Raw genomic sequence first — 49,505 nt, 5'->3', positions numbered from 1 at the left:
TCGCCCCCCCCCCCCCCTTTTTTTTTCGCATGCTTTGGACGACCTGCGGGCTGCGGAAAAGGGAAGGTGCTCGTCTCTTCCGTATCGCCCGTCATCGGGGCGAAGGTGCATACCTTGATCGAGCGGGCGTGGACGTCGAGTCCGACGAAAGTGATAGGATTGGCCATAAGGAAGCCCCTTCCATGAATGCGGCGTGGCCGCTGGCGGTTTGGACATCCTCCATTGTCGGCCTAATCCGCGGATATGCATGCAGGAAGGGCTTCCAACTTTTTATGTCCTGCTCATATCGTCTTGGGGGGGGGTAGATTGGGGCATGGTGAGAGTTTTAAGCGGTTCGAATACACGTGCCTTCTGCGCGATGCCGACCGGTTTTGCCTTTCTGCTGGTTCTTGCTGGATGTTGCGAGGGAGCTGCAAAGGTGGATTTTAACGATAGGCATTTAGAGACGAATGAGCAAGGGGGCCCTCTTTTCATATGACGGTTTTGGGGAGGAGGATCTGGTACGGCGATCATTCATGCTACTGGGAGAATCCTTTCTATCGATTGCGATAAAGGGTTCGTTGAAGTTGCCGGATTCGAGCCTCCTGTCGTTAAGAAGATTGGCCCTCCGACGCTCGTTTTTGATTAAGGCAAGCCTCGATCAATCAACGATGGCATGCTATCGACCGATTTGCTTAACGTGGGCCCATGCATTGCCGTTGACTTTGGCTGGGCTCAAAATGAATCGATTCTTGTCGCGAGCATATATACAAAATGGCAATAAGCGGCAGAGGCAGAGGCGTGGAGCTCTGTAGCCGCTTTCGTTGCTGGAAAGCCTCACGTTGAGGGTCATTCGAGACAATGCTTTGCCCTCCTCTAGACTCTTGAGCTAAATGATTGAAATTACTATCATCTTGACGGGTAATCGCAATCGTCGAAAGAAGGGCGCCCCATGATCGACAAAACCGCGTTTCGCAGCTTGAGCTACGGCCTCTACCTCGTTTCCGCTTCGGATGGCGAGCGTCGAGCCGCCTGCGTCGCCAATACATTTCAGCAGGTCACGTCTTCGCCATTGCAGGTGAGCGTGGCGCTAAACAAGGAGAACGCCACCACCGGTGTCATTGCCGACTCGGGCCGGTTCGCCGTGTCGTGCTTGGCGCAGGACGCCGCTATGGGGCTTATCGGCATGTTCGGCTTTAGGTGCAGCCTCGATGTCGACAAGCTGGCTGCATGCGAGACGGGCGTCGATGGGGCAGGCGTCCCCTACGTCTCCGAGCAGTGCGTCGCACGGTTCTCCGTGCGCGTCGTGCAGACGGCGGACCTCGGCACGCACGTCCTCTACGTCGGTGAAGTGGAGGAGGCGGAGGCGCTGTGCGACGGCGAGCCGATGACCTACGCGCACTACCACCTGGTCAAGGGCGGCAAGACCCCGCCGAAGGCGTCGAGTTTCCTGCCCGAGGAGCCCTCCGAGGACGCGGGCGGCGTTGCGGGCGCGGATGCGTCGAAGCCGAGGTTCGGTTGGCGTTGCACGGTGTGCGGCCATATCGAGTACGCCGACGAGCTGCCCGACGACTTCGTCTGCCCTGTCTGCGGGGTGGGCAAGGACATGTTCGAGCGCATCGAGCTGTAGGGGCGCTTTGCTTCGCGCGTGCGGGAGCGGGGTCGGGCGTTGGGCTCGGCCTTGCTCCCGCGTTATTTCTCCCAAGCGAGGAAGGCCCAGGTGACGATGCGCGGCTCGCGCAGACGCAGGGCCTTTTCGGGGATGCCTTTCTTGTCGGGCCGTCCCGCGCGCTCGTTGGGAACGAGGTTGTCGGCGAGCCATGCGCGCAGGCGGACGAGCGCCGCGGCGCGCTCCCTTTCGCCGACGAGCGCTGCGGTGGCGTCGTTCGCCATGCGGGCGAGCGCGTCGTAGGCCTCGTCGGAGGAGTCGAACGTGTCGGTGCGCGCGCTGTCGATGTAGGCCACCTCGGGGCGCAGCCCTTCGTTCGCCAGGATATTGAAGGCGTAAAGATAGTCGCGGCCGAGCACGCTTTTGAGGCCGATGGCGTTGAGGATGCGCTCGTCGGTGCGCGGGGAGGTGCCTGTGGCGAGCGTGACGCACACGCGGCGGCGCGCCACGTCGGTGAGGCGCAGAAGCGAGTCTTTGAGGTCGGCGGTCGCCACGGAGCGCGAGGCTATGGCGACATCCGCCGAGCCGGGATGCACGCCGAAGCTGGGCCAATCGTCCTCCCAGCTCATTTGCTTGAGGGTTACGGTGCGGACGTCCTCTCGGTCAAGCGCCGCCCGCAGCTGGTCGAGCATGCCGCGCGAGAAGTCGGCCGCCACCACCTCATGGCCTTGCTTTCCGAGCGGCACCGACAGCGCGCCCGTGCCGCAGCCCATGTCGAACACCGTCTCGCCCGGCTCGATCCCGGCCAGTTCGAGGAACCGTTCGACGTAGGGGTTCGGCGCGTCTTTCGTGGAGAACGTGGCGGCGCGCTTGTCCCAGTAGCCGGCGTCGTCGAATCGGCGTCGCTTCTGCTGGAGCCGCTTCCACTCGTCGTTCCAATCGCGGGCGGTCAGCTGGAACTCGGCGGGTTCGGACGTGTTGTTTTCGGGCATGGGAGGGCCTCTCGCTTCGCTGGTTGCCGGCATCGGCTACTATGGTAGCGAAAGGCGGCGCCCTTGTGCGCGCGAACCATCGAATTTATTCCGAAACGAGGAGCATCCATCCCATGCACGTCGAACTGCTGTACCACACGCCCGACCCCGAGCGCGCGATCGCCACGGCGGCGCGCCTGTGCTACGCGCCCGTCGGCGCGGCCGAGCTCATGGAGACGATGCCCGAGGAACGCGTGAGAAGCGTGCTGTCCACCATCATGGGCAGCGGCCATTTCTCCACGCTCGAGCACGCGAGCTACACCTTTGCGGTGGACGGGGTGTCGCGCGCGCTCACGCACCAGCTGGTGCGCCACCGCATCGCCAGCTTCAACCAGCAGAGCCAGCGCTACGTGAGGTTCACGGACGGCCTGGCCACGGTGAAGCCCGAGAGCGTTGCAGCGAGCGAAGAGGCGAGCGCGGTGTTCGACGAGGCCATCGAGGCCGCCATCTCCGCGTACGAGAAGCTGCTGGACATGGGCGTGCCCGCAGAGGACGCGCGCTACCTTCTGCCTAACGCGGCCGAGACGAAGATCGTCATCACCATGAATGTGCGCGAGCTGCTGCACTTCTTCTCCTTGCGCTGCTGCAACCGTGCGCAATGGGAGATCCGCGCTATGGCGCACCGCATGCTGGAGTTGGCGCGGCCCACGGCGCCGTTCATCTTCATGGACGCCGGCGCGCCGTGCGTCCGCGGCACTTGCCCTGAGGGGAAGATGACGTGTGGAAACCCGTATCCGCGCGTGAAGAGGAGCTGACGTGGCCGGGCGGAAGAGCGACCTTTCGCGCGCGTTCTCTGAGGACGGCGCGCTCAAGACGCACGTCGGCGGCCAGGCGCTCATCGAAGGCGTCATGATGCGCGGCAAGCGCAACTGGTCGGTGGCCGTGCGCGAGCCGAACGGCGGCATCTACGTGGAGGAACATGACCTTCCCGGCCCGAAGGGCGGCGCGGGCTGGCTGCGCTGGCCGCTTGTGCGCGGGTGCCGCGCCATGGTCGAGTCTTTGGTGCTGGGGTACAAGGCGCTCGAGATCGCGGCGCTGCATGCGTTCGGAGAAGAGGAGTCCGACGAGCCCGCAGGTCATGTCCTTGCGGATGGCGAACCTGCGTCCCATCCCATTGCGCCCGCCGATGGGCTTGCTGGTTATGGGGATCCCTCCGCGGGCGCGAAGAGCGAGGCCGCTGGCGACGGGGGTTCCTCCGCAGACGCAAGGATTGAGGCCGCTGGTGACGAGCGCTCCCCTGCGGGCGCGAAGAGCGGGAGCGTCGGCGACGGGAACGAGAGCGCGGCCCCTTCGCAGCCCCTTTCGACGTCCCCGTCCTTCTCCTGGAAAGACGACTTCGGGCGTCCTGACACGATGATCGACGCGCTCGGCGCCCAGCGCGCGCTCGAAGTGGTCGAGGAGCCCGAGCCTCGGCCCGAGAAGGGGTCCGACGCATCTGGGGAGGCGGAGTTCGGCAAGAGGGAGATGGCGGTTTCCATGGCGCTCGGCCTCGTGCTGGGCGTGGTGCTGTTCATCGCGGCACCGGCTTTTCTCACGAATCTCATCGTGGGTGAGTACGACTCGAACACGCTTCTGTGGAACGTTGTGGACGGTCTTCTGCGCGTGGGGGTGTTCGTGCTCTACCTCTGGCTCATCGGGCGCATGTCCGACATCAAGCGCATGTTCGGCTACCATGGCGCCGAGCACAAGGCTATCCACTGCTACGAGCACGGGCTTCCCCTCACGCCCGAGAACGCGCGCAGCTTCCCGCGGCTGCACGTGCGCTGCGGCACGGCGTTCCTCATCATGGTGATGATCATCGCCATCTTCGTGTACACGGTCACGCCCATCAACGGTCTCATCGAGCTGTGGGGCGTGCCGGACGGGGCGCCGAAGCTTCTGCTCGTCATCCTCGCGCGCATCCTGCTCATGCCCGTCATCGCCGGTGTCTCCTACGAGATCACCGTGAAGTGGGCGGGAACCCGTCCCGAGAACCCGCTTGTGAAGGTGGTGCTGTGGCCCGGTATGCAGATGCAGTACCTGACCACGAACGAGCCTGACGACGGGCAGATCGAGTGCGCCATCGCCGCTATGGAGCGCGTGCTCGAGCGCGAGCGCGCCGAAGAGGGGAGCGTCGTCGGGCGCGCTTCGACGGACGGATCAGAGAGGGCCCCTGCTGTCGCGTAGGGCCATTGGCTCAACGGGTCGGGCGCGGTCTTCGTCGCCGCCGGGCTCTCGATTCGAGGCTTCGTGCTCTCAACGATCCCGTCAGACACTCGTGAACTGCTTGCCACCTGGGAAGACGATGCGGATGCTAAGCTTGCGTCGATGCGAGGCCGGACTCGGCCGAGCGCTCTGTCGATGCTGGCCGACCACGACGCCCTCCGGCGATCACGGCCTCGAAACCCAGGGAGGCGCACGTCGTGGATCAGGCGATCTCGGTGAAGGATATTCGGAAGAGCTTCGGTGCGGTCGAGGCGCTCAAGGGTGTGTCGCTTGAGGTGGCCGAAGGAGAGAAGGTCGTCGTGATCGGCCCGTCCGGCTCGGGCAAAAGCGTGCTCATCCGCTGCGTCAACGGGTTGGAGACGCCGGATTCAGGCTCCATCACGGTGGAGGGCATGGACCTCGCCGACCGGCACGTGAACGCACGCGCCCTCGCCCGCGACGTGGCCATGGTGTTCCAAAGCTACAACCTCTACCCGCACAAGACCGTTCTGGAGAACGTGACGCTCGCGCCCGTCAAGGTGCTCAAGGTGCCGCGCGAGCGGGCCGAGCGCGACGGACGCGCCTACCTCGAGCGCGTGGGCCTCTCCGACAAGGTGGACAAGTACCCCGACCAGCTCTCCGGCGGCCAGCAGCAGCGCGTGGCCATCGCCCGCGCCCTCAACATGCATCCCAAGATCATGCTGCTCGACGAGCCCACGAGCGCGCTCGATCCCGAGATGGTGCAGGAGGTGCTCGACGTCATCAAATCGCTCGCCGAGACGAACATGACCATCGTCATGGTCACCCACGAGATGGGCCTGGCGCGCGAGGCGGCCGACAAGGTCGTGTTCATGGAGAACGGCCTGGTGGTGGACCAGGGCACGCCGCACTACCTGTTCGACGAAACCGACAACGCTCGCGTCAAGAGCTTCCTGTCGAAGATCCTGTGAGGCTGTGGGGATGAACGGAGCGAATAAGGCGATGGAGCCCAGGGTGCACGGCGTTCGCGAGCCGGCGCATCCGTTTAGCGGCATCGAATCCAGCATGCATGGGTTGACGGTCCCTTCTGCGAAAATGTGCGGGGAGGACGGGCTTGCCGCCTCCTCGTTCTCCCGTCGTTCGTTCGTGCGTCTCGCGGGTCTTGCGGGTGCCTCGTTCGCGTTCTTCGGGCCGCTCGCCCTCTCGGGCTGCGCCGCAGACCCGAACGTGCTGCGCGTGGGCACGAAGATCGACGTGCCGGGCTTCGGCTTCCAGAACCCCGAGACGGGCAACATCGATGGGCTCGAGGTGGACATCGCGCGCGAGCTGGCCCGCCGCATCAAGGGAGACCCGAACGCGCTTAAGGTGACCGGCGTGAACGTCACCACACGCGGGGCGATGCTCGATAACGGCACGCTCGACGCGACGCTGGCCACGTTCACCATCACCGAGGCGCGCAAGAAGAGCTACAACTTCTCGCGCCCGTACTACACCGACCACATCGGCGTGCTGGTGAAGAGGTCCTCCGGCATCACCGACCTGGCGGGCCTCGACGGCAAGACCGTGGGCGTGGCGCTGTCGGCCACGACCCGCGACAAGCTCACCGCCGCGGGCGACGAGATCGGCATCCATATGAAGTTCGCCGAGTACTCGACGTATCCCGAGATCAAGATCGCGCTCGTCACCGGGCGCGTTGATGCGTTCTCGGTGGACCGCTCCATCTTGAACGGCTACGTGGACGACTCCACCATGCTCTTGGACGCGCAGTTCGCGCCGCAGGAGTACGGCGTGGCCACGAAGAAGTCGAACACCCAGCTGGCCGACCAGATCGACGCGGCCATCGCCGCGATGCAGGATGACGGCACGCTGACCGCGTTGCAGGAGCGGTGGGGCCTGTCCACCGAGGCGCCCGGCGCGGACGGAAGCGAAGGAGGCGCGTCCCATGCTTGATATCTTCGCGCCCTACAAATGGGAGGCGCTGTTCGAGCGCTGGCCCGACATCCTGGCCGCGTTCGGCACCACGGTGGGCATCTCCGCGCTCGCGCTCGTCATCGCGCTGGCGCTCGGCATCGTGTTCGGCGTGCTGTCCGTGTCGCGCATCGCGCCGCTGCGCTGGGTGACCCGCGTGTACGTGGAAGTGGTGCAGAACGTGCCGCTCCTTCTTCAGGTGTTCGTGTTCTACGCCATCTTCCCGCTGCTGGGGTTCTCGCTTGCCGCGTTCTGGATCGGCGTCCTGGCCATCGGCATCTACCACGGCGGCTACATATCCGAGGTGGTGCGCAGCGGCATAGGGTCCATCCACCGCGGGCAGTTCGAGGCGGCGAAGAGCCAGGGCTTCTCGTACTGGCAGTCCATGTTCGTGATCATACTGCCCCAGGCCATCCGCATCATCATGCCGCCCTTGGCCGTGCAGGCGGCGAACCTCGTGAAGAACACCTCGGTGCTGGCGCTCATCGCGGGCGGCGAGCTCATGTACTTCTCGAACTCGTTCGCCGGCGCCACGAGCTACTACGGCCCCGTGTACGTGGTGGCGGCGCTGCTGTACTTCGTCATCTGCTTCCCGCTGTCGCGTCTGGCGCTGTACCTCGAGCGCCGCACGCGCTCGCATAGGCATCTGGCCACGGGCGATGCCACCGAGGCGCTGGCCGAGGACGCGCTCGAGGTCACGCCGGGCACGCACGACATCACCGGGCGCGCGGCGGCCGACGCGCTAGCCGGCGGCGTGGGCACCATGTTCGAGACGGTGGACATCGCCCCGGCGCGCCAGGCCCCCTCGCCGCGCCACCCGCTGCACGTGCTGGGGGACGAGGCGGACGGCCCGGCCGAGCGCGGGCCGATGGAGCAGGCGTTCACCGGCCGTGTGGCCGCCGAGATCGCCGACGAGATAGGCCGCGAGATAGCGCAGGAGATAGCCGAGGAATGCGGCGACGACGAGGCCTGCGCGGCGCGCGTGATGCGCACGAAGGCCGGGCGCGTGAAGGCGCACCGCCGCCTGGAGCGGCGCGCGGTCGCGCGCCGCGGGGTGGAAAGCACGGTCGCCGGCAAGGCCGAGGCCGGCGCCGCAGCGCCCGCGTCGCCGGATGCCGTGGCCGAGGGCGTGCGCGACCTGGGAGCGAGGCGCTCGCCGGAGGCCGACGAGGCCTTGGCCTCGCGGGCCGAGACGGCCACGAGCGACCGCATCACCCGCGACGTGCGCAAGCGCGTCGACGGCGCAGCCGGCGCGCTCGAGGCCGATGCGCAGCGCGCGCCGGCCGAGGCTGCCGGCGCAGAGGACATGCCCGCAGCGAGCCGCCGGCGCTCCGACGAGCACGACGAGGCCGAGCTGGGGGCGGAGGCCTTCCTCGACAACGACTACGTGTCCGGCGAGCTGGACGCGCCCGCGGAGCGCGCCGCGCATGTGCGCGCGCCGCACGACGAGGCCGACTTCGATGCCGAGAGCGAGGATGCGGCCGCGCGCCACGATCGCCGCGAGCGTCGCAGCGGCGACGAGGAGGCGAGGGAATCCAGCGGGCCGGAAACGGTCGTGCCCGAAGACGTGGACATGGAGGCGTTGGCCGGCATGGCCGCCCGCGCGGCCGACGATGCCGCCGCGCGCATGGAGCGCCTGCGGCGCGAGGGCCTCGAGGGCCTTGGCAAAGACAAGCGAGGGGAGGGCAAATGAGCGACATAGCCGCCCTATTCACCTGGGTGAACATACGCTTCCTGCTGCAGGGCCTGGGCATGACGCTGCTGATATCCGCGTTGGCTATCCTGTGCTCGGTGGTGCTCGGCACCGTCATCTCGGTCATGCGCACGTCGAACAGCCGCGTGCTGCGCGGCGTGGCCACGGTCTACGTCGAGATGTTCAAGAACACCCCGCTGCTTTTGTGGATCATGTTCACGTTCTTCGTGGCGCAGCTGCCGCCCATCGGCGCCGCGGTGCTCGCGTTCACGCTGTTCACCAGCGCGAGCGTGGCCGAGATCGTGCGCGGCGGCCTGGCGAGCGTGCCGTTCGGCCAGTACGAGGCCGCGAAGTCGCAGGGCTTCTCCACCATGCAGACGTACCTGCTGATCATCCTGCCCCAGGCGCTGCGCAACATGGTGCCCGCACTGCTGTCGCAGTTCGTCACCACCATCAAGGACACGAGTTACCTCTGGGGCGCCATGGCGCTGCAGGAGCTCATGGGCCGCGGCATGATACTCATGAACAGCTACAACTCCACGGTGCAGATCTTCGCCATCTTCGGCATCATGGCGCTCATCTACTTCGTCGTGTGCTTCACGCTCTCGCAGATCGTGCGCGCCTACCAGCGCCGCCTGAAGGAGGCGCGCACGGCCTAGAGGCGTGACAAAGGGACGGATGTGACGGTGGGGCGGCACGGAGATGGGGATGATGCCTCGTTTTCGGAGGTTTCGCAGGGTCGCGCCTCATCGAGAAAGGGGATATGCTCCTTTTTGCCATGCGGGCGCTTCGAAGCCCCTACTGTGCGAGCGCCAGGTACGGCAGGTACGCCTGCGCGCTCTCGGGGACGGCGAAGGTGACGTTCTGCCCGTAGGCCGAGACGGTGATGTAGCCTGGGTCGTCGTACGTGGTGATGGAGCCCTCAATGCCGGCGTAGACGCCGTCGAGGGTGGAGACGGGCTGTGCGTCGCCGGGCAGAGGCGCGGCCTTCCAGCTATCGATGGCGAGGTCGTCGATAGCCGCGTCGAGCTCGTCGCCGTACAGCCCGGTGGCCGCGGCGATGCCGTCTCGATTCGCCTGGATCACGTCTTTCACCCGGTCTTTCAGCCCGCTGGCGTCGATGGCGGCGTTCGTTGCCGTCGCCTTTGCGCCTTCGACGGCATTCGAGAGCGGGCCAGGAAGCGCGCCCGATCCCGACAGGGCGAGCACGCCCGTTGCTCCGACGACGATCACCGCGAGCGCGAGGAGCGCTCCGAGCACCTTCTTCATGGCGGCATCTCCTTTCCGTCCCGGGCATTTGCGCAGGGAAGCCGTTGAGCTTCGGCGACATCGCGCGTCCGCTGCGAAGAAATGCATGTTTGGACTGCGTTTCCTCCCTTCCAGCCTACTTGATGCTGCGCTGCCGCGCAAAAACCCCTCGGCATCTTCAGCGGACGGTTACGAAATCACCATCCGATCTTCGGAATCCGCGCCAGCGCACCGCGTTTTTCCGGCTTGAGCCAATTTCCGCCGTTTCCGGGCAAAATCGTGTATGCTTACGTCTGCCGCGCGCAAACGGCGCGGCGCGCGCTTATGCGCGCCATCCCCGCACACGTTAATAAACTATCGGGGCAGCCGTGTGAACGATAGGGCCGTGGGAGTCGGCCGCAAGGACAGGAGGGAACGGCGTGAAGCTGGTGGTAACCGAGAAGAACGACGCGGCGCAGAAGATCGCCGATCTTTTGGGCGCGAAAAGGCCGAAGGCGGACAAGGTGTACTCCACGCCCGTATACCGCTTCGAGGTGGACGGAGAGGAATGGGTGACCATCGGCTTGCGCGGCCACATCCTGGAGCCCGACTTCACCCCGACCATGGTGTACAAGAAGCGCGGTGGCTGGCAGGGCGTCACCGAGGAGGGCGAGACGTATCCCGCTGAGTTGCCCGACACGCTGCCGAAGCCCCCGTTCAAAAAGAAGAAGCCTTTCACCGAGGACGGCGTTGAGCTCAAGTCGTGGAAGATGGACGCGCTGCCCTATCTTGTATACGCTCCCATCAAGAAGCTGCCGAAGGAAAAGGAGATCATCCGCTCCCTCAAGAACCTTGCGAAGAAGGCCGACTCCGTGGTCATCGCCACCGACTTCGACCGGGAAGGCGAGCTCATCGGCTCGGACGCGCTCTCCTGCATCCGGGAGGTGAACCCGAAGGCGCCGGTGTCCCGCGCGCGGTACTCCGCGTTCACGAAGGAGGAGATAACGCACGCGTTCGGCAACCTCGTGGACGTGGACGACAACCTGGCAAGCGCCGGCGCATCCCGTCAGGACATCGATCTGATCTGGGGCGCGGTGCTCACGCGCTATCTCACGCTCGTGAAGTTCGCGGGCTACGGCAACGTGCGCTCGTCCGGTCGCGTGCAGACGCCCACGCTCGCCCTCATCGTGGCGCGCGAGCGCGAGCGGCTGGCGTTCAAGCCGGAGGACTACTGGGTGATCAAGGGCGCATTCGACGCCGACGCGCAGACGGGCCCCACATCCGGCGAGGGCCCCGGCGCGTTCGAGGCGCCGCATGCCACGGCGCGCTTCAAGGCCGAGGTCGAGGCAAGCGCGGTCATGGCGCGCGTGGAGGGAGCCACCACCGCCCGCGTGTCGGGCGTCGAGAAGAAGAAGCGCACGGTGGCTCCGCCAGCACCCTTCAACACCACCTCGCTCATGGCGGCCGCATCCGCAGAGGGCCTCTCGCCGGCGCGCACCATGCGCATCGCCGAGAGCCTCTACATGGACGGCTACATCTCCTATCCTCGCGTGGACAACACCGTGTACCCCTCGTCGCTCGACCTCGCCGAGACGGTGCGCACAATCGCCGGCAACCCCGCTTACGCGCCGTACTGCAAGGAGCTGCTGGCCAAAGGCAAACTCAAGGCAACGCGCGGCAAGAAGGAGACGACCGACCATCCGCCCATCTACCCCACGGCCAAGGCCACGCCCGACGACCTCGCCCCTGCCGACTACAAGCTGTACAACCTCATCGCGCGGCGCTTTCTGGCGACGCTTTCGGAGGCGGCCGTCGTCGAGGGCACGAAGGTGTCGCTCGACGTGAACGGCGAGCCATTTCAGGCCAAAGGCGACGTGTTGGTGCACCCGGGCTTCCGCGCCATCTACCCCTACGGTCTGAAGAAGGACGAGCAGCTGCCCGCGCTCGCGGAAGGCGAGACGATCACGTTCAACGGCGCCACCTGCACGAAGAAGCAGACCGAGCCGCCTGCGCGCTACAGCCAGGGCAAGCTCATCCAGGAGATGGAGAAGCTGGGCCTGGGCACGAAGTCCACGCGCCACGCCATCATCGAGCGCCTCTACACGGTGAAGTACATCCAGAACGACCCTATCGAGCCAAGCCAGCTGGGCATGGCCGTGTGCGACGCTCTCGATAAGTTCGCGCCGCACATCACGCATCCCGAGATGACGGCCGAGCTCGAGGAGGAGATGGACAACATCGCCGAGGGCCGCACGACCAAAGACGAGGTGGTGTCCACGTCGCGCAGCCTCCTCGCAGAACAGCTGGCGAGCTTGCTTCCGCACTCCGAGGAGGTGAAGGACGCGCTCGCCGACGCCGTGGCGGCCGACGCCTACGTGGGGCCGTGCCCCAAGTGCGGCAAGGACTTGCAGCTGCGCGCGAGCCAGAAGACGCGCGGCATGTTCATCGGCTGCGCCGGCTGGCCCGATTGCGACGTCACCTATCCGCTGCCCAAAGGCAAGGTTGAGGCTGTGGAGGAGAAGTGCCCTGCCTGCGGCATGCCGCAGGTGAAGGTGACGGCCTTCAGGAGCAAGCCGCGCACCGTCTGCATCGATCCGAACTGCGCGACGAACAAGGAGCCCGACGTGGTGGTTGGCGAATGCCCCGCATGCAAGGCTGCCGGCAAGAAGGCGAACCTCGTGGCGCAGAAAAACCCGCGCACTCTGAAGCGCTTCATTCGTTGTGAGAACTACGAGGAGTGCGGCACGGGCTATCCGCTGCCCCAGTATGGAAAACTCGAGGCCGCAGGGGAGATGTGCGAGCATTGCGGCGCACCCATGGTGATCGTGACCACCGCGCGTGGGCCTTGGAAGCTCTGCCCCAACTTCGACTGTCCCGGCAAGGCTCAGGACGAGAACGAGAAGGCGGGCGGGAAGACGGCGCCTGCGCGCGCCGGCTCGCGCAAGGCTCCGGCCGGGAAAGCGTCCTCGAAAGGGGGCCGAGGGGCGGCCAAATCATCTCCTCGGAAATCCTAACCCCCCTCCTCCCTCTCTGACCTTCCTGTACGCCTTCGGCCCGGTCGCGGCTCTTCGCCGCGCCGGGCCGTTTGCATGATCGAGCCCTTCGCCCCTGCGCTCTTCGTCGCGAACCTCCGCTGCGCCCGCGAGAGTCGCTTGCCGTCCCGTTGGTTTAGCGGGAGCGCGCCGATCGTTCTTTTGCGCTTCCTCCTCCGCCCCTTTCCGCAGCGGCGTCGGCGCAACCCGGCATGCCGCCTGCCCCCCCCCCTCCTTTTTTTGATCGCGTTCGTCGCGCCTTGCATCATGGGTCTTTCGCAAAATCGCCCCTTCTTTTCCCGGCTTCCGCTCCTGTGCGGATAACACCCTATTTCATCAGGTAAAACACACAAAACGCCACTCGGGGGTGTAGACGCTCCGCGCTCTCGAAACGCATGATGAGAAACGCTGCGTACCCGAGGAGAGAGGAGAGGGCCCATGGCAGAAACGAAGTCGTTTGGCCAAAAGACCGCCGCAGCGAGGGCCAAGCAGAAGAAGGGGGATCCGAAGAAGGAGGTGAGCTGGCCCAAGCTGATCGTGGCCGCGCTCGTCGGCATCGCCATCTGGTTCATCCCCGTGCCTGCGGGTCTCGAGGTGCAGGCGTGGCATCTGTTCGCCATCTTCGTGGCGACCATCGTGGCGCTCATCATAAAGCCGATGCCCATGGGGGCTATCGCCATCGTGGCCATCGCCCTGTGCGTGCTCACCGGGGTGACATCCCTGGCCGACGGGCTGTCCGGGTTTTCGAACTCCACGATCTGGCTCATCGTCATCGCGTTCTTCATCTCGCGCGGCTTCATCAAGACGGGGCTGGGATCGCGCATCGCCTACTTGTTCGTGAACAAGTTCGGAAAGAAGACGCTCGGGCTTTCCTACGCCCTGACGGCCACCGACCTCGTGCTGGCTCCGGCCATGCCCTCGAACACCGCCCGCGCCGGCGGCATCGTGTTCCCGCTCGTCCAATCGCTGTCTCACACGTTCAAGTCGCGTCCCGACGACGGGACCGCCAACCGCATCGGCGCGTTTCTGCATCTGACGGCGTATCAGGTGGACATGGTCACGTCGGCCATGTTCATGACGTCGATGGCCGCAAACCCGCTGGTCGTGCAACTGGCGGCCGAGGCAGCGGGGATCGAGATCACCTGGGTCGGCTGGATTGTGGCGTCCATCGTGCCCGGCGTCATCTCGCTTATCGTGGTCCCGGCGGTCATCTACCGCCTTAGCTCTCCCGAGGTCAAGGAGACGCCCGACGCGTCCGAGATGGCCAGGGGCAAGTTGGCCGAGATGGGCCCCATGACCTTGCCCGAGAAGAAGATGATCGTCGTGTTCGTCCTCGTGCTCGTGCTGTGGATCGCAGGTTCGAGCATCGACCTCGATGCCACGACCACCGGTTTCGTCGGTTTGGGCGTGCTGTTGCTTTCGGGCGTGCTCACCTGGGACGACGTTAAAAGCGAGAAAGGCGCGTGGGATACGCTCGTATGGTTCTCCGCGCTGGTGATGATGGCCGGGCAGCTCAACACCCTCGGCATGATCCCGTGGTTCGGCGACCTCATGGGCGGCATGGTGGGCGGCATGAACTGGATCGTCGCACTGCTCGTCCTAGGGCTTGTGTACTACTTCTCGCATTACCTGTTCGCCAGCCAGACGGCGCACGTCACCGCCATGTACGCGGCTTTCCTGACCGTGGCGGTGGCGGCGGGCGCACCCCCTATGCTTGCGGCGCTCATCTTGGGCTTCTTCAGCAACCTGAACGGCGCGCTCACGCACTACGCGTGCGGCCCCGCCCCCATCTTCTTCGGCCCGGGCTACGTTTCCCAGGGCAAGTGGTGGTCGACCGGGTTCGTCGTCTCGGTGGTCAACATCGTCATTTGGATGCTTGTCGGCGGCATCTGGTGGAAGGTGCTCGGCCTGTGGTAGCGACCTTGCGGGGCGCAGTGCCGGACGGGGCTTTGGGAAGGGGGCTTCGTCCGGTTCGACCGCAGGCCATCGGATGAATCTTCGGAGAGAAAAGGAGAGAGGCATGAAGGAAATCGGTGTCGAGCAGATCACCTCGGAAGTGAAGCGCCTCTGCATCAAGGCAGCGTGCGATCTGCCGGTGGACGTGGAGAAACTCATCGTGCACGCCGCGCAGACCGAGGAGTCGGACTTCGGCAGGTACGCCATGGAGAAGGTGTGCCGCAACGTGAAGATCGCCCGCGAGAACGAGGCGCCCATGTGTCAGGACACCGGCATGGTCATCGCGTTCGTGGAGATCGGCCAGGACGTGCACATCGTAGGAGGCCTTTTGGAAGACGCCATCAACAAAGGCGTGTCCGAAGGCTACGTCGACGGCTACCTGCGCAAGTCAACCGTGATCGACCCTGTGCTCAACCGCAAGAACGCAGGCGACAACACGCCGGCCATCGTGTACACGACGCTCGTCGCGGGAGACGAGCTGCGCATCACCGTCATGCCGAAGGGCGCCGGCAGCGAGAACATGAGCAAGCTCAAGATGCTCAAGCCGGCCGAGGGCCTCGAGGGCGTGAAGCGCTTCATCGTCGACGCGGTGGTGGGCGCCGGCGGCAATCCCTGCCCGCCGACCATCGTGGGCGTGGGCATCGGCGGCAACGCCGACAAGGCCATGCTTTTGTCGAAGGTGGCGCTGCGCCGCGAGGCCGGCGCCCCGAACCCCGATCCAGCCTACGCCGAGCTCGAGCGCGAGCTTCTGAGGGAGATCAACAGGTCGGGCGTGGGGCCGCAGGGCTTCGGTGGGCGCAACACGGCGCTCGCAGTGCAGATCGAGACGTATCCCACCCACATCGCCACGATGCCCGTGGCCGTCACGCTCAACTGCCATGCTGCGCGCCATAAGGAGGTCGTGCTGTAGGCGCGGCGCGCGACGAGGTTTCCGAACAGGCTCGAACAAGAGGAGAGAAATCATGGCTGAAGCAAAGCAGGTCGTCACTCCGCTCACCGACGACGTGGTGAGGTCGCTCAAGTGCGGCGACATGGTCAACGTCACGGGCGTCATCTACACCGGGCGGGACGCGGCCCACAAGATCATGGTCGAGATGCTCGAGAAGGGCGAGCGGCTGCCCGTGGACTTCCAGGGCCAGGTCATCTACTACGCAGGCCCCACGCCGGCCAAGCCCGGCCGCGTCATCGGATCGTGCGGCCCCACGACCTCCGGGCGCATGGACGCGTACTCGCCCGCGATGATGGAGCAGGGGCTCAAGGGCATGATCGGCAAGGGCCCGCGCTCCAAGGAGGTGGTCGACGCCATGGTGAAGAACAACGTGGTGTACTTCGCGGCCATCGGCGGCGCGGCGGCGCTCATCGCCGACAGCGTCAAGGAATGCGAGGTCGTGGCGTTCGACGACTTGGGCCCCGAGGCCATCCGCTGCCTGCGCGTGGAGAACTACCCCTGCATCGTGGCCATCGACTCCGAGGGCAACAACCTCTACGAGCAGGGCGTCGAGCAGTACAAGATCGCCGAATAGGGGACGGGGATGCAAACGTACGACATCGTCATCGTGGGGGCGGGAGGCGCCGGCATGGCGGCCGCCCTCAACGCCAGCAAGGACCCTTCGCTGAGCGTGGCCGTCCTGTCCAAGGTGTTCCCCACCCGCTCCCACACCGGCGCCGCCCAGGGCGGCATGAACGCGGCGCTCGCGTACCGCGACCCGGGCGACACCGTGGAAAGCCACTTCTTCGACACGGTCAAGGGCAGCGATTACCTGGCCGACCAGGACGCCGTGGAGTTCTTCGTATCCGGCATGCCGGAGCTTGTGCTGGAGCTCGAGTCGATGGGCGTGCCCTACTCGCGCGACGAGAAGGGCCGCATCGCCCAGCGCCCGTTCGGCGGCGCGTCGAGCCCTCGGTGCTGCTACTCGGCCGACAAGACGGGGCACGTGGTGCTGCACGCCCTGTACGAGAACTGCGTGAAGAACGGCGTGCATTTCCTCGAGGAGTTCAACCTGCTCGACATCGCGGCCGCAGACGGCCAGCTGCAGGGGATCGTGGCCATCGACCTGCGAAACGGCGAGATCGTGTCGTTTCGCGCCCGCGCGGTGGTCATCGCCTCGGGCGGGTTCGGCCGCGTCTACTGGACGCGCACCACGAACGCCACGAACATGACCGGCGACGGCGTGGCAGCGTGCCTGCGCGCGGGCATTCCCGTGAAGGATCCCGAGTTCGTGCAGTTCCATCCCACCGGGCTGGCCTCCACGGGCGTGCTGCTTTCCGAGGCGGCGCGCGGCGAGGGCGGCATCCTCGTCAACAACAAAGGCGAGCGTTTCATGGAGCGCTACGCGCCCGACAAGATGGAGCTCGGTCCGCGCGACCTCGTGTCGCGCTCCATCGAGACGGAGATCAAGGAGGGGCGCGGGTTCGGCGAGGGCATGAAGAGCTACGTGCTCATCGACCTGCGCCACCTCGGAGCCGAGAAGATCCTCGAGCGCCTTCCTCAGGTGCGCGAACTGGCCATGAACTTCGAGGGCGTCGACATGATCGAAGAGCCTGTGCCCATCCGCCCGTCGAACCACTACATGATGGGCGGCATCGACGTGATCGATTACAAGACGTGCGGCACGGCCATCGACGGGCTGCACGCTGCCGGCGAATGCAGCTGCATCTCGGTGCACGGCGCGAACCGCCTTGGCGGCAACTCGGTGTCCGAGGTCGTGTTCTTCGGCACCCAAGCCGGCAAGGCGGCGGCGCAGACGGCCCATCGGCGGCAGCTGGGCGCCACCGACCGCCTGGAGGAGCTCGAGGCCCGCTGGAGCGAACGCTTCGATGCCCTGCGCTCGAAGAGCGAAGGGGCGAGCCTGTACGGCATCCGCGACCGCATGGCCAAGGCCATGTGGGACGGCGTGGGCATCTTCCGCGACGGCTCCTCCATGGAGGAGGCCGAGCAGGTGGTGGACGAGTGCCTGGAGGCCTACCGCGACGTGGTCATCGGCGACGGGTCGCGGCGCTACAACACCGCCTTCATGAACTACGTCGAGGTGGGCAACGTGCTGCAACTGGCCAAGACCGTGGTCATGGGCGCCCGTGCGCGCACCGAGACGCGCGGCGCGCACTCGCGACAGGACTGCCCGTCCCGCGACGATGCGAACTTCCTCAAACACACGCTCGTGGGCCTCGGCGGCGGCGCCTTCGCGGTCGACTACCGCCCCGTGGCCGTCACGAAGTTCCAGCCGCAGGAGAGGAAGTACTGATGGAGACGATCACCTTCAACATCAAGCGTTTCGACGGGGAGCGGACCTGGAACCAGGAGTACCGCCTCCCCCGCGAGACGAGCACGCTTCTGGGGTGTCTCACGAAGATACGCGAGGAGCAGGACCCCACCTTGAACTTCACGAGCAACTGCCGCGCCGCCATCTGCGGCAGCTGCGCCGTCCAGGTGAACGGCAGCGCGTTTCTCGCCTGCGAGACGCAGCTCGACGCGCTTCTGGACACCTACCAGACCACGACGCTGTACCTGGAGCCGCTCAACCACTTCCCGGTCGTCCGCGACCTCGTGGTTGACTTCGGCCCGGTGGAGAAGGGCATGCGCAAGGTGGACGCCTGGCTGTGCCCGTCGAAGGAGCGGCGCGACCATCTGCAGTCCGAGGCCGACTTCCGCAAGATAGCCAAGCCCGCCGACTGCATCCTGTGCGGCGTGTGCGTGTCGGAGTGCCGCGAGCTCGCCTACGACGACGGCACGTACCTGCCGCCGGCCATGATGAACAAGGCCTACCGCTTCGAGCGCGACTCGCGCGACGGCGAGCGCGGCAAGCGCGTCTTGGCCGCGTTGAAGAACAACCTGTGGAAGTGCATCCACTGCGAGCAGTGCTCCTCGAAGTGCCCGAAGAAGATACCCGTGGCCGACGAGGTGTCGTACTTGCGCCGCCGCGCCGTCGCCCTCGGCGAGACGAAGAGCGAGGGCGCGCGCCACGCGTTCTCGTTCTACGACGACGTGCGCGCAACCGGCCTTCTGAACGAGACGATGCTCGCCTTGCGCACCGAGGGACCGGCCAAGACCGTCGCCAACCGCACGCCCTTCGCGATCCGCATGGTGGCGGCTGGCAAGATGAACCCGCTGCACGCCCCCAAGCCGGTGCCGGGGATCGAGAGCGTGCGCAGGCTCTACGAGTTCTCGCAGAAGATGGAAAAGGAGGCCTAGCATGGCGAAGCTTCGCTACGCGTTCTTCCCGGGGTGCACGCTTGAGTCTGCGGCCGGCGAGCTGAAGGTGTCCACGGAGAAAACTTGCAAGGCCCTCGGCATCGAGCTTGCGGAGGTGCCCGGCTGGACGTGCTGCGGCGCCGCCCAGATCCAGGACATCGACGATTTCCTGGGCGTCGCCATCAACGCGCGCAACATCGCGCTCGCCGAGAAGGCGGGCTTCGACAAGATGCTCACCGTGTGCAACACCTGCACGCTCATGCTGCGCACGGCCAAGAAACGCCTCGACGAAGACGAGGAGCTGCGCGCCAAGGTGAACGAGGCGCTCGCCCCCATGGGGCTGAGGTACGAGGGCGCTTGCGAGATCACCCACTACCTGTGGGCGCTCGTGCAGGACTACGGGCTCGACAACCTCAGAAAGCGCGTGAAGCGGCCCCTCTCGAGCCTGAGCGTGGCCAACTTCTACGGGTGCCACATTCTCATGCCGCCCGACATCATGGGCTTCGAGAACCCGCGCAATCCCCGTTCCATGGAGATGCTCGCCGAGGCGCTCGGCGCGCGCAACGTGGACTTCGAGCAGCGCCTGGCGTGCTGCGGGTTCCACGCCATCTACCCTGCGGAGCGCGAGGCGCTCGCCTCGAATGGCGTGAGCTGCCTCACTGCGCGCTCGGCGGGAGCCGATTGCCTGGTCACGCCCTGTCCCTTGTGCCATATGGCCATCGACATGTGGCAGGTCGACTCCCAGAAGCGCTTCGACGCGGACATCACCATGCCCGTCTTGCACCTGCCGCAGCTCGTGGGGCTGGCGCTCGGCTTCACGCCGAAGGAGATGGCCATCGACCGCCATGTGGTGAAGGCCGCGTCCATGCTGGAGAGGAAGCTGGCATGAGCGACGTTGCGGCCGATGCGCTTGCGCGCATCGAGGAGCTGCGCCGCCGCATGGAGGAGGAGGGGGAGCCGGTCGCGGACGCCGCAGCGGCCGGCTCCCTCGCCGGCGAGCTCGTGCTCGAGCAGAGGATGAGGCTCGTGGGGCGTTCCGGATCGGCCCTGTACGCCGTGCCCGTCGACGAGGACTGGATGCACGACGCGCTCTCCGACGAAGAGTCCGTGACCGGCACCCTGTACGCCTCCGACGAGCCGTTTCCGGTCGGGGCGGCCGCCGTGACGGGCTATTTCCAGGCCGATGGGGACGGTCTTTGGGCACGGGTGGCGGCCGGGCGGGCCGAAGAGGGCGCAGACGGTGTGGAATGGAAGGAGGGCTTGGAGGAGTTTCCCGAGGTCGTTTCTCAGTTCATGGAGTGTATGGCGGTTCCCGAGTACCGCCATGCGGCCGAGCGGGCCGCGTTGCAACGCTTGGCGAGCGACGGCTGGTTTTCGCGCGCGAGACGCGCATGACGAAAGGAGTGAAGGATGATCGTCGAAGTCGGTTTCGGCGCGGGCACGCAGTCTGTCGAGGTGCCCGACGGCAACCTTATGGGGGTGCTCGCGCCCAACCGCGTCGAGTTTGGCCTGATTGGGGCCGATGAGGTGGTTCGGGCGCTCGAGAATCCTATCGGCACGCCCCGGTTGCGCGACATCGTGGGGCCGGGAGAGCGCATCGCCGTCATCGCGAGCGACATCACGCGCCCGCTGCCCACGTACGCCATCATGCCCGTGCTTCTGGATGAGCTCTACGGCGCCGGCGTCGATCCCGCCGACGTCACGCTCGTGTTCGCCCTGGGCAGCCATCGCTTCCACACCGAGGAGGAGCGTCGCCATCTGGCGGGCGAGCGCGCGTGGCGCGAGATCCGCTGCATCGACGGCGACCCGTCGTCGTGCGTGCACGTGGGTCGGACGAAGGCCGGCACGCCCGTGGATATCGTGGACGTCGTGGCCAATGCCGACCGCCGCATCTGCCTGGGCAACATCGAGTACCACTACTTCGCCGGATACTCGGGAGGGGCGAAGGCCCTCATGCCGGGCGTGTCCACGCGCGAGGCCATACAGGCCAACCATACGAAGATGGTCGATCCCCGCTCCTGCGCCGGCAACCTGGACGACAATCCGGTGCGCCAGGACATCGAGGAGGCCGCGGCAATGGTGGGCTGCGATTTTTTGCTGAACGTCGTGCTCGACGAGCGCAAGCGAATCGTCAAGGCGGTGGCCGGCGACCTCGTGCGGGCGCATCGCGAGGGATGCCGCTTCCTCGATTCGCTTTATCGCGTGGAGGTGCCGCGCCGTGCCGACGTCGTCATCGTGTCCCAAGGCGGAGCGCCGAAGGATCTCAACCTCTACCAGACCCAGAAGGCCCTCGACAACGCCAAGCATGTCGTTGCCGAGGGCGGCGTGGTCATACTCGTGGGGTCGTGCGCTGAGGGTCTGGGCAACAAGACTTTCGAGGATTGGATGATGCGCGCGAAACGTCCCCGCGACCTCATCGATTGGGTGCAGGCGGATTTCAAGCTGGGAGGCCACAAGGCGGCAGCCATCGCCATGGTCATGGAGCACGCCGATGTCTATCTCGTGTCGGACCTCGATCCGAAGTTGGTGAGCAGCCTGTTCTTCACCCCGTTCTCCACGCTGTCCGACGCCTACGCCGCCGCCATGGAGAAGATGGGGCCGGACGCCAGCGTGCTCGCCATGCCCTACGGCGGCTCCACGCTGCCGAAGTTGGCCGGGTAGCGCTGGATCGGCGAACGGACCCTCCTGCGGCTTCGGGAGGGTCCGGATGCGGGCCTGGCCGCACTGGTGCGGGCGCGGTCAGGCCCGCATCCGCTCACGAAAGGGGAGAGGATGCTGTACTGTGATCGGTGCGCGCGCCGGACGTGCGCATCAGCCTCGGTCGAAGGGTTGCCCGAGGTCTGCCCGACGCGCGATGCCGACGCGCGCAGGCGCGCCGCGCGGGCTTACGAAGGAGACGACCTGCTCGTTTCGGCGGCGTCCCACGTGGCGACGCGCGATGGCTACGGGTGGGCGACGCGCGTGGAGGAGGTTATGCTCTACGCCGCCCGCGCAGGCGCGCGGCGCATCGGCGTGGCGTTCTGCATCACCTTGGCGAGGGAGGCGCGGGCGTTCTGCGACATCCTGCGCGACAACGGGTTCGCGGTGTCGTCGGTCATGTGCAAGGCGGGCGCGCTGCCCCGCGAGGCGTTGGGCGTTCCGGAGGCGTGCGACGTCCTTCCGGGCATGGCGAGCGCGCTATGCGACCCCGTGGGACAGGCGCAGCTGCTCAACGCCGAGGGAACCGATCTCAATGTGGTCGTGGGCCTGTGCGTAGGGCACGACTCGCTGTTCTTCCGGCACTCCGACGCTCCGGCGACGTGCTTGGTCGTGAAGGACCGCATGACGGGGCACAACCCTCTGGCCCCCGTGTACCAGCACGAGGGGGCGTTTCACCGGGTGCATAGGATGGATCTTCCGGAGGCTCTCGATCCGTCCTTCTCGTCCGATGCGGGGCTCCGCAGGGGCGGGAGAGCACGTTGAAGGCCTCCGGGGCGGCCCGCCGAGGCCGGAGGGTGGCGTTCTCGTGCTCCGCGGTCGGGCTATCGTGCATGTTCGGGGGAATCTGGCTCGGCGACAGGGAGGTGCTCGAGGCGAGCGGGCTTGAGAACCCGGTTCTGTGCATGCGCGTCTGCTCGCTGCTCATGTATGTCGCGCTGTTCATCGTCGCGTGCCGGATCGCGCGCTGCCGCAGGATCGATGTGCGCCTGTTTCTCGGTGCGTGCTCGGTGCTCGGCTTGGCGATGTTCGCGGCGGGCGCGCTCGTGGTTCTGGCCGTCCTTCCGCAGCTTCCGGCCGACTGTGCCGATCGGCGGCTGATCGGTCTGGCGGGGCTTTCGCTCACCAAGTTCGTTGGAGCCCCGGTGAGCGTCTGGCTGGCGTGCGCCTTCGCGCTGCTCGACCGAACAGCCGTGATGCGCGCGTGCGCTCTGGGCATGCTCGGCGCTTTCGCGCTGTACTCGACGTTGTCGCAGGCGGGCGTGGCGTGTCTTCTGGGAACCATCGGAGCCGTTGGCGCGGCGGGGCTTCTGCTCGTGTGTTCGATCGCCCTTTGCATGGCGGGGACGGAGCTTTCGCTCCGAGCGGTCTTTCGCCGTGCGTCCCCCCGGGCGCACGGAACCGCCTTCGCCGCGCCCGGCGTGGTGAAGCGCCCGCTGTCGAAGGTGCTCACGCCGGGTTACGCGGTCGCCATCGTGCTGTCGGCCGTGATGCTGGGCTTTTTGCGCAACGGGCTTGCGACAGGCTCGGCCGCGGGTGTCGACCCCCATGCCGATCCTGCTTCGCTTGTCGCCCTCGTCGCGCTTCTGGCCGCGGCGCTTCTCTGGAAGGACCTGCGTACCGAGCACGTCTTCTACGGAGCGCTCCTGTTCGCCACGGCGGGCATACTGCTGCAGCCGGTGCTGTCCGTGGCCGCGCCGGGCGCCTCCGAGGTTCTGTGCGGCCTGGGGACCGCGCTGTTCGAGGTGGTCATGTGGTCCCTCGTGGTCTGGGTCGCCCGCAACAGCACCGACGCGTTCGTCGCCGCCTCGGCGGCGCGCCTGGTGGCGGTGGTCGGGCATCTTGCGGGCACGGCGGTCGTGGTGGGCGTCGGCATGATCCTGGGGCCGTCGCTCCAGGACACGCTGCATGCGAGCGGCCTTGTGGTGGTGCTCGCGTACGTGCTGCTGCTCGTTGCTCAACTGGGCTCGTCTCCCCAGCTGCAGGTTCCGTTCCTCTCGCCTTCCGTCGTCGTCTCCGACGCGCGTGGTGCGAGCTGCCCCGCCCCGAAGGACGCCGACTGCGGGGAGGGGCGCCCTGCGGACGTTTCGCGCTCGGAGAACGAGGCCGACATCGACCGGCGCTACTGGGTCGAACCGTGCGACGCCGTCGCCGACATGTACCGCCTGACCGCGCGCGAGCGAGAGGTGCTCGAATTGATGGCGCGGGGCCGCGACATGCCCTACATGGGCGAGACGCTGTGCATATCGCGCAACACGCTCAAGATGCACATACGCCACATGTACACCAAGCTCGATGCCCATAGTCGCCAAGACGTCATCAGCATCGTCGAGGAGGCCCGCCAGCTGTCCTAGGCCCGTCCGTTCCGGCGGGCCCCTTCGACGATCAGGACGCTGCACGGGGCGGCGCGAAGGAGGGCGGCCCCCACGCCCGTGGCGATGCGGCAGTGCAGGCGCGCCTCCCTGCAGCGCCCGCACACGACCAGGTCGGGTTCGAACGGAAGCATGAGCGACCTCACGACCGTCTGCGCGGCTGGTCCCGCTTCCACGATCAACTCAAACGATGCGAGCCTCCGGCTGCCTCTGGCGGCCTTCAGCACGTCTGCCAGATGGTGCTCGAGGCGCTCCTCCGCCGAACGTCGAAGCGCTTCGAGGTCGGTCATCGCCGCCTCGCGGGAAAGGGCGTCTGCAATGTGGCCGAACAGCAGGTGTCCGCCGCTATCCTCGGCCAGTTCCAACGCGGCTCGTGCTACAGCTTCGCGCGCCGGCGTCTCGTCGAGTGCCGCGAAGACGCGGCGGCCTCCGATGCCCATGGTTCGCTCCTCTCCTTGATTCTCGCATCACGGTTTACCATGCGCGTCGTCCCGGCGATACGCCCCCGAGGGGTGTAATCGCGACGGCAGGTATATAATTGCGTGGAATGACCGAACCGAGTGCGAGGAACGATGATGGAGAACAAGGAAGAGGCGCTGCGCCTGCATCGCCAATGGCGCGGCAAGCTGGAGACCGTCCCCAAGATGAGGATCGCCACCCGCGAGGACTTGGCGCTCGCCTACACCCCCGGCGTGGCCGAACCCTGCCGGGCTATCGCGGCCGATCCAAAAGCGGCCTACGACTACACGATGAAGGCGAACACGGTGGCCGTGGTCAGCGATGGCAGTGCCGTTTTGGGGCTTGGCGACATCGGGCCGCTCGCCGCCCTGCCCGTCATGGAGGGCAAGTGCGCGCTGTTCAAGGCGTTCGGAGGGGTGAATGCCGTTCCCGTCTGCCTGGACACGAAGGATGTGGACGAGATCGTCGAGACGGTGATCCGCATCGCGCCTGCGTTCGGGGGCATCAACCTGGAGGACATCTCCGCACCGCGCTGCTTCGAGGTGGAGCGGCGCCTTGTCGAGGCGCTTGACATCCCCGTGTTTCACGACGACCAGCACGGCACCGCCATAGTCGTGCTCTCGGGCGTCATCAACGCGTTGCGCCTGACGGGCAAGCGCAAGGAGGAGTGCCGTGTGGTGGTCAACGGCGCGGGGTCTGCCGGCATCGCCATCGCGAAGCTGCTTTCGAGCTACGGATTCGGCCACCTGGTGCTCGTTGATCGCTGCGGCATCATCAACTCGCGTTCCGAGGGCATCAACGAAGCCCAGCGCGCTATGCTCGCGGTGACGAACCCCGATGACGCCGAGGGAGGGCTGGCCGACGCGCTCGCGGGCGCCGACGTGTTCGTCGGCGTGTCCGCGCCCGGGATCGTGGACGCGAGCATGGTGCGCTCCATGAACGACGATGCCGTCGTTTTCGCGATGGCCAATCCCGAACCGGAGATATATCCGGATGCGGCCAAGGCCGCTGGCGCGCGCGTGGTGGGCACAGGTCGTTCGGATTTCCCGAACCAGATCAACAACGTGGTGGCGTTCCCCGGCATCTTCAAGGGCGCGCTCGAGGGCCGTGCCCGCCGCATCACGGAGGAGATGAAGCTCGCAGCCGCCCAGGCGCTGGCCGACCTCGTCTCCGACGAGGAGCTGAGCGAGGACTTCATCATGCCCGAGCCGTTCGACCCGCGCGCCGTGGAGCGCGTGGCGAAGGCCGTGAGGGACTGCGCCGCCCGCGAGCGCGGGGAGGAGCTATGCTGATCGAGGTGGACGAGGGCCGCTGCGTCGGCTGCGGCAGGTGCGCGGCGGACTGCGTGGGCTCGAACCTGCGGGTGGAGGCGGGCGTCGCGCGCGTGCGGGGGCGCTGCATCCTGTGCGGGCACTGCGTGGCCGTCTGCCCGGAGGAGGCGGTGTCCATCCCCTGCCTCGACATGGCCGACGTGGAGCCCGCCGCGCCAGCGGCCGAGACGATCGACGCGGCCGCGCTTTTGCGCGCCGTCAAGTCGCGGCGCAGCGTTCGCGACTACCTTCCGCGGCGGGTGGGCGACGAGGCGCTCTCGCTCGTGCTCGAGGCGGGTCGCTACACGGCCACGGCGAAGAACGCGCAGGGGTGCCGCTTCGTCGTCGTGCAGGACGGGCTGGGGGAGCTGAAGCGCATCGTGTGGGACGGCATCGACGGTTTGCTCGCCCTGCCGGAGGGCGAGCAGCCGCGCTGGACAGGGCCCTACCGGGCGTTCGCGCGCGACGTGCGGCGCGACCCTGGGCGCGACTTTTTGTTCCGCAACGCCCCTGCGGCGCTGTTCGTGGCCGCTGAGCGCGCCGACGACGCGGGCCTCGCGGCCCAGAACATGGAGCTGGTGGCCGCGGCTGCGGGGCTGGGGGCGCTCTACAACGGCTATCTCTGCCGCGCGGTCGAGGGCATCGCGCAGGCGCGGGAGTTCATCGGTGCAGACGAGAGGCCGCTGCAGGTGTGCATGCTGCTCGGGCATCCAGCCGTCTCCTATGCGCGCACGGCCCCGCGCAAACCCGGCGATTTCGTGGTGAGGTGAGGACGCGGGACCAGGCTGGGCGGTCGCAAGGAGGGACGCGCCAGCCCGGCTCTGGCCCATAGGGGAAGGGCCGACTTGCGACACAGCTGCGGCCTCGCACAGGATGCGCGCGCGTTCTGGGGAGGCGTTTGCGGTATAATCGTGCGTATGGATGCCATTGTCACGAAAACACAGGTCGCAGAGGCGGTTCGCGCGGCTATCCCGCGGCTCGCGTGCGCGCTTCCCTTGGATGTCGAGGCGGCGCTCGTTGCCGCCCGAGAGGCGGAGAACCATCTCCGCGGGCGCGCCGTTCTCGATCAGCTGGTCGAGAACGCCCGCATCGCCGCGTGCGAGCGCGTGCCGGTCTGCCAGGACACCGGCACCGTGTGGGCGTGCCTTGAGGCGGGGCCGGACGTGCTCGTACCCGGCGACGTGTTCTCCGAGGTGGACGAGGCCGTGGCGAGCGCCTATGCCGAGGCGCGTTTGCGCGCTTCGGTCGTGCGCGATGCCGCGCTCGACCGCGCCAACACGACCGACAACACTCCGGCGTTCTGCGAGGTTCGATTTGTGGACGAGCCGGGCGCGGCGCGGCTGCACGTCATGCTCAAGGGGGGCGGGTCGGACAACGCGAGCCGCGTGGCCATGCTCGCGCCGGGAACGGGCGTGCGGGGCGTCGTCGACGAGGTCGTGCGCTGTGTGCGCGAGAAGGGTCCGAACGCGTGCCCGCCGCTTGTGGTCGGGGTCGGCATAGGAGGCACGTTCGACAAGGTGGCCGGCCTCGCGAAGCGGGCGCTCATGCGCCCCGTGGGCGAGCCGTCGGCCGACCCGCGCGCCGCGGCGCTCGAGGAGGAGCTGCTTGCGGCGGTGAACGCCACGGGCGTGGGCCCCGGGGGCTTGGGCGGTCGCACGACCGCGCTTTCCGTGCACGTGGTCACGGCGCCGTGCCACATCGCAGCGTTGCCGCTGGCAGTCAACATGGGGTGCAGCGCGACGCGGAGGGCGACCATCGATTTGAGGGCGGCGATCGCCGAGGCGGCTTGCGCGCCCCCTTCGGCGCGGAGCGAGATGCGCGGGTGGCCCGCCGCTCCTGTGGGCGAAGGGAAGGAGCCGACGCGCCTTTCCCTGCCGCTTGATCGCGAACGGATTGCCGAACTCAAGGCGGGTGAGGCGTGCCTGCTCAACGGTACGCTGTACACGCTTCGCGATGCGGGCCACGTGCGCCTCCTTGAAGAGCTTGCCCGCGACGGTCGGTTGCCCTACGGTCTCGAAGGCCAGGCGATCTTCTATGCGGGTCCGACGCCTGCGGCGGCCGGGCGGCCCTTCGGGGCGATCGGCCCCACGACGGCGAGCCGCATGGATTTCGCCGCACCGGCGCTCTACCGGGCGGGCGTTGCGGCTACGGTGGGCAAGGGGCGTCGAGGGGGCGAGGTGCGCGAGGCGTGCCGAGAGTCAGGTTCCGTTTATTTCGTGGCAAGCGGCGGCGCTGCGGCGCTTCTGGCCCGGTGCGTGGCATCATCGGAGACGGTGGCGTACGGCGACCTGGGGACGGAGGCGCTGCGGCGTATCGAGGTCGTGGACTTTCCGGTGTTCGTGGGCATCGACGCGCACGGCGTCGACGTGCACGACCTCGTGTGAGCCCGTCCGTTTCAAGCGAGAAGGATCGAAGAGGCATCTGTGACACAGGACCAGCAGCAACCCGATGCCCCCTGCGGCATCTTCATCACGTTCGAAGGCGGCGAGGGCGCCGGCAAGACGACGCACATCCGCTTCTTGTCCGAGGCTCTCGAACGGCACGGCCGCGAGGTGGTGCGCCTTCGCGAGCCAGGTGGGACCGTGATCGGCGAGCAGCTGCGCGGCGTTCTGCTCGACCCGCGCAACACGGCCCTGTCCGACGAGGCCGAGCTTCTGCTCTACGAGGCAGCGCGGGCTCAGATCGTCTCCGAAGTGGTCAGGCCCGCGCTCGAGCGCGGCGCGGTGGTGCTCTGCGACCGCTTCACCGATTCCACCGTGGCCTACCAAGGCTACGGACGCGGCTTGTCGCGCGAATTCGTCGACGAGGCGAACGCGTTCGCCTGCCAGGGCATCGTGCCCGACCGCACCATCCTGCTCGTCGCCGGCTCCGATGCACGCACGGGCCTCGCGCGCGCGACGCATCGCGGAGCCGATCGCCTCGAGCGCGCTGGCGAGGGATTCCATGCTCGGGTGAACGACGCGTTTCTCGAGATCGCCCGTGACGATCCCGAGCGCGTCCGCGTCGTTGCGTCGGACAGGCGCAAATCGCGCACGGCGGCTGCGGTGTTCGCCGAGCTTTCCGACCTGTTCCCGTGGATGGAGGGTCTCGACGAGTCCGACCCCGCCTTCTTCGGGCGGCTCGATGCGAAGCGCTCGAGGGTGAGGGCGTGATGTCCGTGTCCGACGCGTTCGAGAACATCCTTGGGCAGCCGAAGGTGCGCGAGTTCCTCCGTGCCACCGTGGCGCAAGACAGGGTGAGCCACGCCTACCTGTTCACGGGTCCCGCCGGTTCGAACAAGACGCTCGCAGCCTACGCCTTCGCGCAGGCCGTCCTCTGCCCGAAGGGTCCCGGCGGACCGCGCGGAGGCGAGTGCGGCGCATGCGACGCCTGTCGGCGCGTTATGCGGCGCAAGCATCCCGACGTGCGCTTCTTCGCTCCCGAAGGGGCGGGCGGCTACCTCGTCGAGCAGATCCGCGACATCGTTGCCGACACGGCTCTCGCGCCCATTCAGGCGGCGCGCAAGGTCTACATCCTCGACAGGGTTGATCTGCTCGGCGTGCAGGCCGCAAACGCTTTCCTCAAGACGCTCGAGGAGCCTCCGGCCGACGTGGTGCTCGTGCTCTTGGGCCGCACGCGCGAGAGCGTGCTGCCCACCATCGTGTCGCGCTGCCAGGTGGTGCCGTTCCGCTTCATCCCGCCCGCCGAGGCCGCGGGCATCATTGCGCAGAACTCCGGGGCTTCGCCCGAATTGTCGCGCGTAGCGCTCGCTGCGTGCGATGGCTCGATCACGCGCGCGGTGGAGTTCCTTCGCTCGAACGAGCGGCGGGCGTTCCGGACGCGCGTGCTCGAGGTGCTCGCGTGCCTGCGCACCGCCGACGACTGGGATGTTCTGGGCTTCGCGAGCGAGCTTCTGACCCTGTCAAAGGCTCCGCTCGACGTCGTGCGCGCCGAGCAGGAGCAGGAACTGGCCGAGAACGCCGACTTTTTGGCGAAGTCGGCCATCCGCCAGATAGAGGCGCGCAACAAACGCCAGCTCACGGCCAAGACGCTCGAGTCGCTGCGCCAGCTTGCCGCCATCGTTCGCTCGTGGCTGCGCGATGTCGCGGCGACGTGCGCCGAGGCTCCCGAGCTCGTGATCAACACCGATGTGCTCGCGGATATCCGCGAAGCGGCGGCATCGACCGACGAGGCGCGCGCCGCCGCCGCGCTCGCGGCTGTGCGCCGCTGCGATGAGGCGATCTCGTATAATGTGTCTCCTGAAACCTGCGTCGACGCGCTTCTGATGGAGGTGCGCGACCTTCTGTACGAAACGACGCCCCCCGCCCTTGCGCGCGGGTCGAGATAGACGAGGAGGGCCGCCCGATGGCTCGGATAGCTCCCGTGAACCTGTATTACAACCCCAAGACGCTCTGGTTCGATGCCGGAGAGCTCGACATCAAGACCGGGGACGGTCTTGTGGTGTCCACCGCTCGCGGCACCGAGTTCGGCCGTGCCGCCGGTGAGGTGTTCGAGGCCGACGCCGCCAAGGTGAAGAGGCTCAAGACGCCGCTCAAGCCCGTCAAGCGCCTCGCCACCCCCGAGGACGAGAAACGGGCCGCCGAGATGGAGCGCAAATCGCGCGAAGCGCTGCCCGTGTTCAAGGAGATGGTCGCCGAGACGGGCGCCGACATGCGTCCGGTGTCGGTGGAGTACCTGCTCGACGGCGACAAGGCGGTGTTCTACTTCGAGGCCGAAGAGCGCGTGGACTTCCGCGAGCTCGTGCGCAAGCTGGCGGCGCGCTTCCATGTGCGCATCGACATGCGACAGATCGGCGTGCGCGACGAGGCGCGCATGGTGGGCGGTCTCGGCCACTGCGGCCAAGAGCTGTGCTGCAAGCGCTTGGGCGGCGAGTTCTGCCCCGTGTCCATCCGTATGGCCAAAGAGCAGGACCTCTCGCTCAACCCCCAAAAGATTTCGGGCGTGTGCGGGCGGCTCATGTGCTGTTTGCGCTACGAGTTCGAGGCGTACAAGGACTTCAAGAGCCGTGCGCCCAAGCAGAACTCGACCGTGGACACGCCTGCTGGCCCGGCGAAAGTGGTCGATCTCGACGTGCCGCGCGAGACGGTGTCGCTCAAGGTGGAGGGCGAGAAGCCTGTGAGGGTGCCGCTCGCCGACTTCGAGCCGCCCGAGGAAGGATCGGCGCGCCCGAAGGCGGTGGGCGAGAGGGCTTGGGAGGTCGCGAGCGCGCGCACGGCGGCAGGCGCGGTGGGCGAGAGCTCCATCTTCGCCGCTTCGCAACTCACCGGCGCAGACAAACTGGCCGATCCCGGCGCGGTGCGGCGCACGGGCCGCGGGGGACAGCGCCCGGACGGCTGCGGCGCGCGCGGCTCGGCCGAGGGGCAGCAGGCGTCCGGGCGCAAGCCCCGTCGCCGCCGCTCGACTAAGGTGGGCGGCGAAGGCGCGTCCGCCGAAGGCGAAGCGCGCAAGCGTGCGAAGCAGCAGAAGCCCCAGAAGCAGCAGGGCGCGGCGCCTGCGAAGGGCGGCCAGAGTTCCCAGCAGAAGAAGCGCTCGGGCTCGGCGGGCGGAAAGGGGCGCCAGCAGGTCCGTTCGTCCGACGCTCCGAAACGGCAGGGGCAGGGCGCTTCGAAGCAGCGGACCCCGCAGGGGGCATCGAAGCAGGGGGGTCCGCGTCCGGGCCAGCGCTCGTCGGGGTTGAGGCAGGAGCGAGCCGGGCGGAAGCCGCGCCCCGAGCGCCAAGAACGCCAGGCGGGGGCCGACGAGGGGCATCGCCGTGCGCGGCGCCGCAGCCATAAGGCTGGCGGCTCGGATGCGCCGGGCGTCGGCGGTGCGGGCGAGGGGGCGTAGCCGATGAAGCTTGACTACGAGCTGCTCACCGATCTGTACCAGCTCACGATGGCGCAGGGTTATTGGGAGTGCGGCCAGCGCGACACGCGGGCGTGTTTCCACATGTACTTCCGCGACTATCCGTTCAAAGGGGGCTTCGCCGTCGCGTGCGGCATGGCGCAGCTCGCCGAGATCGTGGAGTCGTTCGCGTTCTCCGACGACGACCTCGCCTATCTCGCCTCTCTCGACGCTCCCGGCGGCGGTCCTCTGTTCAAACCAGCGTTCCTCGAGCATTTGCGGACGTTTCGGCTTGCCGTGGACATCGATGCCGTGCCCGAGGGCACGGTGGTGTTCCCGCATGAGCCCATCGTGCGCGTGACGGGTCCCATTGCCGATTGCCAGCTCATCGAGACGGCGCTTTTGAACTGCGTGAACTTCCAGACGCTCATCGCCACGAAGGCCGCGCGCGTGTGCTTGGCGGCCCAATCGCCCGTTGCGGAGTTCGGTTTGCGCCGGGCCCAGGGGGCGGCTGGCGGCGTGTGGGCGAGCCGCGCAGCCATCGTGGGCGGCTGCGCGTCCACCTCAAACGTTCTGGCCGGCAAGCTCTTCGGCCTCCCCGTGTCGGGCACGCACGCGCACTCGTGGGTGATGTCGTTCCCTGACGAGCTGTCTGCTTTTCGCGCCTACGCCCGTGCGTTCCCGAACAACTGCGTGCTGCTCGTGGACACCTACGACGTGGAACAGGGCATCGCGAACGCCATCGAGGTGGGGCTCGAGATGCGCGCGCGCGGCGAGCGCTTGGCGGGCATCCGCATCGACTCCGGCGACCTTTCGTGGCTTGCGAGGACGGCGCGGCGCATGCTCGACGAGGCGGGCCTTGCGGACTGCAGCATCGTGCTGTCCAACGACCTGGATGAGTACACCATCCAGTCCATCCGGGACGAGGGGGCCAAAGTCGACTCGTGGGGGGTGGGCACGAAGCTTGCGTGCGCCTACGACCAGCCTACGCTTGGCGGCGTCTACAAACTCTCCGCCACGCGCGGTCCCGGAGACGCGTCATGGGTCGACCGTCTGAAGATCTCGGGATCGGCTGCGAAGCTCTCGACTCCCGGCGTGCTGGACGTGCGGCGCTATTTCTACTGCGACAGCGGAAGGCTTGCCGGCGATATGGTGTACGACGTGAACGCAGGTGCGCGGTGCGAGACGATCGTGGATCCGGCTGACGACCTGCGTCAGAAAAACCTCTCGGGCCTGTGTTTCGAGACGTTGCTCGAACCGCTCGCTCGCGCGGGCGAGACGGTTCTCGCGCCCGAGCTGCGCGATGCGCTGGCCGCGCGCGAGCGGACGCGGGAGGGGCTTTCGACGCTCGATGAGAGCCAGAAACGCATGCTGAATCCGCACACCTATCCCGTCGGGCTCGAATATGGTCTTTTCGAGCGCCGCCGCGATTTGGTTGTGCGGTTGCGCGGCATCGCGTAGTGTGGAAGGCTCTCGGGGCATCCGAAGGGCAGGCGGCTGGCGCGACGTGCGCCCAGGAAGCAAGGAAGGACGACATGGTCAGGATAATCACCGATTCGGTGGCCTCCATCCCCGCAGACGAGGCGCGCGAGGCCGGCATCGAGGTCGTCACGCTGTACGTGAACCGTGGAAGGGAGGAGCTAGCCGACGCCGAGATGGACCTCGACGCGTTCTACGCCGACATCTACGGCATGGTTGACGATATTCCCACGTCGAGCCAGCCGTCGCAGCATGCGCTCGAGTCGGTGTTCGAGGATGCGGCGCGCGCTGGCGACGAGGTGCTCGGCGTGTTCATCTCCTCGGGGCTTTCGGGCACGTTCGACGGTGCGGTGCGCGCCGCGCGTGCGGTGAAGGCGCGCAACATCGACTTCTCGTACGCCATCGTCGACTCGTCCTCGTGCGGCTACGACGAGGCATGGCCCGTCTTCGACGGCGTGGAGGCACGCGATGCGGGCGAAGGCCTTTCGGGATGCCTGTCCGCCGTGCTCGAGGGCATGGAGCGGACGCGTTTCCTGTTCGCCCCCGAGACGCTTACGTTTCTCCAGAAGGGTGGGCGCATCGGCGGTGCGGCGGCGCTTCTGGGCAACCTCATCCAGCTCGCGCCCGTGCTCACCGTCGTCGATGGGACTGCCGCCACCCTCGCGAAGGTGCGCACGCGCAAGAAGGCGCTCGAGCGCATAGCGTCCTCGTTCAGGGCCGATATCGAGAAGTTCGGTCTCAAGCGCGTGGTGGTGCACTACATCGGTGACAAGGCTCCGGCGCTGGCGTGGGCGCGCGAGGTTGTCGAGCCGCTGATCGGCCGCAGGGTGAGGGTGCTTCCCGTGAGCCCCGTCATCGGGCTGCATGTGGGGCCGGCCGTGGGCATCGCTTACGAGTGCGCGAGCGCCGTGGCGGGCAAGCTGACCGTGCCCGCGCGCTCGCGCGTCTGCGCGTCGTAGCGTCGGTTCGAGAAGAGAGGGTCGTTTCATGGCGCACCGCTGCAATCTCATCATAGACTCCTGTTGCGACCTGCCTTTCGAGGTAGTGGATCGAGAGGGTGTCGAGCTCGTCGAATTCCCTTACGTCACAAGCGAGGGGGAGCGTTCGGACGATCTGTACCGCTCCACGTCGGCGCGTGAGTTTTTCCAGGCCATGCGCGAAGGAGAGCAGCCAACCACCTCGCAGGTGCCGATGCATGTGTATCGGGAGGTGTTCGGGCGGGCTATCGAGAGCGGCGTGCCCACCGTGGCCCTCGTGTTCTCGAGCGGGCTTTCGGGCAGCTACGACGTGGCGGCGCTCGTGCGCGACGAAATGCTGGACAAGCACCCGGATGCCGAGCTGCACCTCGTGGACACGCGGTTGGCGTCTGTGGCCGAGGCGCTTCTGGTGTACGAGGCCATCCGACAGCGCGACGGGGGGATGACGGCTGCCGAGCTGGCGCGGTGGGCCGAGGAGGCGCGTTTCTTTGTGGATGCGGAGTTTATGGTGGATGACCTCGAGGCGCTGCGCCGCGGGGGGCGCATTCCCGCCTCGGTGGCGTATGCGGGCTCGAAGCTGGACGTGAAGCCGCTGCTCACCATCGGGGTTGATGGCAAACTCGCGTTGTCGGGTGTGGCGCGCGGGCGAAAGAAGGGCCTCAAGCAGCTGGCTGAGTACTATCGCAAACGCGCCGCGAAGGAGGGTCCGGGCAAGCATGTGGTCATCGGAAACGCCGATTGCGAGAAGGACGCCGACCGGTTGAAGGAAGCGCTGTCGAAGGAGGATGACTCCATCCTGTTTCTGGAGAGCAGCATCGGACCGGTTATCGGCAGCCATGTGGGGCCGGGCATGATCGCCGTGGTGTTCTGGGGCGGCGACAAGCGCGAGGAGCTGTCCGTTGCCGACCGCATCGCGAAGCGGGTCAGGGGAGCGGAGTAGGCTGACGACGGAAAGGTTCGCAGATGAGGGAATCGTTCGCATTCGTGGGGAACGAGACGGTGGGCTCGATGGTGGAGGAGCGCCTCGTCGCGTTGGGCTACGTGCGCGCAAAGGACGCCGGGGACGCAGGGACGGTGGTGACGTACTGCACGTCGCAGACCGCGCTCGAGGACGTATACTTCGACGAGGACGGCCTGGTGCAGATTGCGGCGAAGGGAACGCTGCTCGTTGATCTGTCCCCGTCCACGCCGAGCTTCGCGCGCGAGCTCGGCGCGGTGGCCACGGTGAGCGATCTGGTGGCGGTGGAGGCGCCGCTCGCGGTGGTTGATCCCGTTCGTGCCGATGCGTTCGCCGACAAGGAGAACCTTGTGTGCTTCGCGGCGGGCGATGAGGACGCGCTTGCCGCGGCGCGTCCCGTGCTCGAGGCCGTTGCGGGCACGGTGCGGGACATGGGCGGCGCTGGTGCGGGGCAGCTCGCGCGCGCCGCATGGACGTTGCAGACGATGGCGCAGATCGTGTCCGCCATCGAAGCCGATGCGCTCTATCGCGCGGTTCGGCGCTCCGCGCCGTCGTTCGGCCAGGACATCCTGCGCGTCGGTTCCGTCTCCCCTTTGGCCGAGAGCGTGCTGGCGGCTGTTGGAGAAGGCCGATTCGGCGGTGACTACACGGTGGAGATGTTCATGGCCGAGCTGTCGGCGGCGCTCACGGCGGCAGACGACGCCGATCTCATCCTACCCCAGGCCGAGGCGTGCCTGCATCTGCTCGAGCTGCTCGCCGTCATCGGCGGATCGGACAAGGCGCCCTCGGCGCTTGCGCTCGTGTACGGAGAGGAGTCGGCCTGCGCCGAGCAGGGTCTCGATTGGACGCGCGCCGAGGCGGCTTTCGGAGAAGGGGGCGAAGGATACGAATCGGACGGTGACGGCTTTGGAGACGACGGCGATGCGGGCGGGTGCGGTCATTCGCACGGCGGCTATCGCGACTACCCCGACTACCCCGGCTACGGTGCGTACTCGGCGAACTGAGCCCCATCCGCCGGAAATGGGGGCGTTCGACGGGGCTTTCGGTTCGCGCTTGCTAATTGGCGGGCGTCCGGTTTCGCCCTCGCCTCGGGGCTTTGCGGTGGTCGCCTCCGCCCTTGCGTTCAGGGTTTGCGTCGCATGCTTCCCATTTGGGCATTCGGAAGCCGTAGTCGCCCATGTCGGTTTTTCGGGGCCGGTGGTCTCGTCGTGACCGGGACCCGTTCGAAGTGCGACCTTTGCCCGCGTCGATGCGGCGCCGACCGAGCGGCGGGGGAGCGCGGAGTGTGCGGAGCGGGACGGGAGCTTGTCGTGGCGCGTGCTGCGCTTCATTTTTGGGAGGAGCCTCCGATAAGCGGCAAGCGTGGCAGCGGTGCGGTGTTCTTCGCGCACTGCCCGCTTCGCTGCGTCTATTGTCAAAACGCCCCCATCGCCGTAGGGGAGGCGGGTGCAGAGGTGGGTGTGGAGCGGCTCTCCGAGATGCTTCTGGAGCTTGCGGCGCAAGGCGCGCTCAATGTGAACCTCGTCACGCCCACGCATTACGCCGTCGAGGTTCGTGCCGCGGTGGCTGCAGCGCGGGCGGGTGGCCTTGCGCTGCCCGTTGTGTGGAACACCTCGGGGTACGAGACGGTGGAGGCCGTGCGGGCGAATGCTGGCACGGTGGATGTGTACCTCTCCGACTTCAAGTATGCCGACAACGCCTTGGCGGTGTGCTATTCACATGCGTCGGACTACCCGGAGGTGGCGCTCCGGGCTCTCGAGGCCATGGTGGACGAGGTGGGCTCGCCATCGTTCGACGAGGTGGACGGCATGTCGCGGTTGGTTCGCGGCGTCGTGGTGCGCCACCTCATGCTGCCGGGGGCGCTCGAGGACTCGAAGCGCGTGGTGCGCCTCGTGCACGAGCGTTTCGGCGACGAGGTGCTGCTGTCGCTGATGAACCAGTACACGCCGGTTCTGGCCGATGCCGCCGCCGCAGGCGACGGGCGTGCCGCGGCGGCGCTGCGCCGCAGCCCGGAGCTCGCCCTCCGCGTGCCGGACGAGGACTACGAGCGCCTGCTCGACTACGCCGATGCGCTGGGCGTGGAGGACTACTTCTGGCAGGAGGGCGGCGCGGCCGAGGAGAGCTTCATCCCCCCGTTCGACCTGACGGGGGTGTAGGATGGTCCGCGTGCCTGCAGCCTGCGGAGCATGCCGACGCTGTTAAGCCCCCCCTGATTCCGAATCTCGGCTCTTTCATGCTTGCCGGCGCGTACCGAAGCGCGCTCTGCCGCATGAGGCGCCAACCTTGGGAATCAGGGGGCTTCTCGTTGACTTGCTGCGCCAATCGGGAGATGCTTACATCCTCACCAGCTCGTAGTCCCTGGTTCCCAGGCCGATCTTCTCGGCGTGCTCAAGGCAGGTGCGCCATTCCGATTCGGGGGTGGAGTTCGTGAAGTGGTCGCCTGAGGGCACGAAGCCGGGCGTGGCCAGGTTGTCGGAGAGCTTGCTGCCGGGGAGGGGGGAGGCGGCCAGGCAAGCGTCTACGCAGGCCTGGTCGAGGGCGAGCGGGTCGGTGGAGGCGAACATGCCCAGGTTCGGTAGGATGGGGGCGTCGTTCTCGGCATGGCAGTCGCAGTGGGGCGACACATCCACCACGAGCGACACGTGGAACTGCGGCCGGCTGTCCACGACGGCCTTCGCGTACTCGGCCATGCGGCGGTTGAGGTCGGCGTTGGCGGCGTCCTGCGCAAAGCCGATGGCGTCGAAATTGCAGGCGCCCAGGCATCGTCCGCAGCCTACGCAACGCGCCTTGTCCACGCCCATCTTCCGGGCGGCCTCGTCGAACACGAGGCCGCCGTTCGCGCACTCGGGCAGGCATTTCTTGCAGCCGCGGCACTTCTCCGCGTCGATCTCGGGCTGGCCGTTGCTGTGCTGCTCGGTCTTGCCGGCGCGCGAGCCGCAGCCCATGCCGATGTTCTTGATGGCGCCGCCGAACCCGGTGAGCTCGTGGCCCTTGAAGTGCGTGAGGCTCACGAACACATCGGCGTCCATGACGGCGCGGCCGATCTTCGCCGTCTTCACGTACTCGCCGCCCGCAACCGGCACCTCCACGTCGTCGGTGCCCTTCAGGCCGTCGCCGATGAGGATGGGGCAGCCCGCCGTGAGCGGCGTGAAGCCGTTCTCCCACGCGCACTCCAGATGCTCGAGAGCGTTCTTGCGGCTGCCGGGGTACATGGTGTTGCAGTCGGTGAGGAACGGCTTGCCGCCGAGTTCCTTCACCACGTCCACGAGGGCGCGCGCGTAGTTGGGGCGCAGGTAGCTCACGTTGCCCAGCTCGCCGAAGTGCAGCTTGACGGCCACGAACTTGCCGTCGAGGTCTAAATCCGCGATGCCCGCGCGGCGGACGAGCTTCTTCAGCTTCGTGGGCAGCCCGTCGCCGAACGCCTGCGTGCGGAAGTCTGTGAAGTACACCTTGGCCGGTTCCATGTCTCCTCCTCCTTGAGGTTGTGTCAAAAGGTCCGTCTTGTCGTCTCTGCCGGGTTAAGCGTGGGGCAAAGACCCTGTCCTTGTCCCACGGAGCGACCTCTGGCTGATCTGAGCCTCGCGGTTTTTGACGCGTTTTCGTGCGGTTCTCTCGTCGACTTCCATGATAGCGGTTCGCTGGTTCTGAGGGAACTCGCGAACCATCCCTCCATCAGCCGCGCCAGAGGCGCTCGGTTCGCGAGGCGGCACGGGCGAGCTCGGTGCCGGGGAGGTCCTCGTGCATCTCCAGGATGTTCTTCCACAGGCGCTTGGGCATGAACTGGCGGCGGAGCTCCGGGTTGTAGCGGGCCTCCACGGCGACGGTGCGGTAGAAGCGCTTCCAGGCGGCCTGCATGAGGCCCTCCTCCGCGGCGCGGTCGGGCACGTCCAGCCCGTCGGTGCGCACGAGGTACCAGTCGCGCCCCTCGTAGACGCCCGCCAGGCGGTGCACCTCGTCGTAGATGATGAAGGGCTGCGTGTTGAAACGGTCGGCGAACCAGTCCATGATCAGCGGCACCACCGAGGCCTTGGGGTTGCATCGGGCGAGCCATACGCCGTTCTCCAGGTGCTCGAAGCGCAGGAACTGCACCATGTGGTGGCGCTCGTTGCCCACGGAGCGCACGAGGCGGTGCAGGGGCTCCACCGCAGGATGGGCCAGGTCGTTCAGCACGCTGCCGCGCGCCTTGCCCGAGCAGCCGAGGGAGTCGGTGGGCCGCGAAGGGGCTATGGGCCCGCTGCACGAGCCGCGCCGACGGCACCCCGTGCAGTCGTGCGGGCGCTTGGCCGCCATGGCGTAGCGCACGAAGCGGTAGACGACGGTGCCGGCGTTCGGCTCGTCGGAGAGCGAGGCGCGCATGACGGCGTCGTAGGCGGCGTGGCCGCAGACGCGTTTGATGCCGCGCTGGACGCGCACGGCGCGCTCCACGTCCGTCTCCACGAAGCGCACCGTCTGCCCGAGGCGCGGCTGGAGTGCGGCCTGGGCCGTGACATCCTGCGGGTCCTCCCGGCGGTCGTACGCCTCGAACACCGCCGAGAGCAGGCCCTCCAGCGTCCCGTCGTAGGCGTAGGCCACGTCAGCGAGCGGCTCTTCCGGCGTAGCCGGTCCGTAGGGGACGTCTCCGGCTGCGGCGGATTCCCGCTCCACCCCCCTCGCAGCCGGAGCAGTCGCGCGGCCATCCGCCTCCTTGTCCGGGGCGGCCGCGCGGCCGGAGCCAGCCTCGGACGCCGCAGCGTCCGAAGGCCGTTCGCTGTCGGTTCCGTAGGCGGCGCTCATGCGCACGCCGCCTCGGGGCGCTCGAGGGCGTGCTGCCAGCCGAACGCGCCGTCGACGCCTCCGACATGCCGCCCACTTGCCGCGCTGTCTTGTCGTCCGGCGGGCCCGGCCCCCAGGCGCCCCCCGACCCCCAGGCGTCCCCCGGCCCTCATACCCAGTTGCTCTCCGCCGTCGGTTCCCGCGCCCGGGGCGATGCGGGCCTTCTCGGGCGTCTCCACGCTCTCGAACAGGCTCAGCTGGCCGGGGATGACCTTGTCCGCGCGGCGGCCGTGGTTGCCGCCCTTCGGCGTGGCGGCCAGGTGCGCGCGCAGCCCCTCGCGCGAGAAGTCCGCCCCCTGGCCGGCGTAGCTGCCGTTGCAGGTGACGAAGAAGCGCGCCCGCTTGTAGGCGATGCCCAGCTTGCGCAGCTCGCGCTCGCCGAGCGTGGTGGAGCGCCGGGCGCGCATGATGGCGTGCGCCCCCTTCACGCCGATGCCGGGCACGCGCAAGAGCGCCTCGAGCGGCGCCTTGTTCACCTCCACGGGGAAGAAGTCCAGGTTGTTGAGCGCCCAGTTCGCCTTCGGGTCCACCTCGGGGTCCAGAAACGGGTGCTCCTCGTCGATGATCTCGGTGACGTCGAAGCGGTAGAAGCGCAGAAGCCAGTCCGCCTGGTAGAGCCGGTGCTCGCGGGCGAGCTGGACGGCGTCGGCGCCGGGCAGGCGCGCGTCGTCGTTCACGGGCGTGTAGGCGCTGAAGAACACGCGCTTGAGCGAGAGCGTGCGGTAGAGCGCGGCCGAGAGGTTGAGTATCTGGAAGTCGCTCTCGGGCGTGGCTCCCACGATCATCTGGGTAGACTGACCGGCGGGCACGAAGGCCCGCTCCTTGCGCACGGGGCGCCTCTGCGCTAAATAGGTGGTTCCGCGGCGCATGGCGGTGCGCGTTTCGCGGTCTTCGGCAATGCCGTCTCGTATCTGGCGCATGGGCGCGACGATGCGCTGCTTGTCCTTTTCGGGGGCAAGCAGGGCGAGGCTTCTTTGGGAAGGCAGTTCCATGTTCACGCTCAGGCGGTCTGCGAGATGCCCGAGCGTCTCGATAAGCTCGGGAGAGGTGCCAGGGACGGCCTTCGCGTGGATGTACCCGCGAAAGCCGTGCTCGTTGCGTAGAAGGGAGAGCGTGCGCACCATAAGCTCGGTGGTGTGATCGGGGTCGCGGATGACCCCGGAGCTCAAGAACAGCCCTTCGATGTAGTTGCGTCGGTAGAACGCGATGGTAAGCTCTGCCAGTTCGCGGGGCGTGAATGCCGCGCGAGGCACCTCGTTCGAGACGCGGTTCACGCAGTAGGCGCAATCGTATACGCACACGTTCGTCATGAGCACCTTGAGCAGTGTGATGCAGCGCCCGTCGGCCGAGAAGCTATGGCAGCAGCCGGCGGCAAGCGTGTTGCCCAGCTTGCCCTTCTGCGCTGCACGGTCGATTCCCGATGAGGTGCATGCTACGTCGTACTTCGCCGCATCGGCGAGGATCTCCAGCTTGTCGAGCAGCTCCATGCGCACGTCCGTTCCCAAGATCAAATGTTCGTAAGAATATATGTTCGCCTATAATAGACAAACGAACGTTCGTTGTCAAGGTCTGGGCCTGCGTCTGCTTGCGCGTCGAATCGGCGTTTGCGCTACTCGGGGCTCCGAATCGGGAGGCCGCCGCCGCATCAACTGGCTTCCCGAAGACCGAAAGCGGGTCGACGAGGAGGACGGGTCGCATGACGACGTCCTTGCGCGGCCTCTCGACGGCGCAAGACGAGAGGCTCTAAAATGTCGGGGTCGAGGGCCTATGGAAAGGCGTTGCGAACGGTTGGGGTCGACATGCGGCCATTCGGCCGCCCTTCATGGTCCATGGCGCGGTGGCGCGGACCTTCCGAGGGCCGACGGTCAGTTCGCGCGCGTGGCGTTGCCGGGATCGATGGACATGGACTGGAAGCGCTGCGCCATGTAGGCGTTGTCGAAATGGTCGGCGCAGAATTCCTCGATGGCGTTGTCGGGGGTGCGGCCGGCCTCCCGCTGGTACCAGCAGTCGAGCGCGAGCAACGTGAGGACGCCGTCCGCGATCATGAGCGCTGCGCACACCGCGGTCACCGCATAACGCCAGTTCCAAGGGATGAGGTTCACCAGCTTCAGCATCCAGGGCAGGCACAGCTTGATCCACACCACGCCCAGCACGCCCCACATGGCCATGAACATGCCGTTGGTGCGCCCGTCGATGGACAGGAACGTGCCCGAGTAGTCCCAGGCCACAATGCCGAAGGCGAACTGCATGAACCAACTGGTCAGGTATTCGAACGCCCCGCCGATGACCGCGCTCACCAGGAAGATCAGGATGACGTTCTTGTCGTGGAAGCGGTTGAGCGCCACCGTCATGAGCACCGCACCGAACCCGTAGATGGGCGAGAACGGCCCGAACAGCAGCCCTGCGCGATCTTGATAGTGGCCGGGTTCGACCACGACGAAGTGGTAGACCGTCTCGATGATGAGGCCCAGCACGCAGCATACGACGAAGATCCAGAAAAGGTTGAAGAAGTTGAGGGCGATGAACCCTTTGCCCGTCTCGTCGCGGCCAAGCGTGCCGTCTTCGGCCTGCTCGCGCGTCTCCATGTCGCGCAGCATGCGCTGCAGCTCGCGTTCCTCGGAAAGCGACGGGTCGACGTAGCTTTGCAGCGCGATGAGCACCACGAGCACCACGCCGTAGGGCACGAGGTCGGGAGTGAGGCCGCCCAGCATCATGTCGCAGAGCGCCACAAGTATGAGGATGACGATCATGACCTCGGTGAGCTGGGCCGCTCCGCGCCGTTTGTCGCGCAAGAGGCGCACGCCCAGCACGGCGAAGAGCGCGGCGAGGATGGTCATGAGCACGGTTTGGGCCGCGAAGATGACGAGCGTGGCAGTGGACAGATCGCCGGTGAGCTCGCCGGATTTGATCACGAGCGCCATCCCCACGACGACGAGCGCGAGCACCAAGGCGATAGCCGCGCCGCTGACGACGCACAGCATTCCGAACACCTTCAAGGGCAACGGGATCCTGCGGCGAACGATCTCGCTTTCCGCAGCGCTGTCGTGCTCTGCCATGCGTCCTTCTCCTTGTATGCCTTCTGCCTGTTCGACGATGAGTCATCAGTATACCGTGAACGGGGGACATTTCGGGCGTGGCCGTCGTTATTCTGGGTGACGGCTGCGCAACGTCCCAGATGGGTCGGCATTTCGTTAATCCGGGCTTCCGTCGCTTGCGACCACTTCCTCGACGAACCAGCGAGGATCCTCGAAGAACAGCTTCTTCTCACGGCCCTGTATGGAGACGACGTAGCGCACGCCGGTGCCTCCGACGTGCTGCGATGTCCGGCGCACGACATCGACGACGCGGTCGATCTCGAACACGCGTCCGTCGCGCCATCTAACGGACAGCGGCGTGATGCGCCCATCCTCGTCGATGCGGGCCGTCACTTCGACATATGTCTTCTTGAACGCCATGGCCCGCATCAGACCATGCGCCAAGGCGAAGGGCAACCGCGCGCACCGAGCCGTTGCGCGGGCGATCGAGACCTGTTGCGGGCGGTGCTCTCTCGCATGGCGTCCGCGATGGCGCCCGGCGCGTCTGGCCCGCCTTGAGGCAACGGAGGGCAACCGTCCGCGCGGGCCGTAAGAATCGGAGGCCGATCGGCGCGGATCCGCTCGTCCATGTCGAACCGCCGTCGATGCGAGCCCGCGTTCGCCTGATCTTGAATCCAGGCCCTTTGCGGTCATGCGCCGCGGAAGATCCCCTGCTGGGCGAAGAACCCTGTGCGGCTCCGCCGGAGCCGCACAGGCCGGGCCGGGCCGGCCTGTGCCGAAGGCGGTTTGGCACAGGCTTCGTCCTTCGAGGATGAGAATTTGCGTTTGGTGAACGGTTTTGCCGCATTGGAAGGCGCTTCGGGCGTTATTGCGTGCGCGTGGAATGATGTCACCTGGGCTTTTCCTTTTCGGCCCCTGCCCGCTGTCCCTCCACGGCCCTCCGAACCGTTCACCAAACGCAAAAAAGCGCCGGATTTGCCGCCTCGCTGCGGGAAGCCGGCGGGCGATTGGGGTGGGGATGGGGATATCGTCTCGATCGCGCAGGCATCCGAGGAGCGGACCCGGATCTTTCGCGAAAGGCATGCGTTCTCGAGTGTCCGGCACGCGCCTTTCGCTGCGTGCGCCGGACGCTTCGCTCTGCGTTCTGCGCAGCCGATCGCCGCGCTACTTGACGTCCTCCAGCTCGACGTGGCCGTACTCGCGTGCGGTGAACAGCAGGATGATGCCGGCCACCAGGCAGATGGCCATCATGTAGAACGCGGGCATCAGGCTGTTGCCGGTGGCGTCGATGAGCGCCGTGGCCACCATGGACGCCGTGCCGCCGAATATGACGTAGGCGATGTTCGAGCCCAGCGCCGCGCCGGTGTAGCGCACCTCGGTGGGGAACATCTCTGCCTGATAGCAGGCGATGTTGGCGTCGTTGATGGACAGCGTCACGCACATGATGAGCTCGGCGGCTATGACGATGGGGAGCTGGGCCGAATCGAGCATCATGAACGAGGGCACGCTCAGCACGATGAACGCCGCGCACGCGCCGAGCATCATCTTCTTGCGGCCCACGATGTCGGACACCTTGCCCGCCCCGAACACGATGAAGATATAGGCGAGCAGCGCGATGTCCGTGGCCGCCTGGGCGGGCGCCGCCTCCATGCCGGCGTAAGCCGTCAGGTAGGTGGGCAGGTAGGTGAGCACCAGGTAGAAGCCCACCGAGTTCACCATGGTGGCCGCGATGCTGGACACCAGGCGCTTGCGGTACTTCTTGAACACGAGGCGCGTGGGCCTTGCCGCCTCTTTGGACCGGTCGGCGCCGTTGTCGGTGAGCTGCTGGTAGGTGGGCGAGTCCTCGAGCTTCGTGCGGATGTAGTGCGCGATGAGGCCCAAAGGACCGGCCAGAAGAAACGGGATGCGCCAGCCCCAGGCCACCATGTCGGCCTCGGGGAGGAGCGCCTTGATGACGAGCGCGGCGGTGGAGCCCGCCAGAAGGCCCGTGGCCGTGGAGGCCGGCACGAGAGAGCAGTACTTGCCGCGATGGTCCTTCGGGGCGTACTCGGCCAAGAACACCGCGGCCCCCGAGTACTCGCCGGCGGCCGAGAATCCTTGGACGCTGCGCAAGATCACGAGCAGGATGGGCGCGGCGATGCCGATGGTCGCGTATCCGGGCAGGCAGCCTATCAGAAAGGCCGCGCCCGTCATCAGGAAGATGGATATGGACAGCGACCACTTGCGGCCCTTCTTGTCGCCCATGCTTCCCCAAAACGACGCTCCCAGCGGACGGAACACGAAGGACAGCGCGAACACCGCGAAGGAGAGCAACGTGGAGTTGACCTCCGATTCGGGGAAGAACACGATGCCGATGGTGATGGCGAAGTAGGTGTAGGTTGCGTAGTCGAACCATTCGATGAAGTTGCCCAGAAACGACGACAAGGCGACTTTGAACGGCACTTTGGCCTTGGTCGGCGCGGTTGACGGTGTGCTCATGACGATCCCCCTATTGGATGTCGTGGTGGTCCCCGAGGAAGCGGGCCGCCTCGTCGGACGGGCGAACATGCCGACGCGCTCGCACCGCGGTCGCTGGAAGCGGGACGTTCGCCCGTCCATGGCCAAGCGATCCTCCTCGTAAGAAACCGGCCTTCTCGAGACGCTATCCGAGAAGGCCGTATGCGGTCACATGCCTTGATCTCGATCCCCTCAGGCGAATTCGGCGCGGATGGCGTCCACCATGTTGCGGACAGCCACGTCGCGCAGGACGATGCCTTTCTCGCGCGACGAGGCGCTCGGCGAGGACAGGCATCCCGACGGCGGGGTGTAGTCTGCGACGATGGGCAGCACGTCGTAGTTCGGCAGCTCGGCGGGCAGGCCCTCGTAGAGCGGGCCTGCCACCTTGCCCATGTCCACCAGGTCGGGGTAGAACAGCAGCATGAGCGACGTCTCCATGACGCCGGCGTGCTCGAGGTCCCAGCCGGTGAAGCCGTCTGGATACAGCTTCGCTATGGTGTCGTCGTCCACGAAGTCCCAGTACGACAGAAGCTGTATCCTCGCGTCGCCCGCCCCCTCCATGCGGGCGTCCTCGAGGGCGAGCTGCGCTCCCTCGAACACGAACTGGTAGTTCTCGTAATGGCCGTTCATGAGCACGATCTTGCGCGCGCCTTGGCGCACGAGGCTGAACACGATGTCGCGCGCGAGCGCGATGAGCGTGCTTCCGCGCAGGCTGGTGGTGCCGGAGAGGTGGAACCCGCCTCCCGAGCGCTGCTGCGAGCGGTAGCCGTAGTTGATCGGGGCGGCCACGATGCCCTCGAGCGCATCTTCGTCCGAGTCGGTCAGGGCGCGTGCGGTCGCGCCCGCCATGGCTTTCGTGAGCGCGGCGTCCACGCACATGGCCATGTGGGAGCCGTGCTGCTCGAGCGCGCCGACGGGAACGAACACCACCGCGTCGCGCTCGAGCTTCTCGCGATAGGTGAACGCGTCCATCTCTTCCATGTAGACGGTAGGCTTCATATTCGTGCTCCTTTTGAGGTTCGGGTGGGCCCGGATGCGCCGATCCGAACGATCGGGCGGGATGGTGTTCCTGAAAAAAGGGGGGAGGGGTCAGAGATCCTCCATGAGCTCCATCTGCGCTCTGCTCGCGCGCATCGCGAAGGAGCGGAGGGCTTGGTCGCCTCCGCGCGCCAGACGGCGCAAGATGACGCGCCTGAGCCGCGGGTAGTCGTTCATGCCGTACCAGGCGAACGCCGTGCCGCCCACATACGCTTCCACGATGCTGTGGACGGGCGCGTTCGGATCGCGTTTCGCGTCGAGGCTCAGGTACTCGGCGATCTCGCTGGCGCACAGCTCTCGGATGATTCCCGCGTCGATTTCGAGGTCGCGCGCGAGCAGCGCCGCCTGGCGGTCGACTTCGGCATCGTCGGCGTGCGGGAAGTACGTCACGTCGTAGGTGACGGCTGCGGCGCCCGATTCCCTCGCGAACCCCAGCAGCGCTTCCAGAGACGCCATCTGCACATGGTCTTCCGTGCGCTCGGCGATGTCGAGTTCGGCGGGGAAGCCTTTGAGGCCTGCGCGCGAACGCGGCGTGCAGCTCGTCTTCTCGCAGCGCGGGCTCGAGCTGCAGATCGGTGACGATGTGGGTCAGGCTCTTCGTGATCTTCATGGGTTCACGTTCCTCTCGTCATGCGCGCGCCGACCGCCTTCGGCGGGGCAATCAGCGCGCGCCGGCCCCTTTTCAGCGCAGGGCTTCCTTTTCCTCTTCTCGCTCGAGACGCGCTTGCAAGCTCTCGCGAATCTCCTCTTCCTTCTCGATCTTCTCGCCCGCCTTGCCGGCGGCCTTCGTGGAGAAGACTATCTGCGAGACGCCGCCCGCGATGATGAGCGCGCCGCCCACCAGCTGCAGCGGCGTGAGGACCTCGTTGAACATGACGAAGCCCAGAAGCGACGCCATGATGGTCTCCTGGTAGGAGATGGCGGCCAGCTCGCCGGCCTTGAGCATCTTGGTGGCGTAGGCCAGCAGGTGGAAGGCCACGAAGCCGGTGATCAGCGCGGCGGCGATCCACACGAGCCAGGACGTGGCGTCCATGGTGAGGATGTCCCACGGGGCCGTCATGATCTGGCCGGCTGCGTCGACCTGCTGCACGCCGTCCACCTTGACCGTGTACTTGAGGCCGCCCGAGAGCAGGCTGTCGACAGCCATGAGGCCGAGGATGGTGACGGACGCGAACAGGAAGTTCCACCAGGAGCGCACGTTGGAGTCGCAATCTTGGCGATAACGGCCGATGAACAGGTACAGGCCGTAGGCCACGCCGGACAGAAGGCCGATCATGTTGCCGAACATCCACTTCGGGTCGAGGTCGAGCGTGAGCCCTTGCGGGGTGATGATGCCCACGATGAACAGCATGCCCAAAACCACGGCCGCTATGCAGGCGATGCCCTTGCCGTTGAGCTTCTCCTTGAGGAATATGGCTGCAAGGACGGTGGAGTAGATGGGGCCGGTGTAGATGAGGAACGACGCGTTCGCGAGCGTCGTGTACTGCGTCGAGATCACGTAGAGGCCCGACAGCAGACCCAGGAAGATGCCCGAGAACACCATCGCGGGCGAGAGCTTCGTCGCGCGGAGCTTCTTGAAGTTGCCGCGCGCCGCCACCGCGAAGATGACGGTGAGCGCGATGAACCCGATGAAGTTGCGGCCGAACGAGATGAAGTCGCCGGGTGCGTTGATGTAGCGTCCGAACGCTCCGATGCCGCCCATGGCCGACGACGAGAGGAACATAAAGATGAAGCCCTTGAGCTTGTACTTCGCTTGCTCGTTCATGTATCCCTCCTTGGGCGGCGCCGCGTCGTCCGGGTCCTGGATGCGCGTCAACTCCGCAGATCCGAACTCGCGGACGCGCTCAAGGGTACGACGAATCACGCGGGCGCCACGGCGCCGCATGGATGACCAAGATGACCGTAGGGGGTGTGCCCGTTCCCGGAGAATCCCGAGCAAGGAGCGCCGATGGACGGCAAAACGGGTTTCTCCGGGACGAGGCGATGACATGCGTTCGCGCGGCGTTTTCGGCGCGCGAACGCTCGAATGGGCTACGCGGCTAGTCGTTCCACATCTCCGGGCGCACCAGGGTGGGATCCTTGACGCGGTTCGGGAAGTAGTCGAGGCACTCGCCCTCGCGGTAGACGTCGGCCGTGGAGCAGTGCAGGCCGCCGCCGAACGGGTAGGCGTCGCGCAGGTCGCAGGGGATGACGTTCATGCCGAGCTTGTCCATCTGCTCCTGCTGGTAGACCTCGGAGGCCTCCACGATGACGGTCTTGGGGTCGAGCACGAGGCAGTTCATGGACAGCCACACCGAGGAGTAGCACAGCGCCGGCGGCTCGTCGTGGGCCGGCTGGGCGGCCTCGACGATCTGCCAGTCGTTGGCCTCGAAGATGGCGCGCTGCTCCTCGGGGAGCTTGCGGTGCGGGTTGTTGATGATCAGGCCCGGGCGCAGCGGCACGAAGGTGGCGTCGATGTGGATGGGGTAGGGGTCGCCGGGGAAGTTCACGGCGTGCACGCGGTACTCGGGGTAGTAGCGCTGGAACCAGTCCATGGCCGTGCGGTTGGTGGTGAGCCCGTGCTGGATGAACAGGTCCTTGCCCATGCGCATCACGTCGGCGGCGTCCCACATGGGCTCCACCTCGGTGGTGACGAAGTCCTTGTTGGCGGTGCGGACGAGCCGCTCCTCGAGCGAGATCTTCTCGTCGTAGTAGTTGTGCTTGTAGGAGGCGTCGGTCAGGCGCGGGCGGGGGGCCTGGGTCCACTTGAACTCGGGGTCCTCGTCGAAGTACTGCTTCATGAGCGGCCAGTAGGCCAGGTACTCGAAGTAGCGGCAGCGGAAGGAGTTGGCGGAGGCCATGATCTCGCTGCCGATGGTGAGCAGGATGTCGCGGGGCGGCATGCAGGTCATCATGGAGTCGTTGCGGAAGTCCGGCGTGCCGATGGCCTGGTTCCACTGCAGGGGCGTCGGGCGGTCGACGACCACGCCGCGGTCCTCGAGGATCTTGACGAGGTTCTCGAGGCACTCGTTGCCGCGCTCGACGGTGGCCAGCGGGCGCAGGCCCCACATGCCGCGCATCTCGGAGTCCACGGGCACCTTCTCGGAGGTGGCGGGCTCCTCGGGCGGGATGACCGAGTTGTCGCAGCGGCCGACGATCACGCGCTTCAGCGGATCCCAGTCGTTCCACGAGTTGACTATCTTCGCCATGACAGTCTCCTTTC

42 protein-coding genes are annotated in these 49,505 nt (G+C 66.8%); 29 read left to right on the top strand and 13 right to left on the bottom strand.

The features are described from left to right. The first annotated feature begins 931 nt into the window (after positions 1–931). Entirely contained in the window at positions 932–1,609 is a 678-nt protein-coding gene (locus B5F40_RS13010; RefSeq protein WP_087194710.1) for a flavin reductase, read from the top strand. Between the two features lie 62 nt (positions 1,610–1,671). Here B5F40_RS13010 and B5F40_RS13005 read toward each other — a convergent pair whose 3' ends face one another. After that, complete coding sequence (locus tag B5F40_RS13005) at positions 1,672–2,580, bottom strand: class I SAM-dependent methyltransferase (protein WP_087194709.1); 909 nt, start codon at positions 2,578–2,580, stop codon at positions 1,672–1,674. A gap of 113 nt (positions 2,581–2,693) precedes the next feature. On the opposite strand from B5F40_RS13005, the gene thyX reads away from it, so the two are divergent. The 6 genes from thyX to B5F40_RS12975 all read left to right on the top strand — a co-directional run bounded on the left by thyX (position 2,694) and on the right by B5F40_RS12975 (position 9,102). Beyond that, positions 2,694–3,374 carry an FAD-dependent thymidylate synthase gene (gene thyX, locus B5F40_RS13000; RefSeq protein WP_087194717.1) on the top strand — a complete coding sequence of 227 codons (681 nt, stop codon included), beginning with the start codon at positions 2,694–2,696 and terminating at the stop codon, positions 3,372–3,374. A 1-nt stretch (position 3,375) separates the two neighbouring features. Then, complete coding sequence (locus B5F40_RS12995) at positions 3,376–4,785, top strand: DUF1385 domain-containing protein (RefSeq protein WP_087194708.1); 1,410 nt, start codon at positions 3,376–3,378, stop codon at positions 4,783–4,785. Between the two features lie 236 nt (positions 4,786–5,021). Next, positions 5,022–5,753 (top strand): amino acid ABC transporter ATP-binding protein, encoded by a 732-nt coding sequence (locus B5F40_RS12990; protein WP_087194707.1) that lies wholly within the window; start codon positions 5,022–5,024, stop codon positions 5,751–5,753. Positions 5,754–5,784: 31 nt separating this feature from the next. After that, positions 5,785–6,732: a transporter substrate-binding domain-containing protein gene (locus tag B5F40_RS12985; protein WP_239443056.1), complete on the top strand. Its 948-nt coding sequence runs from the start codon at positions 5,785–5,787 to the stop codon at positions 6,730–6,732. Beyond that, positions 6,725–8,443, top strand: a complete 1,719-nt coding sequence (locus B5F40_RS12980) for an amino acid ABC transporter permease (RefSeq protein WP_087194706.1) — start codon at positions 6,725–6,727, stop codon at positions 8,441–8,443. The genes B5F40_RS12985 and B5F40_RS12980 overlap by 8 nt, the downstream gene beginning before the upstream one ends. Continuing rightward, on the top strand, positions 8,440–9,102 hold the full coding sequence (locus B5F40_RS12975) for an amino acid ABC transporter permease (protein ID WP_087194705.1): 663 nt from the start codon (positions 8,440–8,442) through the stop codon (positions 9,100–9,102). The genes B5F40_RS12980 and B5F40_RS12975 overlap by 4 nt, the downstream gene beginning before the upstream one ends. Positions 9,103–9,241: 139 nt before the next feature. Here B5F40_RS12975 and B5F40_RS12970 read toward each other — a convergent pair whose 3' ends face one another. After that, a complete protein-coding gene (locus tag B5F40_RS12970; protein WP_087194704.1) occupies positions 9,242–9,712 on the bottom strand; it encodes a hypothetical protein in 471 nt (156 codons plus the stop codon). 398 nt (positions 9,713–10,110) lie between these two features. On the opposite strand from B5F40_RS12970, the gene B5F40_RS12965 reads away from it, so the two are divergent. From B5F40_RS12965 to B5F40_RS12915, 11 genes are all read left to right on the top strand, one after another. After that, a complete protein-coding gene (locus B5F40_RS12965) occupies positions 10,111–12,684 on the top strand; it encodes a DNA topoisomerase I (protein WP_087194703.1) in 2,574 nt (857 codons plus the stop codon). A 456-nt stretch (positions 12,685–13,140) separates the two neighbouring features. Next, complete coding sequence (locus B5F40_RS12960; protein ID WP_087194702.1) at positions 13,141–14,619, top strand: anion permease; 1,479 nt, start codon at positions 13,141–13,143, stop codon at positions 14,617–14,619. Between the two features lie 103 nt (positions 14,620–14,722). After that, positions 14,723–15,568, top strand: coding sequence for a fumarate hydratase (locus tag B5F40_RS12955; RefSeq protein ID WP_087194701.1), 846 nt, complete (start codon positions 14,723–14,725; stop codon positions 15,566–15,568). Positions 15,569–15,620: 52 nt separating this feature from the next. Next, complete coding sequence (locus B5F40_RS12950) at positions 15,621–16,181, top strand: Fe-S-containing hydro-lyase (RefSeq protein WP_087194700.1); 561 nt, start codon at positions 15,621–15,623, stop codon at positions 16,179–16,181. Between the two features lie 9 nt (positions 16,182–16,190). After that, on the top strand, positions 16,191–17,900 hold the full coding sequence (locus B5F40_RS12945) for an FAD-binding protein (RefSeq protein ID WP_087194699.1): 1,710 nt from the start codon (positions 16,191–16,193) through the stop codon (positions 17,898–17,900). Further along, positions 17,900–18,847, top strand: a complete 948-nt coding sequence (locus B5F40_RS12940; protein WP_087194698.1) for a succinate dehydrogenase/fumarate reductase iron-sulfur subunit — start codon at positions 17,900–17,902, stop codon at positions 18,845–18,847. The genes B5F40_RS12945 and B5F40_RS12940 overlap by 1 nt, the downstream gene beginning before the upstream one ends. A gap of 1 nt (position 18,848) precedes the next feature. Then, positions 18,849–19,736 (top strand): CoB--CoM heterodisulfide reductase iron-sulfur subunit B family protein, encoded by an 888-nt coding sequence (locus B5F40_RS12935; RefSeq protein WP_087194697.1) that lies wholly within the window; start codon positions 18,849–18,851, stop codon positions 19,734–19,736. Further along, positions 19,733–20,242 carry a hypothetical protein gene (locus B5F40_RS12930; protein ID WP_087194696.1) on the top strand — a complete coding sequence of 170 codons (510 nt, stop codon included), beginning with the start codon at positions 19,733–19,735 and terminating at the stop codon, positions 20,240–20,242. The genes B5F40_RS12935 and B5F40_RS12930 overlap by 4 nt, the downstream gene beginning before the upstream one ends. 15 nt (positions 20,243–20,257) lie before the next feature. Beyond that, a complete protein-coding gene (gene larA, locus B5F40_RS12925) occupies positions 20,258–21,508 on the top strand; it encodes a nickel-dependent lactate racemase (RefSeq protein ID WP_087194695.1) in 1,251 nt (416 codons plus the stop codon). Between the two features lie 111 nt (positions 21,509–21,619). Further along, on the top strand, positions 21,620–22,309 hold the full coding sequence (locus B5F40_RS12920) for a DUF1847 domain-containing protein (protein ID WP_087194694.1): 690 nt from the start codon (positions 21,620–21,622) through the stop codon (positions 22,307–22,309). Positions 22,310–22,377: 68 nt separating this feature from the next. Next, positions 22,378–23,898, top strand: a complete 1,521-nt coding sequence (locus B5F40_RS12915; protein ID WP_162610983.1) for a helix-turn-helix transcriptional regulator — start codon at positions 22,378–22,380, stop codon at positions 23,896–23,898. On the opposite strand, the gene B5F40_RS12910 is transcribed toward B5F40_RS12915, so the two are convergent. Next, positions 23,895–24,356: a universal stress protein gene (locus B5F40_RS12910; protein WP_087194692.1), complete on the bottom strand. Its 462-nt coding sequence runs from the start codon at positions 24,354–24,356 to the stop codon at positions 23,895–23,897. The genes B5F40_RS12915 and B5F40_RS12910 overlap by 4 nt on opposite strands. Positions 24,357–24,488: 132 nt before the next feature. Between B5F40_RS12910 and B5F40_RS12905 the strand changes: the two genes are divergently transcribed. The 11 genes from B5F40_RS12905 to B5F40_RS12855 all read left to right on the top strand — a co-directional run bounded on the left by B5F40_RS12905 (position 24,489) and on the right by B5F40_RS12855 (position 37,078). Then, a complete protein-coding gene (locus B5F40_RS12905) occupies positions 24,489–25,667 on the top strand; it encodes an NAD(P)-dependent malic enzyme (protein WP_239443055.1) in 1,179 nt (392 codons plus the stop codon). Further along, positions 25,661–26,455 (top strand): nitroreductase family protein, encoded by a 795-nt coding sequence (locus tag B5F40_RS12900; RefSeq protein ID WP_087194690.1) that lies wholly within the window; start codon positions 25,661–25,663, stop codon positions 26,453–26,455. Before B5F40_RS12905 ends, B5F40_RS12900 begins: the two co-directional genes overlap by 7 nt. 75 nt (positions 26,456–26,530) lie before the next feature. Beyond that, complete coding sequence (locus B5F40_RS16725) at positions 26,531–28,069, top strand: fumarate hydratase (protein ID WP_162610982.1); 1,539 nt, start codon at positions 26,531–26,533, stop codon at positions 28,067–28,069. 39 nt (positions 28,070–28,108) lie between these two features. Then, positions 28,109–28,837 carry a dTMP kinase gene (gene tmk, locus B5F40_RS12890; protein ID WP_087194688.1) on the top strand — a complete coding sequence of 243 codons (729 nt, stop codon included), beginning with the start codon at positions 28,109–28,111 and terminating at the stop codon, positions 28,835–28,837. Further along, a complete protein-coding gene (locus B5F40_RS12885) occupies positions 28,837–30,012 on the top strand; it encodes a DNA polymerase III subunit (RefSeq protein WP_446718600.1) in 1,176 nt (391 codons plus the stop codon). The genes tmk and B5F40_RS12885 overlap by 1 nt, the downstream gene beginning before the upstream one ends. A gap of 17 nt (positions 30,013–30,029) precedes the next feature. After that, complete coding sequence (gene ricT, locus B5F40_RS12880) at positions 30,030–31,511, top strand: regulatory iron-sulfur-containing complex subunit RicT (protein ID WP_087194687.1); 1,482 nt, start codon at positions 30,030–30,032, stop codon at positions 31,509–31,511. Positions 31,512–31,514: 3 nt separating this feature from the next. Further along, positions 31,515–32,969 carry a nicotinate phosphoribosyltransferase gene (locus B5F40_RS12875; protein ID WP_087194686.1) on the top strand — a complete coding sequence of 485 codons (1,455 nt, stop codon included), beginning with the start codon at positions 31,515–31,517 and terminating at the stop codon, positions 32,967–32,969. Positions 32,970–33,043: 74 nt separating this feature from the next. Beyond that, on the top strand, positions 33,044–33,946 hold the full coding sequence (locus B5F40_RS12870; protein ID WP_087194685.1) for a DegV family protein: 903 nt from the start codon (positions 33,044–33,046) through the stop codon (positions 33,944–33,946). Positions 33,947–33,974: 28 nt separating this feature from the next. Next, positions 33,975–34,904 carry a DegV family protein gene (locus B5F40_RS12865; protein WP_087194684.1) on the top strand — a complete coding sequence of 310 codons (930 nt, stop codon included), beginning with the start codon at positions 33,975–33,977 and terminating at the stop codon, positions 34,902–34,904. A gap of 23 nt (positions 34,905–34,927) precedes the next feature. Beyond that, positions 34,928–35,926 (top strand): NAD(P)-binding domain-containing protein, encoded by a 999-nt coding sequence (locus tag B5F40_RS12860; RefSeq protein WP_087194683.1) that lies wholly within the window; start codon positions 34,928–34,930, stop codon positions 35,924–35,926. A gap of 279 nt (positions 35,927–36,205) precedes the next feature. Next, on the top strand, positions 36,206–37,078 hold the full coding sequence (locus B5F40_RS12855) for a radical SAM protein (RefSeq protein WP_239443054.1): 873 nt from the start codon (positions 36,206–36,208) through the stop codon (positions 37,076–37,078). Positions 37,079–37,255: 177 nt separating this feature from the next. On the opposite strand, the gene B5F40_RS12850 is transcribed toward B5F40_RS12855, so the two are convergent. From B5F40_RS12850 to B5F40_RS12805, 10 genes are all read right to left on the bottom strand, one after another. Continuing rightward, on the bottom strand, positions 37,256–38,386 hold the full coding sequence (locus tag B5F40_RS12850; protein WP_087194681.1) for a DUF362 domain-containing protein: 1,131 nt from the start codon (positions 38,384–38,386) through the stop codon (positions 37,256–37,258). A 208-nt stretch (positions 38,387–38,594) separates the two neighbouring features. Continuing rightward, positions 38,595–39,695, bottom strand: coding sequence for a TIGR03915 family putative DNA repair protein (locus B5F40_RS12845; RefSeq protein WP_239443053.1), 1,101 nt, complete (start codon positions 39,693–39,695; stop codon positions 38,595–38,597). Beyond that, the gene (locus tag B5F40_RS12840) at positions 39,692–41,221 is read right to left on the bottom strand and encodes a putative DNA modification/repair radical SAM protein (RefSeq protein ID WP_087194680.1); all 1,530 of its coding nucleotides are present in this window, start codon (positions 41,219–41,221) and stop codon (positions 39,692–39,694) included. Before B5F40_RS12840 ends, B5F40_RS12845 begins: the two co-directional genes overlap by 4 nt. Positions 41,222–41,599: 378 nt before the next feature. Beyond that, entirely contained in the window at positions 41,600–42,790 is a 1,191-nt protein-coding gene (locus B5F40_RS12835; protein WP_087194679.1) for a putative ABC transporter permease, read from the bottom strand. Positions 42,791–42,925: 135 nt separating this feature from the next. Continuing rightward, a complete protein-coding gene (locus tag B5F40_RS12830; RefSeq protein ID WP_087194713.1) occupies positions 42,926–43,189 on the bottom strand; it encodes a hypothetical protein in 264 nt (87 codons plus the stop codon). Positions 43,190–43,933: 744 nt separating this feature from the next. Further along, positions 43,934–45,247, bottom strand: coding sequence for an MFS transporter (locus B5F40_RS12825; protein ID WP_087194678.1), 1,314 nt, complete (start codon positions 45,245–45,247; stop codon positions 43,934–43,936). A 210-nt stretch (positions 45,248–45,457) separates the two neighbouring features. Beyond that, complete coding sequence (locus tag B5F40_RS12820) at positions 45,458–46,264, bottom strand: creatininase (RefSeq protein WP_087194677.1); 807 nt, start codon at positions 46,262–46,264, stop codon at positions 45,458–45,460. Positions 46,265–46,354: 90 nt separating this feature from the next. Continuing rightward, the gene (locus B5F40_RS12815) at positions 46,355–46,759 is read right to left on the bottom strand and encodes a hypothetical protein (protein WP_239443052.1); all 405 of its coding nucleotides are present in this window, start codon (positions 46,757–46,759) and stop codon (positions 46,355–46,357) included. Positions 46,760–46,985: 226 nt separating this feature from the next. Then, a complete protein-coding gene (locus tag B5F40_RS12810) occupies positions 46,986–48,068 on the bottom strand; it encodes a DMT family transporter (RefSeq protein WP_087194712.1) in 1,083 nt (360 codons plus the stop codon). A gap of 274 nt (positions 48,069–48,342) precedes the next feature. Next, positions 48,343–49,491 carry a serine/threonine protein kinase gene (locus B5F40_RS12805; protein ID WP_087194711.1) on the bottom strand — a complete coding sequence of 383 codons (1,149 nt, stop codon included), beginning with the start codon at positions 49,489–49,491 and terminating at the stop codon, positions 48,343–48,345. Positions 49,492–49,505 lie beyond the last annotated feature (14 nt).

It is taken from the genome of Gordonibacter sp. An230, from assembly GCF_002159915.1.
In the GTDB taxonomy this organism is placed as follows: Bacteria; Actinomycetota; Coriobacteriia; order Coriobacteriales; family Eggerthellaceae; genus Rubneribacter.
The sequence above is the reverse complement of the archived record's forward strand: the minus strand, read 5'-3'. Positions and strand labels throughout refer to the sequence as shown.

Excerpts from the sequence above, each read along its gene's own strand:
- B5F40_RS12835 (WP_087194679.1), bottom strand. The coding sequence starts at position 42,790 with ATGGCAGAGCACGACAGCGCTGCGGAAAGCGAGATCGTTCGCCGCAGG.
- ricT (WP_087194687.1), top strand. The coding sequence starts at position 30,030 with ATGGCTCGGATAGCTCCCGTGAACCTGTATTACAACCCCAAGACGCTC.
- B5F40_RS12870 (WP_087194685.1), top strand. The coding sequence starts at position 33,044 with ATGGTCAGGATAATCACCGATTCGGTGGCCTCCATCCCCGCAGACGAG.
- B5F40_RS12850 (WP_087194681.1), bottom strand. The coding sequence starts at position 38,386 with ATGGAACCGGCCAAGGTGTACTTCACAGACTTCCGCACGCAGGCGTTC.
- thyX (WP_087194717.1), top strand. The coding sequence starts at position 2,694 with ATGCACGTCGAACTGCTGTACCACACGCCCGACCCCGAGCGCGCGATC.
- B5F40_RS12820 (WP_087194677.1), bottom strand. The coding sequence starts at position 46,264 with ATGAAGCCTACCGTCTACATGGAAGAGATGGACGCGTTCACCTATCGC.
- B5F40_RS12955 (WP_087194701.1), top strand. The coding sequence starts at position 14,723 with ATGAAGGAAATCGGTGTCGAGCAGATCACCTCGGAAGTGAAGCGCCTC.
- B5F40_RS13010 (WP_087194710.1), top strand. The coding sequence starts at position 932 with ATGATCGACAAAACCGCGTTTCGCAGCTTGAGCTACGGCCTCTACCTC.
- B5F40_RS12930 (WP_087194696.1), top strand. The coding sequence starts at position 19,733 with ATGAGCGACGTTGCGGCCGATGCGCTTGCGCGCATCGAGGAGCTGCGC.
- B5F40_RS12980 (WP_087194706.1), top strand. The coding sequence starts at position 6,725 with ATGCTTGATATCTTCGCGCCCTACAAATGGGAGGCGCTGTTCGAGCGC.
- B5F40_RS12825 (WP_087194678.1), bottom strand. The coding sequence starts at position 45,247 with ATGAGCACACCGTCAACCGCGCCGACCAAGGCCAAAGTGCCGTTCAAA.
- B5F40_RS12920 (WP_087194694.1), top strand. The coding sequence starts at position 21,620 with ATGCTGTACTGTGATCGGTGCGCGCGCCGGACGTGCGCATCAGCCTCG.
- B5F40_RS12975 (WP_087194705.1), top strand. The coding sequence starts at position 8,440 with ATGAGCGACATAGCCGCCCTATTCACCTGGGTGAACATACGCTTCCTG.
- B5F40_RS12860 (WP_087194683.1), top strand. The coding sequence starts at position 34,928 with ATGAGGGAATCGTTCGCATTCGTGGGGAACGAGACGGTGGGCTCGATG.
- B5F40_RS12885 (WP_446718600.1), top strand. The coding sequence starts at position 28,837 with ATGTCCGTGTCCGACGCGTTCGAGAACATCCTTGGGCAGCCGAAGGTG.
- larA (WP_087194695.1), top strand. The coding sequence starts at position 20,258 with ATGATCGTCGAAGTCGGTTTCGGCGCGGGCACGCAGTCTGTCGAGGTG.
- B5F40_RS12950 (WP_087194700.1), top strand. The coding sequence starts at position 15,621 with ATGGCTGAAGCAAAGCAGGTCGTCACTCCGCTCACCGACGACGTGGTG.
- B5F40_RS12840 (WP_087194680.1), bottom strand. The coding sequence starts at position 41,221 with ATGGAGCTGCTCGACAAGCTGGAGATCCTCGCCGATGCGGCGAAGTAC.
- B5F40_RS13005 (WP_087194709.1), bottom strand. The coding sequence starts at position 2,580 with ATGCCCGAAAACAACACGTCCGAACCCGCCGAGTTCCAGCTGACCGCC.
- B5F40_RS12935 (WP_087194697.1), top strand. The coding sequence starts at position 18,849 with ATGGCGAAGCTTCGCTACGCGTTCTTCCCGGGGTGCACGCTTGAGTCT.
- B5F40_RS12865 (WP_087194684.1), top strand. The coding sequence starts at position 33,975 with ATGGCGCACCGCTGCAATCTCATCATAGACTCCTGTTGCGACCTGCCT.
- B5F40_RS12915 (WP_162610983.1), top strand. The coding sequence starts at position 22,378 with ATGTTCGGGGGAATCTGGCTCGGCGACAGGGAGGTGCTCGAGGCGAGC.
- B5F40_RS12830 (WP_087194713.1), bottom strand. The coding sequence starts at position 43,189 with ATGGCGTTCAAGAAGACATATGTCGAAGTGACGGCCCGCATCGACGAG.
- B5F40_RS12900 (WP_087194690.1), top strand. The coding sequence starts at position 25,661 with ATGCTGATCGAGGTGGACGAGGGCCGCTGCGTCGGCTGCGGCAGGTGC.
- B5F40_RS12970 (WP_087194704.1), bottom strand. The coding sequence starts at position 9,712 with ATGAAGAAGGTGCTCGGAGCGCTCCTCGCGCTCGCGGTGATCGTCGTC.
- B5F40_RS12940 (WP_087194698.1), top strand. The coding sequence starts at position 17,900 with ATGGAGACGATCACCTTCAACATCAAGCGTTTCGACGGGGAGCGGACC.
- B5F40_RS12945 (WP_087194699.1), top strand. The coding sequence starts at position 16,191 with ATGCAAACGTACGACATCGTCATCGTGGGGGCGGGAGGCGCCGGCATG.
- B5F40_RS12875 (WP_087194686.1), top strand. The coding sequence starts at position 31,515 with ATGAAGCTTGACTACGAGCTGCTCACCGATCTGTACCAGCTCACGATG.
- B5F40_RS12810 (WP_087194712.1), bottom strand. The coding sequence starts at position 48,068 with ATGAACGAGCAAGCGAAGTACAAGCTCAAGGGCTTCATCTTTATGTTC.
- B5F40_RS12905 (WP_239443055.1), top strand. The coding sequence starts at position 24,489 with ATGATGGAGAACAAGGAAGAGGCGCTGCGCCTGCATCGCCAATGGCGC.
- B5F40_RS12910 (WP_087194692.1), bottom strand. The coding sequence starts at position 24,356 with ATGGGCATCGGAGGCCGCCGCGTCTTCGCGGCACTCGACGAGACGCCG.
- B5F40_RS12805 (WP_087194711.1), bottom strand. The coding sequence starts at position 49,491 with ATGGCGAAGATAGTCAACTCGTGGAACGACTGGGATCCGCTGAAGCGC.
- B5F40_RS12815 (WP_239443052.1), bottom strand. The coding sequence starts at position 46,759 with ATGGCGTCTCTGGAAGCGCTGCTGGGGTTCGCGAGGGAATCGGGCGCC.
- B5F40_RS12960 (WP_087194702.1), top strand. The coding sequence starts at position 13,141 with ATGGCAGAAACGAAGTCGTTTGGCCAAAAGACCGCCGCAGCGAGGGCC.
- B5F40_RS12845 (WP_239443053.1), bottom strand. The coding sequence starts at position 39,695 with ATGAGCGCCGCCTACGGAACCGACAGCGAACGGCCTTCGGACGCTGCG.
- B5F40_RS12985 (WP_239443056.1), top strand. The coding sequence starts at position 5,785 with ATGGAGCCCAGGGTGCACGGCGTTCGCGAGCCGGCGCATCCGTTTAGC.